Raw genomic sequence first — 57,671 nt, forward strand, 5'->3', positions numbered from 1 at the left:
AGGTGCAATAGAATATAGAATACCTAATTATCTAAAACCTTCACAAGTATTTTCAGAAATTCAAATCTCTATGGAAATAAGTTCCGAGGCACCTGGTAATTGTAGTTTATGGCCTTCTGATATTTACTTTAACCTAAATGATATTTATCTAGGCAGTTGGACAAGTCCTGGCGACTATGCTGATACAAAAGGAATTTTAACACCTACCTGGTGGTTCTCTAATTGGAATCAATATGGTTTATTAAAATTATTGTCCATTAATAAATTTGGAACTTTTATTGATGGACTTAAAATCTCAGATACAGATTTAAATGATATTAATTTAAATTACAAAAGCGATTTATCATTTAAATTATCTATTCCAGAAGATGCTAAGAATAAGGGCGGTTTAACTTTATTTGGTAAGAACTTTGGCAATTACAATCAAGGAATAAATATAAGAGTAGTGTATGAACAAAACCTAATAGATGAAACCATAACAAAATAATCATAAAATAAATGTTTAAATATTTAATTACTTTACAATCATAATTAACAAGTTCATAATTATGTTAATCATTAAATAGTGAAAGGAATAATTATGAAAATCGATATAAGCGAAAAATGGCTTCCTGTCTACGAAGCGTTAGATAGTTCTGTACGAATTAAGATTATTAATCTTCTTTCCGAACTACCCTTAAATATAAAAGAAATTGCTAGCAAACTAGAACTTAGCAGTGCAATTATTACTATGCACATTAATAAATTAGAAAAAGCTGGAATCGTTAAAGGTGAACGTACCAAAAGTAAGGGTGGCGTCCAGAAAATATGCTCTTTACTTTTAGATGGTATAATAATAGATTTTCCGAGAAAAACCCAGAAGCGATTAAACCATCATGAATATATCGTTCTGGTAGGTCAATATACTGATTTTGAAATCACACCAACATGTGGTCTTGCAACTACTGAAAAAATTATAGGTTATTTTGATGATACAAGATCTTTTTTAGATTCACAAAGAGTAGCTGCAAAAATTCTATGGTTTACTCAGGGTTTTGTTGAATATAAATTGCCTAATTATCTCTTAACAACGCAAAATCCTAGTGAACTTGAAATATCTATGGAAATTGGCTCAGAAGCACCCGGTGCAAACAAAAATTGGCCATCTGATATCTCTTTTGTAATGAACGGAATTAAAATTGGAGAGTGGACTAGTCCTGGCGACTTCGCTGATGTAAAAGGAAAATATACTCCAAACTGGTGGAACAGCGATATAAATCAATACGGGATGCTAAAAATCATTAAAATAAATGATAAAGGTTCTTTTATTGATGGAGAAAAAATTTCAGATATTAAATTATCTGATATAAATATTAGGAGCAAACAATGGAAATTAAGATTAGAAGTGGCAGCAGATGCTAAGCATATAGGCGGTCTAACGGTTTTTGGAAGTGGTTTTGGGAACTACGATCAAGATTTAATCTTTAGACTATATTATACATAATAAAACAGGAATGAAGTGAAACTTCATTCCCATTTTGATTTTTGAGGATAAGGGCAGCTAGATTCCATTAATTTCGCCTTTATTTGTACAATACAACCACACTGAAGGCATGTTGTACCATATTCTAGATAATTGCAATTAAAGCAAATATGCAAACGTTTTTCATAAGTTTCCTGATCAATAAGCTTAAATTGATTGCCACTTACAATTATATTTAACATATCATCAATATCATTTTCAGAAACTCTCACACTCGCGGAGCAAGCTTTACATTTTATCATCTTATTACTCTACATTAAGTACAACAACTGACATTTTAGGCATAACTATTGAAAGTTTATTATTTTGAATTGTAAACGCCTTGAATTCTTTTGGAACAACTTTATTTGGATCTGTAAAGCTGTTGTATGCATTCATTTCATCAGCTGCAAGTATGGTTCCAGATACTTTTGAGTAGACTAGTCCTCTTAATTCAGTAGTCACTTCAATTTCATCATTAGGGCTTAAATTGCATAAAGATACATGGGTGATTCCCTTGTCGTCAATTGAAGCTGACACATTTAACTCAGGCAAAGATTTATCCCCATTCACATAATCTTCGCATTCTAGTGATGTAGACAAAAGCTCAGCATCTTGATGTACCTTGTACATTTTAAATATATGGTATGTTGGCGTTAATACTATTTTATCCCCCTGCGTTAATATCATAGCTTGTAGAACATTTACCATTTGAGCAATATTTGCCATCTGCACTCTATCGCAATGGTTATTAAATATATTAAGACCAACTCCTGCAACTAGAGCATCTCTTAAGGTGTTTTGTTGATAAAGGAAGCCAGGATTTGTACCAGGTTCCACATTAAACCAAGTTCCCCATTCATCTACTATTAATCCTACACGTTTGTCTGGATCGTATTTATCCATAATAGTACTGTGTTTAATTATAAGTTCTTCCATATATAATATTTTTTCCATAGTTTTAAACCATAATGTCTCATCAAATACTGTTGCGAAGCCCTTATTATCGAAACCGAAAGGCATTGTATAATAATGGAGACTCAATCCATCCATAAGACTAGAAGATTCTCTCATCAATACTTCTGTCCAATTATAATCACTAGCATTGGGACCACCAGCTATTTTAAAAAGCTTATTTCCCTGATAATTTCTTGCGTAGGTAGAATATCTCCTGTATAGATCTGAATAATATTCTGGTCTCATATTTCCACCGCAGCCCCAATTCTCATTACCAACACCGAAGTATTTTAGTTTCCAAGGTTTTTCGTGTCCATTTGCCGCTCTAAGCTCTGCCATTGGTGACACACCATCAAATGTCATATATTCCACCCATTCACTCATTTCTTGAACAGTGCCACTTCCAACATTTCCACAAATATAAGGCTCTGTTTCAAGTTGCTCACATAGCTCAAAAAATTCATGGGTTCCAAAATTGTTGTTTTCAACTACACCACCCCAATGAGTATTAATCATTTTAGGACGACACTCAGGTTTACCTATGCCATTCTTCCAATGATACTCATCAGCAAAACATCCACCTGGCCATCTTAATACGGGTATTTTAAGTTCTTTTAAAGCCTGGACTACATCATTACGAATTCCATTTGTATTTTGAATAGGTGAATCTTTTCCAACCCAAAGTCCCTCATATATGCATCTACCTAAGTGCTCGGAGAACTGACCATAAATATTCTTGTTAATTTTACCCTTCTTAACATCAGCATTAATAATGATTTTAGCCTTTTTTAAATTGGCCATTATTACACCCTCCTTTAGTGATTAATAATAAGATTAATATATTAACATTAGTATTAATTGTATTATAAGTTCTTTTGTATATAAGGTCAACAATAAAATACATATAAGTAAAATTATATTTTTTTGCACAAATAATGAAGACTAGTTTATAAAAATATGAAACATTTAATTAAAATTAAAAAAATTATTGACTTTTAAAGTAAATAATACCATACTATAGTTATAAAACAATTAATATAAACATAAAACTATTAATATATAATATTCTTGATTTTAAAATATATTAGTAGTTAATTCGCTTTATGATAACGTTTCCTAATTACTCTTAATGAAATTGAAATGTTATGAAAATTTCTATTTCCATTGCATTACAATATAAAATTATTCTTTATTAAAGGAGGAAATAGAAGGATCAATTTAAATGCTCTATTTAATACATTTAGGAGGGGGATTTTATGAAAAAAAGAATTAGTCTTATGCTTATTTCACTGATTACAGCTACAATGGTTTTAGGTGGTTGTGGTAGTAAATCTTCAACTGCAACAAATGGTCAAAGTACTAAATCCGGAGAAGTAACAAAATTAAATTTATGGACATTTATTGGGTTACATTCTAATTTATACAATGATGCTGCTAAGAGTTGGAATAAAGCCCATCCAGATCAACCTATTGAGTTAAAAGTAACTACTTATCCTTATACTGATATGCATAACAAATTATTGGTCGCAGTTAAATCAGGAGTTGGAGCTCCAGATATTGCTGATATCGAGGTTGGTCAGTTTCCAAACTTTACAAAAGGAACCCCACAATTAGCAGATTTAAGTGATATTGTAGCCCCTGAGAAAGCTAATTTTATACAATCACGTTTAGATTTATATAGCAAAGGCGGAAAAGTGTACGGTTTACCTACACATGTAGGAACTACTGTTGCTTTCTACAATAAGGAACTTTTTAAAAAAGCAGGTGTTGCTTATACAAAAATCAAAACATGGGATGACTATACAGCTGCTGGTAAAATTATAAAAGCAAAAACAGGAAAATACATGGGATATCTTTCACAGACTGCAAATTGGGAGTTTAGCTTAATGGTGGGACAACAGGGTTCAGATGTCTTTGATAAAAGTGGAAACGTCACTTTGGATAATCCAGTAGCAGTAAAGTCACTACAACTACTTCATGATATGGTATTTACAGATAAAATTGCTGCAATATCTCCTGGTGGACAACCTGATACTGAAGAAGGTTATGGAGCTTTTAATAAAGGTGGAGCTGCTTCGGTTATAATGCCATTCTGGTATACAAGTAGATTTTTAGCTAATATGCCTGATCTAAAAGGTAAAATAGCAATACAAGCACCTCCAGTATTTGCAACTGGAAATAAAAATCTATCTGTTGGATTAGGTGGAACAGGAACAGCAGTACCAGTTCAAGGTAAAAATGTTGAACTTGCAAAGAAGTTTTTGTTCTTCGCAAAAGGAACTGAAAAAGCTAGTGAGAACATTTGGAATCTAGAAGGTTTTGATCCACCTAGATGGGATTCATGGAAGAAAATAAGTGCAAATATTGGTGATACCAAGTTTACACAGTATTTCTCAAATGGTAAAGATGCCTTTAATGTTCTTTTACCATTAAAAGATTCAATAGCTACTCCAGTAAGTATTGAAAAAAGCCCTAATGCTGGAACCCTATTAGATACTCAAGTATTATTTAAAGTATTAAAACAAAATTCAGCTACGCCACAGGCCGCTTTAAAAGCAGCAGCAGATGAGCTACGTAAAAAATAAAAAAACTGCTGCAAATAAAATTAGTCACCTATAAATTATTAGAGATGCAATTGTTTATGTGATTTGCATCTCCTAATATTTAAATTGGAGGGGAATCTACTTGGAAAAAAAGCAAAACATGATTGTTAATAAGTTTTTATATTCTTCAAAGTATGCTCCATATGTTTTTGTGTTACCTTTTATTCTTTCATTTTTCATATTCTTTTTTTATCCAATAATAAGCACATGCATTATGAGTTTTCAAGATGTTGTTGGTGTTGGTCAAAATAAGTTTATTGGTTTAAAAAACTATAAAGATTTACTTAATGTTCATTTCTATACTGCTGTTTGGAATAGTGTACGATATTGTTTTTGGACTTTATTACTTTTGATACCCATACCTATAGTTTTAGCCGTGTTTTTGAATTCAAAAGCATTAGTAGCTAAAAAGTTTTTTAGAGCTACCATTTTCATGCCCGCTATCACCTCAGTTGTTGTTGCAGGTATTGTTTTTAGATTAATTTTTGGAGAAACTCCAGGTGCACCACTAAATACAATTTTAGGCGTTTTTGGTATAAATCCAATAGAATGGCTACGTAATGAAAATACGGCAATGCCTTTATTAGTATTACTCGCAATGTGGCGTTGGACCGGGATAAATATTATATATTTCTTATCTGGTTTACAAAATATACCTACAGAACTATATGAATCAGCCGAAATTGATGGTGCAAATGTTTTTAATAAATTTAGATATGTAACAGTACCTCTTTTAAAACCAATAATTATTTATGTTTTAACAATAAGTATCTACGGCGGATTATCAATGTTTACTGAAAGTTTTGTTTTTTGGCAGAATCATTCACAAAATGATTCTGGATTAACAATTGTAGGTTACTTGTATCAGCAAGGTTTTGAAAATGGCAATTTAGGCTTTGCTTCTGCTACTGGATTAGTATTACTTCTTATTGTAATAACTTTAAATTTATTCCAACTAAAATTTTTTGGAATATTTAAAAAGGAGGATGCATAGTCATGTCAAAAACTGAAAGTGTACTTATAACAAAACCTAAAAATGTAAAAGCAAAATCTAAAGTAAAATATTCTCATAAAGGATTTTTAATGGTTATTCTTTTTATCATTATAGCCATTTTCGCATTACTCCCTTTTTATGCAATGCTACTGGCTTCATTTAAACCTGCTACAGAGTTATTTCGTTATGGCTTAAATTTAAAATTAGACTTTAGTATTATGAGTATAAAGAATTATATTCCTTTATTTACTGACGGCAGTATTTTATTTTTAACATGGTTTAAAAATAGTGTACTAATCACTTTAATAAGTACAGTATTCTCGCTGTTATTCTCTTCTATGGTAGGTTATGCAATCGCAGTATATGATTTTAAATTTAAAAATACAATATTTGTATTAATATTGTTTATGATGATGATCCCTGTGGAAATTTTGATACTTCCATTATATAAATTAACGGTTACACTTCATATTATAAATACCTATAGTGGAATAATACTACCTTTCCTAGTCTCAGCTTCTTCGATATTCTTTTTCAGGCAGTTTGCTTCAGGAATACCAAAGGACTTTATGGATGCTGCTAGAATTGATGGGTGTACTGAATATGGGATATTTTTTAGAATTATGATACCTTTAATGAAACCAGCTTTTGGTGCCATGACAATCTTATCAGCCTTGTCAAGTTGGAATGGTTTTATATGGCCTTTAATTCAAATGAGAACAGATGATATGTTTACACTTCCTGTAGGCTTAATGTCATTAATGACACCTTATGGGAATAACTATAGTGCTGTATTATCTGGATCTGTATTATCGGTATTACCAATTATAATTATATTTTTACTCTTTCAGGATTCTTTCATTGAAGGATTAACTGCTGGCGGAGTAAAAGGTTAGATAAATCTATTTTAAATCGAGGAGAATATTATGTCAATAAGTCAAGAATATAAAAATCCAATAGTACGACAAGCAGCTGATCCATTTGTATATAAACACTCTGATGGATATTACTATTTCACAGCATCCGTTCCTGAATATGACAGAATCGAAATAAGAAGAGCTAAGACCATTGAGCAATTAGGCTCAATATTGCCTACTGTAGTTTGGCGCAAACATATGGATGGGGAAATGAGCGCATATATATGGGCACCAGAAATACACTTTATAGATGATAAATGGTATATATACTTTGCAGCAGCAAAAGTTAATGATCCTAAAAAGGACATGTTTGATCATAGAATATATGTACTTGAAAACTTGTCACCTAACCCACTAGAAGGACATTGGTTAGAAAAAGGGCAACTTAAGACTAATTATGAATCATTTGCTTTAGATGCTACAACCTTTCAACATAACGGAGTAAGATATCTGGTTTGGCCTCAAAATGATCCTAATATAAAAGGAAACTCTAATTTATATATTGCAAAGTTAAGCAATCCATGGACTATTAGTGGTAAACAGGTAATGATTTCAAAACCTGAATATCCATGGGAATGCATAGGTTTTTCTGTAAACGAAGGACCAGCAGTAATCAAGAAAAATGGGAAGATATTTATTAGCTACTCCGCAAGTGCTACAGACTATAATTATTGTATTGGCCTTTTAACTGCAGACGATACAAATGACTTGTTAAACCCATTGTCTTGGAGTAAATCATCAGTTCCAGTATTTACTACAAGTTATGAAAATAATCAGTATGGACCAGGTCATAATAGTTTCACTGTTTCAGAGGATAATCAAACAGATATTCTGATTTATCATGCTAGAAATTATAAGGAAATAGACGGGAATTCTCTTGATGATCCTAACCGACATGCAAGAGCACAGAAACTAACCTGGAATGATGATGGAACTCCTCATTTTGGTAGACCAGTAGCAGATTTTAACTGATCGAATTAGTTCCATTACTGCTAAAAACTTCAGAGAGAAATCTCTGAAGTTTTTATTATGTTGGATAATTTTATTTGTATATACTAATAACCTTTAGTTAAATAACAAATCAATATTTACTCAATATTCTTAAACGTGTAGCATTCTTCTTTTCTCCAACTCTTTACTAATTTGAGCCTCACCTTTTTCATATTTTCCGTAAAATATCATAGGTATAGTAGCTAGGACAAATAGCATGGCAGGAACCCATATAAAACTAAACTGAATTCCAAATAAAGAAGAGGTTGATTGAACTTTATTCGCTACATATCCAAAAGAAGACATGATTTGTGCTGGGATAAATCCGCCGATACCACTACCAGCCTTAATACAAAATGCACTACCTATTGAGGACAAGAAACCACTAGCTCTTATTCCTGTTTTCCATTCTCCAAAATCTACAGTATCTGCAAGCATTGCGAAAGGCATAGAACATGCTACTCCAGATCCTATAGAACCGATTACATAGAATGTAATAACAGCACTTACGTTATGGGATGCAACCATCAGTAATATATTAGCAATAGCGGCCACTAAAAGAGCACCAATCATTACAGATCTTTTGTTTGATAGCTTAACCATAAAAGGTATAAGTATCATACCTGCGACTGTTAATACGGACAAAGACCCAACTATAGAAACTAAGTATTTCATATGTAGATTATACTCAAAATAATATATTAATGAGGATGATCTTACATTATTACCAATCCAGAAAATTAAATTAGCAGTAACTAGTAGAATCCAAGGCCAGTTCCCTTTTGCAGCACTTATACTTTTTTTAATAGGAATTGATTTTAATTCACTGACATGGTTTTCTCTTAAGTTAACAAAAGCTGTTAAAAACATTATTATAGCGACTATACCAAAGATTCCAAGGGTTAACGAAAATCCTTTTTTGTCATTGCCAGCGCCTAAAATCGCTACTAATGGTAAAACAAGATTAGTAAAAAGAACGCCTATATTTCCTCCAACCATTCTATACGAATTTAAAACCACCCTTTCTTCTGAGCTTCTAGATAAATTAGGCAATATAGCCGTTATTGGAGCACTAATACCTGTATAACAAACACCTGCAAGAATATATGTTACTACTGCATATACTATTTTCCATGTACCAGCTAAATTAGGAGTAGTAAAAGTAAGCCAAGTAAAAAATGCAAAAGGAACGCATAACCATAGGAAATATGGTCTACTCTGTCCCCACTTTGTGTGTGTATGATCTATTAAAAATCCCCATACAGGAGCATCAACAGCATCAACTAATCTAGTTGCTAAAAGTAATGTCCCCGCAACAGCAATACTTAATCCAAATACATCTGTAAAGAAATATAATAAGTAAGTACTTATTACTACATATAACAAGTTACCTCCGCAATCAGTTAGTGCGTAACTAAGCCTTTGATAAAAAGGTAATCTATTAGTTTTTTTAGGTAATGGTTTACTTTTTTCAATATTAACATTCATAATGGTCCCCCCATTGCAATAGCTGTCATTATGATGGCAACTATTACATTTTATAATTTTATATAATTGTTAAAAATCTATAAATCTTTGTTTATAAATACCCTCATTTCACCTACAGATCGGTTAGCCCAACTATAATATGGAACAAATGTAATTTCACACGCCTCATATATAGGACTTTTTTTATCACTTCTATATAGTTGTCCCTCCCAACTATCATCTATAATTAGTTTTTTAGCTTTGCTTTTAATTTTACCAACGCCCCCAAGGAGTTTAGAATCAAATTCATATTCATACCTAGAAGATTTAAGTAGTTTAATTAAATGCAAATTTTCACCATTATCTACTTGCTCTAAGCAGTATATAAAAGGTCCCCTTTGAATTGCAACTTTACCTAAATCATCTTTAATATTTGGATTTGCTACTATTTCTTGGATTTCCATATCTAGCTGGATTTCTATTGTATCAAATGTATTCCACTCTCTTAAAATAGAGATATAACCATTTACAATTTTATATTCCGCTTTTTCATCGTTAACTTTAACAGAATACGAATAACACCAATCAGGTATTCTAAAAGCCATACTAAAATTACTTGATTTCTCAATATTTAAAGAAAACTTAATATCGCCAGCCCATGGGTAGTTTGTCTCTTGTTTAATAGAAACTTTATTATTATTTATTAAGATATCAACTTCATTAGACATATATAAATGTGTATATATTGTGTTATTAAGGTTGGTATAAATGTACTTACCTAAAGAAGTCAATGTTCTTGCAAGGTTAGGAGGACAACATGCACATCCAAACCATTCTGATCTAGTTACCTTTACATGACTTTTGCCTGGATCATTTTTACTAGCTACTGGATCAACTTCTAAGGGGTTTACATAAAAGAAATGTTTTCCATCAAGTGCCATTCCACTAATAGTAGAATTATATAAACTTCTTTCCATAACATTTCCATATAAACTTAGCGGTTCGTTTTTAAGCATATTAAAAGCAAAGAATATTAATCCCACCGATGCACAAGTTTCACAATACATTGTGTCATTAGGCAAATCATAGTCAAAAGTGAAGGCTTCCCCTATTACAGTCGAACCAATACCTCCTGTTATATACATTCGTTTACTAGTAATATTATTCCATAATTTTGTGCACGCTTCTAGCATTTCTTTATCATTCGTTAAATAAGCTATATCTGCCATAGCTGTGCACATATACATAAGTCTAACCGAATGTCCTTCAGCAGTTTCTTGCTTAAGAATTGGTTGATGCACTTGAAAATACTTCTGAGGTAATTTTCCCATTCCTGGAAGTATAAAAGTTTTATTATTATCATCTTTTAATTGATCTTTAAGAAAATTACTATCTTTACCCCTTTCATATAAAAAGTATTTACTTAATTCCAAGTATTTTTTATCTTTAGTTACTGAGTATAGTTTTGCTAAACCAATTTCTACTTCTTCATGACCGTCATATCCATGAATCTTGCCCTCTTCTGGGCCAAAATATCTATTAATACAATCAGCTAAATTACAAGCAATATCTATTATCTTTCTTTTTCCTGTAACACTATAATAAGCAGCTGCTGCTTCCATAAAATGACCTGCGCAATATAATTCGTGACTTTCTAGTAGACGTTTAAACATTCTTTCCTTATCATCAATAGTAAAATAAGTATCTAAATATCCATCCTTTTGTTGAGCGAGTCCTATCAAGTCTATAACGCCATCAGCTATGTTTTCAAGTTCAGAGTTACTATCATTAATCAAAGAATATGAAACAGCCTCTAGCCATTTATAAACATCACTATCTTGAAAAACATAGCCATAATGATGACCACTTTTTAGTCCCGCTGCAATTTTAAAATTTTCAATTGCATGACTTTTTTCAATTGGAATATTCTCATCATCTCGCTCAGCATCAATTTTTATATTAGCCTCATCATTAAGCACATTCCATTGATATGGAATCATTTCATCTTTAACCAATCTTATATACTTAGACCAAAAATCATCTGTAATAATAATATCTTTTATGTTTATCTCATTTTGCATTTATTAAACTCCTCCTATATCAATATTTAAGGTATGGTAAATACGACAATCAGTGTCCTTTCTTAGCACCAATTGACATAAGCTTTTTATGGAAGTATAATGTTGATTGTTATTATATGATTGATTTATACGCTAATTATAAATCGATTACATTTATCTAACAACTAATAAAATCGTACTTTTGGTGGTGAAATCAGATATGCTCTATTTTAAGACAAATGTAAGTGTACCTCTCTCTTATTACAAATCTGGTCAATTTATATGCGAAAAAAATTGGCAGCATAAATCTTTTATTCTAGAAAATGACTATGAAATTATCATTGGAATTAAAGGAATCATTTATATTAAACAAAATGAGGATAAGTATGAAGTAAATCCAGGTGATGTTTTATTTTTACTCCCAGGTATGTTACATTCCGGATATGCACCCTCAGATGAGGGTAGTAGTTTTTACTGGCTTCATTTTTTATGTACTTCAAATGAGATAATATTAACTAAATCTGAGATCTATCAAGAAATCATTTCAATATTAAATACGGAAAGTTTACATGAAGATATTTTATTGCCAACTTTTTTATCATTAATTGATACTGGAAAAGTGTTCATTTACATAAAACAAATTTTACATATAGCTAATTCACTGTATTATACACATTTATCAACTGATTATTTAGTATCTGAACTTGCCATAGAATTAACTCAACAATTTATAAACTCATTTAGTTTGTCAGTAACAAAAGAAAATTCAGTAAATAAAAGATTTTTTCAAATATTAGAATGGATAAGAGTAAATGTTACTAAAGACATATCTGTGCAAATGGTAGCTAAGAAGTCTAATTTTAGTGCCGATCATCTAACGAGATTATTCAAAAAACATATTGGAATGAGTACTCTTCAATATATAAATAGTATTAAGATAAATAAAGCAAAAGAACTATTATTGAACTCAGAAAAAAGCATTAAAGAAATCTCTTATACTTTATGTTTTAAAGATGATAAATATTTCATGAAATTATTTAAGAAATATGAAGGAATAACTCCGACTCAATATAGAGACGCATACCCTAAAACTTATATTAACACAGATTCATCTGATCCACTCATCCCTTTGCCTAGTTATTTATCACATAATAAGTAAAACAAATGTCTTATGACTCTACTATACAATCAAGTAACCGTCTATATTTCACCCTCTTCATAAGTAGTTGCAATATAAAATAACCTATAGAATAGACAGTGTAAAGTCTACCTATAGGCTAATTTATGTTAAGTTGAATGCTAAACTTTGAATTTAAGTAGTTCCCCATAATATTCTGCGAAAATAGTATTATTAAATTCATTATAAAAATTGCATTTGAACGAGCTTTAGCAATTATAGTAATATATACTGCCCCTTTGTTACATTTCTTTCTCGAGCATCCCTAATAATTCATCAAATCTTTTTATAGTATCTTCTAAAGGTTTTGGTGATGACATATCTACCCCTGCCTTTTTAAGTATATTTATTGGATAATCACTTCCACCACTCTTTAAGAAACCTATATATCTTTCTACAGCACTTGCTCCCTCGTTAGTTATCATTTTACTGAAAGAATTAGCAGCTGCAAAACCTGTAGTATATTGGTATACATAAAAATCATTATAAAAATGAGGAATTCTTGACCATTCCATATCTATTCCTGCATCCACTACCATATCAGGTCCAAAATATTTCACATTTAAATCATGATAAATTTTACATAAGTCCTCTGGAGACAACGGATTACCCTGTTCAATCTTTTCATGCGTTACCTTTTCGAATTCTGCAAACATGCACTGTCTAAATACTGTAGTTCTTATTCCCTCTAATTGTTGATTTATTAGGAATAATTTCTTTTTTTTATCATTCTCATTTTTAATTTGATAATCTATTAATAAACATTCATTAGTTATAGATGCAACCTCTGCGCAAAATAACTCATACCCTGAATATATATATGGTTGAGTCTTTCTTGAATAATATGAATGAATAGAGTGTCCCATTTCGTGAACAAGCGTGGATACATCATTTAATTGATAATTATAATTCAAAAGCACGTATGGCATACTATCAAAACAGCCCCAAGAATACGCTCCTGAGCGTTTACCTTTATTTTGGAATACATCTACCCATCCCTCATTAATGCCTTCTTTGAAGATGTCTAAATACTCTTGTCCTAGTGGTTTAATACCCTCGAGTGCTATTTTAACTGCGTCTTCATATTCAATATGATTTTCCTCTGCATCAATTATAGGCACATATAAATCGTACATATGCATTTCATCAAGCCCTAGAAGCTTCTTCTTAATGCTTACATACCTATGAAGAGAGGATAAATTGTTATTTATAGTATCAACTACATTATCGTAAACCTCCACTGGAATATTATTAGGTTTTAAAGAACTTTCAAGTGCACATGAATAATTTCTTGTTTTTGCATTAAATATAAAGTTCTTTATCGAAGATGTTAAAGATGCTGTTAAAGTATTACTAAATCCTTTATATGTTGAAAATAATGTTTCAAAAGCATCTTTTCTTACCCTTCTATCCTTTGATTTTATAAAATTGCTATAGTTCCCTTCAGTTAATTCGACCTCATTACCCTTTTCATCCTTTATACACGGAAATGTCATGTCTGCATTTGTAAGCATTCCAAATATATTTCCTGGCGCACTTAAACAATCACTAACAGACGCCAAAAGCTTTTCTGCCTCTGCACTTAGTGTATGGTCCTTTTGACTTATAATATCTGATAAATAAAATTTATATAGTTTAAGCTTTGGAACCTTAACTATTGCCTCATCAACTGCTCTCTCAGGTAATGATAATAACTCAGGAATAAAAAATGCAGTTGCACTAGAAACTTCTGCGCCATATGTATCAATCTTATTCTTAAGAACTTGAAATTCAGCCTTGCCTGTATCCTCGTCTCCTCTTAAATGTGCATACACAAGCAATTTATCTAAAAGTCTTTCAATTTCTACGTTGCTTTCTAAAAATGATAATAACTCCTCAGGGATACTTAGTTTACCTGAGAATTTTTTCATATTTGGTACTTTAGCCTTTAGTATTTCAAAATCCTTTTCCCAGACTGACGAATTCTCATATATTTTTTCAACATTCCACTTATACTTACTATCGACTTGATCTCTCGTTTTAAGTTTTTGTACTTCACTCACTAAAATTTCCCTCTTTCATTTTTTGAATTAAAACTAACTTTGGTAGATTAATCTATATAAAATAAAAAACAACATAATATATTTATATTATCCTATAATTGAAAAAATAACCATACACTAGTAAACTATAATAATAACTTGTTGCTTATTTCCACTCACACAACAACTATATTTATAAATTTTTTTATTTTTTTATATTTAATATTGATCTGTAATATTTATACAGTATAATGCTTTTGCTGTTTTTATCATCATACTATGATAAAATAATAAAAGGTTGTTCTGTTTTTTGTACAAGCCATCAAAATTAGTCACTGATATATTACATATATTCTCTTTTTCTTAGATTATACTAACAAAAGTACATGTTTGAGCGCATGCGAGTTTGTACTTTTTAGTAGCTGCAAACAAAATAGATTTTAGAATTACTTAGCGAAGTGAAAGCATTGGAGCAATATATACTTTTAGTTAAAGCATAATCTATGAAAAAGTGCTTAGATTAAATGTGCATTAATCCATTTTATTATATCATTAGTTACTTCATCTTTATTGATTTCATGAAGCATTTCATGGCGTCCATCTTTATAAAGTTTATAAGTCAGATCCCGAGCGCCATGTTTCTCATAAGTCTTAGAAAGTTTTAAAGCCCCTTTCCCATTTTTTCCTACAGGGTCCTTATCTCCTCCAAAAATATATATAGGTAAATTATTAGGAATATTTTTAATCTCCCTCGCATTTGCTGCACTCTTAAGTCCACTTAAAAAATCATAGAAAAAGCCCGCTGTAAAAATCGCGCCACAGTATGGATTTTCTATATATTTATCCACTTCTTTGTTGTCCCTACTTAGCCAATCAAAGAGTGTTCTATTTGGTTTAAAAAAATTATTATTACTTCCAAAAATCAATTTATTTAAATTAATGCTTTTAGCATTTCTTCCCTTTCTTATAATTTCCACTTTTGATGCTATTCTTCCTATATCAACAATAATCCCCCGCTTGCCGCAAGTCCCGGTAAGAATAGCACCCTTTAATTCATTTCCATATAAACAAATATATCTTTGTGTTAAGAAGGATCCCATACTATGCCCGAATAAAAATATAGGTAAAATCATATTTTCTTCTTTAATAATATTATTTAATCTACGCATGTCCTCAACCATTGAATTAAAGCCATCCTCACCTAATTCTCCTAAAATCTCTAGTTTACCCGCAGTTTCCCCATGACCCCTATGATCATTAGCATAAACAATAAATCCATTTCGTGTTAAATTGCTTGCAAAATCTTCATACCTAGATGCTGTTTCCGCCATTCCATGTGCTAATTGAACCACACCCTTAACCTTCATATCCACATCCGGCATCCATTTGTATACAAATATTTCTAAACCATCCTTACCCTCAAACGTAAAATTTTCTGATATCATACTCTCCCCCCTATTATTTTATTCTTACATTAAATAATATTTTTATGTTGAGAAATAACTCTGCAAAGTAAAAATTACTTTTTCATGAATTGTTCTAACAAAAGTATATGTTGTGTAGAATGTATTTGAACTAGCCTAGTAATTCTTAATTTATTTAGCGAAGTGAAAGCATTAGAGCAATATATGCTTTTAGTTATAGCATAATCTATGAAAAAGATTATATTATACTTTTAAATACAAAAAAGCCACACTAATTAAATCTACTACTTAATAGACTTGATAGTGTGGCTCTCATTTTTTTTAGCCATATTTCATGTTTCATATTTACTCTCAATAAAATTATATCACTAAAATACATATTTGAAAAGTAATATTACACAATTCTGAAAATTAATATTACATTAAACTATCTTTTTAAACATATTCATCCTTATTTCTCTAAGACCTTATATTCAACCTCTATATATTTATCCTCATCATAAAATTCATCAGTTTGTCCATAAATCTTAACGTTTGTATTTATCGCATTTTCAGCAATATATTTTGCAGTATGCACCGTAACATCAATGGTTTTATCTATTAGAACCGCTGTTACTGCTCCTGCTATTTTAGAAGTTTTCGAAGCTACCCTACCAAGTATAACACTATACTTCTTCGTATTTTTAGCCAATTTATCCTTACCTGAAATTCCTGCAATAGAAGATATGACATTTCCTGTTAGTTCAATACCCAATTCTGCAGTATTACCAACTAATTTTGAAGCATCATATACCACTTTTCCAATAATTGTCATAAAATCACCACACCTATATTAATACTCTTATAATTATTATACCATATTATTATAGAATTATTACTAATCTATTTGGTAAAAATTATAAAGTCTTTTTAACAAACATTCAAGACTATATAAATCTTTTAAGATATTGTATAATATATAATGTTATATAAAAACAAGAGACAAAATATAGAGGTGAAAATACATGATAAAAACCATATTTAAAGGTAGCGCAATGTTAAATCCCGTTCCCGTAGTATTAATTACATCAAAAAATAAAGAAGGTAAAATAAATGTTTTTACAGTAGCGTGGATAGGAATGGCTTGTACAAAACCGCCGATGATAACTGTAGCTATAAGGCCTGAGAGACTTTCCTATGATTACATAAAAGAAAGTGGTGACTTTGTAGTAAATCTGCCTACATCAAAAATGACTCGTGAAGTTGATTATTGCGGAGTCCGTTCTGGTAAACAAGTAGATAAGATCCATGAGATGAACTTCACTATGGACAACGCAAAAGATGTCATAGCACCAATAATATCTGATTGCCCCATATCTTTAGAGTGCAAAGTTAAAAGCATTACCCCTTTGGGTACACATGATTTATTTTTAGCTGAAATAGTAAATACTCATGTTGATAATACTTTAATAGATGATCTTGGAAAAATACACTTTGAAATGGCAGACCTCATTACTTATTCTCATGGGGAATATTTTAGTGTTAATTCTAAACCTTTAGGTAAATTTGGTTACTCAGTTCAGAAAAAAACAAAACCAAAGAAAAGTAAACATAAAAATAAAGCCTGATTTCTCAGACTTTATTTTTATATCTATTTTTATTCATTATTTATTTGGCATTGATTTGTTTGGTATTGCTTTGTTTTGTATTTCTTTAGTAGGTATTACTTTATTTTCAGATTTCTTATCCATTCTTAACATTTCGCCTATTGCTGATATACTACCAAAACTTGATAATATTTCATTTGGAAGAATAAGCTTATTAGCTGGATTTTTAGACATTTCTGTAAGAGCTTCTATCTGTTTTAATGCTATTACAGTTTCATTTGTACCTGACTCAATTATTGCTGTATTCACTTTTCTTATAGCACCTGCTTCTGCAATTGCAATGGTCTCTATAGCCCTTGCTTTACCTTCTGCTTCTAAAAGTTGTGATTCTTTAAGTCCTTCTGCACGTCTAATATTTGCTTGCTTTTCAGCTTCAGCATTTAATATTTGAGCTTGCTTATGTCCTTCTGCTCTTTCAATTTGACTTTGTTTTTCGCCTTCTGCTGTAAGAATAAACGCTCTCTTATCTCTCTCTGCTCTCATTTGTTTTTCCATAGCTTGTTGAATCTCACTTGGTGGAACAATGTTTTTAATTTCTACAGATAAAATCTTTATTCCATAAGCATCTGTAATTTCATCAATTATTTCAAGAAGCTTAGAATTTATTCTATCTCTTCCTGATAATACATCATCGAGTGTCATGTCTCCAACAATATTTCTCATATTAGTAATAGTTGAATACACAATACCTGATTTATAATCCTCAATATTATACACTGCATCTCTTGAATTAATAACCTTATAAAATATAACATTATCAATTGATATATTTACATTATCTTTAGTTATAACATTCTGTGGTTGTATGTCGAGTATTTGTTGCTTAGTAGAAATTTTTCTTCTAACGAAATCTGCAAATACAATTGTAAAATGCCAACCTGGCTCTAATATCCTATGAAACTGACCAAATCTTTCTATTAGAACTACATACCCAGTATTAACAATCTTAATAGATGTTAAAATCATAACGACAATTAGTAACAATAAAATCAAACCTATAATCATAATAAATTCCTCCTAAAATTTTAATATAACTTATACTTTAGATATTAATAATTTATTTCCTTCAATACCAGTAACTTGAACTAAGTCACCTTTTTTTAAAGGTTCTCCACCATTTTTAACTGTCCAATAAATCCCTTGAAACTTAACATTTCCTTTTTCATCAATATCTTTTGTTAGTGTAAATTCTTGTCCCACATACCCTTCTTCCATAGTCAAAGTTTTTTTCACAGTTTTTTTTATGGTTTTCTTAACTATAGGATAACCTATAGACATAACCACTCCACTAATTGCTACAAAAACAATTATTTGCACAATTATCGGTGCACCGAGTCCAATAGAAAGAATTGCTCCAACTGCTCCTACAGCAAACCATACAAACATAAAACTACTAGTTGTAATATCAATGGCTAATGCCGCCACCGCAACCACTATCCAAAATACCATCGGCGTCCAGCTCATATTGTACCTCCTTAAAATCTAAAATATTATTAACTTTAACAGCTTATGTCATTATTAATTTATATCCCAATTATATAACTTTTATGAATTTTATAATACAACCTTATTATGTTTTTAAAGCAATATTATTACTATAGATTATTTATGAATAATATTCATTTTTTATAAACTAAATAAATGAATTTTTTATAATGCTATAATAACATTATATTGTATATACTAAACTTTATAAAGTTTTATTTTAATATATTGTACATTTCCATGTTCATTTTTGTCATTTTATTACCATCTACCCTATGTTTACTCTTATTTGCTCAATAATACGTTTCATGGTAATTTTTATTATAATTTCAAATAATTACTAATATTTTAACCATTAGTAAAATAATCATTGACCTTTCTACTAATGTATTCAAAATAATGATATAATTCTACTAAATATTTGTTATATAAAGCAATATTTGCATATACTATATTTGAAAACCAAAGAAAGGTCGTGAATTAATTTGAAAACTTCTTTTATAAAGGTTTCTGCCGCTTGTCCAATAGTAAATGTGGCAGATATAGAATTCAACTTAACTAACATACAAAAATGTATTAAACAGGCTTACGCAGAAAGATCAAAATTCATAGTTTTTCCAGAACTTTGTATAACGGCTTACACTTGTTCAGATTTATTTTCGCAACAGCGATTGTTAGAAAAATCTGAAGATGCAATTAAATCTCTATGTGAGTTTTCTGAAAATAAAGATATATTAATTGCTGTTGGCTCTCCATTATACTTTAATGATTGTCTATATAATTGCGCTTACATAATATTTAACGGAAAACTTCTAGGAATAGTGCCCAAAAGCTATATTCCTAATTATTCTGAGTTTTACGAAAAAAGATGGTTTGCAGAGGGCCTTGGCATAATAAACAAAACCGTAGATCTTTCTTTTGCTAGTGACATTCCTTTTGGAACAAACCTATTATTTACTTGTGACAACATTAAATTTGGTTTTGAAATTTGCGAAGATCTTTGGGTAACTATTCCTCCAAGTAGCTACTTGTCCCTTCAAGGTGCAAATATAATTGCCAACCTATCTGCATCTAATGAATTAGTTAGTAAAGCTGATTACAGAAAATCCTTAGTATCATCTCAAAGCGCAAGATGTATGTGTTCTTATTTATATGCATCCTCAGGTGTTTTTGAATCTTCTACAGATTTAGTTTTCAGTGGTCATCTTTTAATTGGTGAAAATGGTTTATTATTAAAAGAAAATAATAGATTTCAAAGAGAAAATGAAGTTATTACATCTATTATTGATATAAATAAGTTGAATAGTGAAAGAATGAAAAATACAAGTTTTAGAAATACTAATTCCATATGTCCTTTTGAAGTAAAAGAAATTTCTTTTCAATTTGAAAATATGGATTTTGGCATTTTTGATAGAGATATTGATAAATATCCTTTTGTTCCGTCGGATCAACTTAAACGTGAAGTACGCTGCGCAGAAATATTTAATATTCAATCTTCAGCTCTTGCTAAAAGATTTTCATTCACTGGACTTAATAAAGCAATAGTTGGAATTTCTGGAGGTCTTGATTCAACACTAGCCCTACTTGTTATAGTTAAAACCTTTGATAAACTAAAAATACCATTAAAAAACATTATAACTATAACTATGCCTGGTTTTGGGACTACAGATAGGACTTATTTGAATGCAGTAAATTTATGCAAAAATTTAGGTACTGATCTTAGAGAAATAAATATAGTTGACGCATGTCTTTTGCATTTTAAAGATATAGGTCATCCAGTAGGTAAACATGATGTGACTTATGAGAATGTTCAAGCAAGAGAAAGAACTCAAATTCTTATGGACCTTGCAAATAAGGAAGGTGGACTATTAATAGGTACAGGTGATTTATCAGAACTTGCTTTAGGTTGGTGCACATATAACGGAGATCATATGTCTATGTACTCTGTAAATTGTTCAATTCCTAAGACATTGGTTAGATATTTAGTCAAATATGTAGCAGATAAAGAATCGTCAAAAGAAGTCGCAGACATTCTTTTAGATATTCTTGATACCCCAGTAAGTCCTGAACTTATGCCTAAAGATAAAAGTGGAAAAATAACGCAAAAGACCGAAGACATAGTAGGACCCTATGTACTCCATGACTTCTTCCTTTATTATTTTATGAAGCAAGGAGCAACTCCTGAAAAAATATTATTTTTAGCAAAACAAGCATTTATTGGTGACTTTGAAGAAATCATAATAATTAAGTGGTTCGATAAATTTATAAAGAGATTTTTCACTCAACAATTTAAACGTTCAGCACTGCCTGATGGTCCAAAAGTGGGAACAATAAGTGTTTCTCCAAGGGGCGATCTTAGAATGCCATCAGACGCTAGTTATAATTCTTTCCTTTAATATCTATTCACACACAGAAAAAAATATATATTACGCGTATTGCGATACGAGTAATATATACTTTTTCACTTATATATATCAACTATTAAACCTGAAATTTCATCAATAGTATTCGCTACCTTAAGATTATCTTTTTCCTGACTAAGTAACATTTGAGTAAGTTCTTCAAGTTTAGCATCTACAGTATCTACTGTTATAAAATATTGTGTTTGCCAAAAACTAATATCTTTTTTAACCTCGTACATATGTTTCAAAACAGACTGCAAGTATTCTTTAATTAAGTTTTTATATGCTTTAACATCAGCATAACATTTTGTAGTACTTAACCTATTTCCTTTCTTTTTTATATCATCCATCATATCCTTTAGCTGCTCCTCTGATTTATTATGCCTAGCAGAACTAAAGTTTTGAGAAAAGTCCATTTTATTTTGAATAGGTTTTTTATCTGTTGAAATAGTCGAATTTCTTCTAGTTCTTGATATTTCCATGATTATTTCACCTCCAATTATTTATATTGTTATAATTAAACTTTTTATATTTTTTACATTCTTATTTATATTATAACTAACTTTCACAAAAAAAATAGCTACAATAAAAAATAAATTCTTCCCCTAAAAGAATAGCTGAATTTGCAATTTATGTTTATATTAGTATAATTATATATAAATATTACGATTTTTACTATAACAAATTAAATTATAAGAGGTGTCGCAGTGCAAAGAATACTGATTATGTTTTGGACTTTCTTTAAAATAGGTTCTTTTACCTTCGGTGGAGGTTATGCAATGATCCCACTTATTGAAACTGAAGTTGTAAGTAAAAAAAAGTGGCTTTCAAAAGAAGACTTTTTAGATATAGTCGTTATTTCCCAGACTTTTCCGGGAGCCTTAGCTGTTAATTGCAGCATATTTATTGGTTATAGAATTGGTGGTCTAATTGGAGCTATCATTGGACTTCTAGGGGTTGTTTTACCTTCATTTTTTATAATTCTATGCATATCTATTTTTTTTATGAGATTTCGTGAGTATTACTATGTAAATTTAATTTTTAAAGGTATTTCTGCTGCAGTACCAGTGCTTGTACTTATAGCTGTAGTAAGTTTATCAAAATCTCTAAAGAAAAGTTATGCAAATCTTATTGTAACTTTAGTGTCAGTTGCAAGCATATTATTTTTTAAAGTAAGTCCTGTTATAGTTATACTTTTATCTGCTTTATATGGAGTTATATTTCTTGGAAAGAAGGTGAAGTAAATGGGTATTCTAACTAAAATTTTTCTATCCTTCTTAAAAATAGGTGCCTTTAGCTTTGGCGGAGGTTATGCTATGCTTCCACTTATCGAAAAAGAAATTGTAAAAATCAATAATTGGATTAGCTATAAAGAGTTTGTTGATATTATTGGAATATCGCAGATGACTCCAGGACCAATATCCATAAATTCAGCTACTTTTGTAGGGTTTAAAGTGGCTGGTATATCAGGTAGTATCGCTGCAACCTTAGGTGTAATTTCATTTTCTTTTGTTCTAGTTTCCATTGCAAACCATTATATTGTAAAATTTAAAGATTCATATATAATGAAGGCCGCCCTTGCCGGTATGCGTCCCGCTATGATTGGTCTTATAATTTCTGTATTCTTATCACTAGGACGCGAATCTTATAAAGACATTAAAAGCGTAATAATTGGATTTATAATACTCGGACTACTACTAACTGATAAATTTAATCCAATTATAACAATAATGATTTCTGGAATATTAGGCATTATATTTTATGGCCTATTACCCATATGATTTCTTAAAATATTCGCCTTTGTTTACCTAACATACTTATTGTTTCATTTCTAATAATATGATATGATATGTTTAATGTACCAAAGGGGAGTAGCGAGGGCAGTTTTTCTGCTTTTAATTGTCCGTCATCACGGTGTACTAAAATACACCCGGATAATTAACTCACTAGATGTTGCCAGACCTTTGTTCTATTTTTTTAATAGAGCAAAGGTTTTTTTTGTCTCTAATAATTTTCACTATAATTACAAATACTATAAAAAGAGGTGGTATTCATGTTTGCACGCAAAACTATAAAAGAAGTTCTAAAAGAATTTAACTCAAATTTAGAAATGGGACTTTCTCAAAAGGAATCAGAAATCCAAAGAGAAAAATTTGGATTCAATCAGTTAGAAACTAAAAAACCTAAATCATTACTTTCTATGTTTTTTGCCCAATTAAATGATATTCTAATTTACATTTTAATTGCTGCTGCTGTAATTTCTGCCCTTCTTGGTGAAACAAGCGATGCAGTTATAATTGCTATCGTAATAGTTATCAATGCTACCGTCGGAATTATTCAAGAATCTAAAGCAGAAAAAGCTCTTGATGCATTGAAAAAACTGTCCACGCCAAATGCCGTAGTTAAACGTGGTGGAGAGGTAAAAGAAATTCCATCTAGAGAAGTTGTACCTGGCGATATTATTATTATTGACGCTGGGCGATATGTACCTTGCGATTTAAGGCTACTTGAAACCGCAAATTTAAAAATTCAGGAATCTACACTTACAGGAGAATCTGTACCAGTGGATAAAGATGCAACACTTGTATTAACCGGCGACGATATTCCACTAGGAGATCAAAAAAACATGCTCTTTATGTCAACGCTCGCAACCTATGGTAGAGGCATTGGCATAGCTGTATCTACTGGAATGAACACCGAGATTGGTAAAATTGCTAAAATGCTAGACGAAAAAGTAGATACCGAAACTCCACTGCAAAAAAAACTAGCACAGCTTGGAAAATTTCTTGGAATAGGTGCATTATTTATATGTGCTCTTATGTTTGTTGTAGGTGTTCTTCAAAAGCGAGATCTTTTTGAAATGCTTCTTACATCAATTAGTTTAGCTGTTGCCGCTATCCCTGAAGGTCTCCCTGCAATAGTTACTATCGTACTTGCTATGGGAGTTCAAAAAATGATTAAAAAGAATGCAATTGTACGTAAACTACCTGCTGTTGAAACTTTAGGTTCAGTAAATATTATATGTTCAGACAAAACAGGAACCTTAACTCAAAATAAAATGACTATAACAAAATTTTATGCAGGTGATTCCCTAGGAAATATTGAGACTTTAAATCTTAATGATAAAGAACAGAAATTGCTACTTGAAAATCTCATTTTATGTAATGATTCTACCTACTCCGAAAATTCTAAAACAGGTGATCCAACTGAAATCGCACTACTCGTAGCTGGTGCACAGAGCGATATATTCAAAGATGACTTAGAAAAAAAACACCCGCGAATTGATGAGATTCCTTTTGAATCAGATAGAAAATTAATGACCACTGTAAATAAATATGATGATGAATATTATGTAATGACAAAAGGAGCAATTGATAATCTGTTAAATATATGTACTAAAGCCTATATCAAAGGTAACATCGTACCTATTACTCCTGAAATAAAAAAAGACATAATAGCAATATCCAATAACATGTCTGATGATGCATTAAGAGTTTTGGGTGCTGCTTATAAAATTCTTAAAACAAATCATGTAGATATTGATTCTTTAGAAAGTGATTTAATACTTATTGGGCTCGTTGGAATGATAGATCCACCAAGGCTTGAGGTTAGAGATTCTATTGCAATATGTCACGCGTCAGGAATTAAGACTGTAATGATAACTGGTGACCATCAAAATACAGCTTTTGCTATTGCAAAAGAACTTAATATTACAAATGATTCCAAAGCCGTTATGTCTGGAACTGAGCTTGATAGAATATCAGACGAGGAATTAAATAATAGGATTGATAATATTAGGGTATTCGCAAGAGTATCTCCAGAGCATAAAGTGAAGATTATAAAAGCTTTTAAATCCAAAGGAAACATCGTATCAATGACTGGAGACGGTGTAAATGATGCTCCTTCTCTTAAAATAGCAAATATCGGCGTTGCAATGGGTATAACCGGTACTGATGTAGCTAAGGGTGCAGCCGATATGGTATTAATGGATGATAATTTTTCAACTATTGTTGCTGCTATAAAAGAAGGAAGAAACATTTTTCGCAATATCAAAAAAACTGTAATATTCCTTATCTCCTGCAATGTTGGAGAAATTATAGCACTGTTTTTTGCAATACTTTTAGGTTGGGCATCTCCCCTTCGCCCCATCCATATATTATGGGTTAACTTAATTACAGATACACTTCCAGCTCTAGCCCTAGGAATCGATCCTGGCGACCCTGACGTAATGAAATATAAGCCGCGTAATCCAAAGGATAGTTTATTTAAGAACGGTATCTTAAGTTTAGCTCTTAATGGATTGTTAATTGGAATACTAACCCTAGCAGCATTTATAATAGGTGCAAAATACTATAGTGGTGATCTAAATCTATTCCCGCTATTCCCGAAAGGTCTTAAACCAGATGCTTTAGAACATGCACAAACTATGGCTTTTGTAGTCCTTAGTTGCTCTCAGCTTATTCATTCATTAAATATGAGAAATGAAAAGAAGTCCATATTCCAAATAGGTTTATTTTCAAATAAATATTTAATTGGATCTATTATCTTAGGCCTAATGCTTCAAATCTTTATAATAACAATACCACCACTTGCAAGTGCATTTAGTGTTCATGCTTTGAGTATGAATGATTGGGGTTTCGTAACTATATTATCCCTTATGCCCTTAATCTTAAACGAGATTGTAAAAATGTTTAAACGTTTATCATCTAAAACTTTAAAAAATTAAATAAATAGAGGTTGATGAATTAATTCATCAACCTCTATTTATTTGAATCATATATATGTTTTCTTACTTTAATAGTTGAATTCATTTATATTATATTATTTTCTTGATTCTTGTTTTCCAGTAACTTTACTTTTAGCATCCATCTTACATGTGTTTTTAGCTTCAGGTGTAGTAAAATATACATTTCCCTCAACTTTAGTATCTATTAACTGAAAGTTATTTGCTGAAATATAAAGGTCACCTTTGAAATTTCCATGTTCCATACTGGTTTGAGTACTTTTAATGATTAATTTTGGCACAGCTAAAGTAAATCTATCTCCTATGTTCTTAACTTTATCTTGACTGTATAGATTTATCTTGCGTTCCAAAAGAGCTTTATCATTTCTAAACTCACCATTAACTACAAGTTCTTTATTTATAGTTAAACTTTTTTTCATATTAATAGTCTGTATACCATCTTTACTTATAGCCTTTTCAAATTCTTTTGGAGTACTTACCATTGAAGTTGCGGTTATTACCTTTGGAGTTTTTTGTGTTGTTTGAGGTGTTTGAGGTGTTTGAGGTGTTTGAGGTGTTTTAGGTGTTTGAGTTGGAGCTTTCATGTTACATCCTACGAGTAATACGGCTAGTATAGCCGATGTTAATAATATGCTTTTTGATTTCATTAGAAATCCTCCTTATTAATAAAATGATTTTTTCTTCGAATATAGTATAACCAAAATAATAATAATTCATGTTTAATAAATTTTTATCTATCTTACATGTATTAAATAGAACTTGATATTTTTATCTCCCCATCCTAAATCCCAAGGCACATGATATCTATCAATAGTATGAGTATTAACAAGAGGATAACCATGAGAATCAAAACCAGTAACTATAGCAAAATGATCTATATCATTGCCTTTTGCATAACAAATAAGATCACCTAAATCCAATTTTTGTATAACACCACATGGATAATCTGGCATAGGAGAGATTAATTCCTTAAATGTCCCTTTTCCTATTATTTTCCCCCTACCACTATAGGTTAAATATTGTTTAAATGCGTCAGCATTAACCCATGCGGATGTTCCGTCAGTTCCACCATATTTTTTGTAAGTACAATGCCAAACACCATCAAATTCTAATCCACCACCTTCTTTATCTCCCATTGATTGAGATACATAATTAGTACAATTTCCACCAATGCCAGTATAATTTGTGTACTTATTATTATATTTTTTTAAATTTCCACTTGCCCATGGTATTCCACAGTATTTATCAGCATATTTAATAGCATTTATTTTATCATATTTACCTTTGGTAACAGCTTTTGGTTCAGGTAGTATTTTAGGACAATTTTGAAGATTATATTTTTCTTTATTATCAATATTAAGCTTAGGATCTTTTATTTCTCCTGAATAAGATTTTAAAGCATCTTCAAAGCAATCTAAATACCAATCAGAGTAAATTACCCATTTTTCATCTTTTTTTATTAAATCCATAGAGTGTGTTAGTCCCACTCCAAAAATGTTTGTAGTCGGATTAACATCATTTTTGTAAGTATATTGGAATTTGTAATATTCATCTACTAATAAGCGAAGACCTCTTTGCGTATTAGTTATTTTTCTAATTTTTGGAGTAGATTCAACTTTTACATAGTTCATATTTCTTTGACATGACCAATCATTAAAATAACTAAGTCTTTTCACTTCATGCTCCAAGCTCCATTTTCCAAGCTTTTGAGAAACATCATAATATTTAGGTAGATTAGTAATATCTTTAGTAATAAACATTGAATTACGATCTTTATAAATATCCTCAATTACCTTTGTCATCTCGTCTGTATCAGTATTTACAGGAGCTATTGTAGAAATAGCAATAGCTTTACTTGTAAAAAAATCATTTGATTTATAGCAAAATAAACCTACTAATAAAAGAAAAGAGGACAGAATAATAATAGAAGTACTGATTTTGCAAATATGTTGTTTCATTGATTTATACACCTCCAAGCTGCGTTAATTTAGTATTCCACAACTTGAAGATTTCTTGCAAAAAATCGCAAAAAATATTAAACGACTAAAGCCTTTTAATATTTAAGACTTTAGCCGTTTAATGAGATTTACTTATTTATTCTTTTTCTATTTCTTCTAATTTGATATCTTGTTCTTTTAATCTAGTACCATCCTTATCTTGAACAATCAGGTCACATTTCATAAGTCCACCCAATGCCCTTTTAAATGCATTTTTACTTGTTCTAAATGTTTTCTTTATATCATCCGGGGAACTTTTATCATTGTATACCATAGATCCACCAGATTTATTTAAGAATTCTAATATCTGCTGCCCAACTACATCTCTTTCTTCTAATCTTGGTTTTCTTGCTGTTACATCCATTTTACCATCTTCGTAATATTTTTGTACTCTCACGGTTAGTCTGTCTCCGGGTATAACACTCGCATAATTCTCATTTCTTAGAATAACAGCTCTATAAATATCATCAATAGCTATCATTAATGTACCATTAGTCTGGATTCCGTATACTGTACCTTCCACCTCATCATCAATTTCATATGAATCTGTATCATATAAATATTTATCAATAAAAGTAGTAGCTGCAAGCCTTCCAGTCTTATCTAGATATATGTAAAAAAGATATTTCTTTCCTGTTTCTAAGCTATAGTTTTCCTCTTTAAAAGGAACTAATATATCTCTTTCTAAACCAATTTCAACAAAACTTCCTATTGTAGTCATATCAACTACCTTAAGATAAGCTAGGTCCCCGACTTTTGCCAGTGGCCTTTTTAAAGTTGCAATCAATCTATCACTTGAGTCCCTGTATATAAACGCTTCAACTTCATCGTCAATTTTAAGTGCTCTCCCTACTGTACTTTTCATTGGAAGTAATATATCATCATCCGTATTATCTGTCTCCGCTCCCAAATAGTAACCAAAATCTGCTCTTCTAACTACCTTTAAACTATTAATATCTCCTATTTTTATCATTTAATATCCCCTGCCTTTTTTAAACTTTTGACCAATCTATATATTTGTTAAGAATACCTACAAATAGTACTAAATATACTTGTCATGTTTTCTATTCCATTTAATTTCATCATTTTTGTCGCTCCTAAAAAAGCCTCACTCTTTTATTATATATTTCATTGAAAGTTCAGCATAATGATGCGCTGATTCTTTTAAGCCCTCTTTTTCCTGAACCGTTAACATTCTTATAACCCTTGCTGGCACTCCCATGCATAAAACACCAGACGGTATTTTTTTCCCCTGCGTAACTAAACTACCAGCTCCAATTATAGTATACTCTCCTATTTCTGCACCATTAAGGATTGTACTTCCCATTCCGATTAAAGTATAATTTGCAATTGTACAACCATGTATTATAGCATTATGTCCGATAGTTACATAATCTCCAATATTAATAACAAAATCGTCATCATTATGTATAGTGCAGTTATCTTGAACATTTGTGTAATTACCTATAGACATAGAATTCATATCACCTCTTAATACAGCTCCAAACCAAATACTGCTGTGCTCTCCTATAGATACATTTCCTATAACATCTGCGCTGCTAGCAATAAAAGTATTTTTATGTATACTCGGGATTTGTCCATCGAATTGATGTATCATAATTTCATCCTCACCTCTTCCAAAATAATAAATGAATATCGAATATAGTGCTATACTAAGTATACATTTATTATACTACTATATTTAATAAACAATCCCGTAATTAGTCAAAATTTGAGTTAATTTATTATTTGATTTTTTATAAAATATAATATATAATACCATATGTAGTGGCGATTATTTTAAAAATACTACATATGGTATTATATTTAATATTACATAAAATATACCTAAATAATTAATATAACTACTTAGGTATAATAATTTCAAACATACAGACTTATATTTTACATGATTTAAGATTAATATGCAACTAATAGGAGGTGTTTATACTAGTTTTTTTTAAGCTAGTATTAATTATGGCGGAGATAAAAAATTTGATTAAACGGGTTTTCACTAAGGAATTAGAAAAGAATAAAGCTATTACTGTTTTTGATTTATTTAATTGGAAAAAAGTAAATGTTTTGTTAAAAGACCATAAAACTAATAAAGTACTTTTAGACATGAAGGATTTAGAATTTCCAGAACACTACTCACAAAATTCTTGCGATATAATCGCTTCAAAATATTTTAGAAAATCTGGCCTTAATAATAAAAAAGGTTATGAGGATAGTATGAAACTTGTAGCTCATAGACTTGTAAATTTTTGGTGTGAAGCTTTAATAAACGAAACTATCATTAAATCTGATGAAGAAAAAAGCATTATTTATGATGAATTAATATATGCATTTTTAAATCAAATGTTTGCTCCAAATTCTCCCCAGTGGTTTAACACTGGCCTTAATTTATCATATGGTATAAAAGGTGGATCATTAGATAATTTTTATTATGATGAAAAATCAAAAATGATAGTTAAAAGTAAAGATGCTTATACAAGAACTCAAGCCTCGGCTTGTTTTATTCTATCAATTGAAGATAAATTACTCGGCAAACATTCAATTTCAGAGCAATATGTAACAGAAACTAAATTATTTAAAGGTGGTTCTGGTACTGGAACTAATTTCTCTAGTATACGAGGCATTGGAGAGAAATTATCTAGTGGTGGTATTTCTTCAGGCCTTATGAGTTTCTTAAGAGGCCTTGATAGAAATGCAGGTGCGATAAAATCTGGTGGAACTACAAGACGTGCAGCTAAAATGTTATGCCTTGATATAAACCATCCTGAAATAATGGAATTTATGACCTGGAAAGCTAAAGAAGAAGATAAAGTAAGGGCTCTAACTAAAATGGGCTATGATGGTAGTTTTGAGGGAGAGGCTTATGAAACTGTTTCTGGTCAAAATGGAAACAATTCTATAAGATTTTCAGATGAATTTATGACGAAAGTTGATAAGTTGTCAATTGATCCCGATCAAACTATTACCCTTAAAGGAAGATGTGATTCTTCAATTGACAAAGATATAAGTGTAAAAAAACTATGGGACACCTTTAATGACGCTGCTTGGAAATGCGCAGATCCAGCTCCACAGTTTGATGACACCTTTAATGCATGGCACACTTGTCCTGCTGGAGAAGACGGAGAATTTGGTGCTAAGCATAATAGAATTAATTCAACTAATCCTTGCGGGGAATATGCCTTTTTAGATGATACTTCTTGTAATTTAGCTTCTATTAATATTTATAAATTTTATGATACTTTAACTAAAAAATTTGATATAGATGGATATGTTCATTTAATAGGCCTTACTCAATTAGTTCTTGAAGCATCAATACATTGGGGACAATTTCCAACTGAAGATATAGCAAGAAAAACTCATTTATTTAGAACCACTGGTCTTGGGCTATCAAATTTAGCTTCATTATTTATGGTAATGGGCTATCCATATGACTCAGAAGACGCTAGAAATATAGCATCATCACTAACAGGAATAATGACTGCGCAGTCTTATTATGTTTCATCTTTGATTGCTAAAGAATTATCTCCTTTTGAAAAATATAATATTAATAAAGAATACATGCAGATAGTTATAAGAAATCATGCAAGAGCAGCTGGGGCAATAAAGAGTGACTTTGAAAATCTAAACTATGAACCTATTAAAGTGGATCACGCTATTTTAAATAAAGACTCTTTAGGTGCTATAAGTGAAACCCTAAAAAGTTGCTGGACAAAAGCATTAAGTAGCGGCGAAAACTATGGTTTTAGAAACGCTCAAGTTACAGTTTTAGCTCCTACTGGCACTATTTCCTTTGCTATGGATTGTGGTGCAACATCTGTAGAGCCATACTTCAGTCATTTTATTTATAAGAAATTATCTGGTGGTGGTTTTATGACCATCGTAAATCCTGTAATTAAAGATTCTCTTGCTAACCTTGGATATTCAGAAAGTGAAACAAATGATATTTTTGATTACATTCTAAGAAAAGAAATGGTTGATGAAAACGGCTTTGAATATGAAAAAATTGTGGACGGTAAAATAGAGGGTGCTCCTCATTTGAAACAGGAACATTTATCTATATTTGATACAGCAAATAAATGTGGTAGCGGTAAAAGGTATATTTCCTTTATGGGACACGTTCTTATGATGGCAGCAATAACGCCAATGATATCAGGTTCTATATCAAAGACTGTAAACTTACCTAAAAATGCCACTATTAAAGATTTTAAAGAAGTTATATTAACTTCTTGGAAATTAGGAGTAAAAGGTATAGCCTTATATAGGGATGGTTCAAAGGCAAGTCAACCACTAAACACTACATTGTCCGAGGATAAGGAACTATTACTTGAAGATCTATCTTATGACGCTCTTTTAAAGAAAGCAAGATCATTACAAAAAACTTCAAACCAATCACACTCAACACGTGAAAAACCAATTGGGATACGTTATGGTACTACTCATCCTGCTCAAATTGAAGATGTAAAGATTTATACTACGGTAAATAGGCGTTCAAATGGAGAGATTTCTGAAATATATATAACAACAGATAGAGAAGGTACTATTATTACTGGTTTACTTAATTCTTTATCAAAAGCAATCTCAGTTATGCTTCAACACCATGTACCTGCAGACGCTATCTCGAAGATGCTTCGAGGCCAAAAATTTGAGCCTTATGGCTTTGTACAAAAACATCCTTACATTAAATCAGTTTCATCTATTTCTGATTTGATCAGCAAAATTATTGATATAGAACTAGGTGACTACAGTAGATGTCAAATTAAACCTGACAATTACGAGAGCACTAATATACCTAATAATCCGTTAATCCCTGTTGAAAATGAAATTTCAACTACTTTAGAAGAATCCGCTAATGTGGTATCTCCTGAAAGTAAAGCTACTGACAAAATCCAAGGTGAAAGATTGTACTCTGAAACCTGTTCACTTTGCTCAAGTACTAGGCTTGTTCGCAATGGTACTTGTAAGGTTTGCCTTGATTGCGGAACAACAACTGGATGTAGTTAACAGCTATATCACAATTGTCATAATAAGTCTCCATACAACTTTGAGCTTTACTATAAAATGAATAAATATTAAAATAAAGAGAAATCACTATTTATAATTTAAATAGTGATTTTTTTTACATATTGGTATGAATAAATAGTTTTAACTATCGACGAGGAATATAAATGGGTAGCTATATCTCGAGTAGACTTACCCCTAAATTTGTAAATGACTATATAAAAGATAAACTTTTTGGGAAACATAGTTTTTCAATTGTATTCTTATAGAAATATGCCTTTAAATTCATCGTTTTAGCCAACTGGCTTGATAGTCGAGTTGCTAAATCGGGCTGTTTCGTTGACATAGAAAAATGGTAAGTATAGTATTATAAGTGAAAGAATACTAGGAGGGATTTCTATGGAAGATAAAAAGTCATTTGGTGAATTTATTACACAAAAAAGGAAAGAATCAAGATTGACTCAGAAGAGTTTCGCAGAGAAAATATTTGTAACAGAATCTGCAATTTCAAAATGGGAAAGAGGAATCTCTTATCCTGACATCACCCTTATAAGTGATATTTGTGAGGTGCTTAAGATTAACGAACATGAACTGTTAACCGCGAGTGAAGACCTCCAAACAAGAGCTACAGAAAAATCCGCCACAAAATATGTAAAATTAGTAAACAGATATAAATCTACGTTGTTTTTTGTGTATGGAATATCTTTATTAGTATGCTTTATATGTAATCTGGCTGCTCAACATATGTTGTCGTGGTTTTTTATTGTACTGACTGCAGAATTGATTGCATTTACGTTAACACTGCTGCCTGTTTTGGTGACTAAATATCGTGGATTGATTACGCTAGGAGCTTTTTTTACCTCGCTTGTTCTTCTTTTGATGACTTGCTGTATTTATACAGATGGAGACTGGTTCCTTGTTACCTTTATACCCTTGCTGTTTGGTATGACCGTTGTTTTTTTACCAATTATACTAAATCGCATATGGCTTCCGGAGTTCTTGTCAAATAAAAAAGCATTACTGTGTTTTATGGCAGATACCGTATTACTATTATTATTGATTTTTGTATGCGCTATATATTCAGGCGGAGGATGGTTCTTAACAAAAGGTCTTCCAATTACACTATTCTGTCTAATTATTCCATGGAGTATGATGCTTATTATTAGGTATTCCAGAACTGATGGTTTACTCAAGACTTCAGGATGTTTCGCTGTGATTTCTGTATTTGACTATTTTATAGAAGGTTTGATAAATAAGATATTAGGAATTAAACCTTATGTATTTGGATTTCAATACAATTTTCATAATTGGGGTGACGAATATATGAATGGGAATATACATATGATTATACTCATTTTATTATTGGGAATGACTGTGTCGTTTGCAATAGCAGGATTTATGAAATCAATAAATAAACGTTCTCAAAATTTGAACACTAATTAATAGTCATCATCAATTTAAAATGTGAAAACAGTATAAGTGTATTAGAACAAGTAAAGATAAAGTTTAATAGGGTAATTCTTTTAGTCTTTGGTAGTTAGACCTTTAATCCACCTGCTAAGTAGGTGAGTAGTTTGAAAAAGAGGAAAATGATATGATAACTTTAATTAAACTAGATTTAAAAAATTGCATAAAAAACGAAAAATTCAAAATATATTTCTTATCTTTGTTAGGTATTTGTATATTTTCATTTTTAGCTGTTTGTACAGATTCATTTATGAGCAACTCATTACAATTAAATTTCCCAAATAAAATGGGAATAATGTTAGGAAATAATGTACATTCAGTCCTTCAGTTTATATTACTAACGCTTCCTTTAATTGCATGTGGCATTTATTCTGACTCATTTATATATGAAAGAGATAATAACATATGTGTATATTATTTAGCAAGAATTAATAAACGAAAATATTTTACAGCAAAAATGTTTTCAATTTTTATCATAGTTTTTTTTACTATATTATTGCCACTAAGTATAAATGAACTATTAACGTTACTAGCTATACCAAACGTAGGAGTAGATCACGGATATGGCCTTACTGTATATCTATTGAAAGCTAACGCAAGTGAATTTTTTTTACAAAGTATCTACAATGGTCATCCTTATTTATACAATTATCTATTAATTTTAATAACATCATTTTATGGTGCATTAGTAGCGGTTATAGGGTTTAATATATCTCTACTGTTTCAAATGAAAAAAATAAATTTGCTTATTTATATGTTTCTAGGAGTTAACTTAACGTCATTTGTTTTACCACAGAAGTTTCAAATATATAATTATATACAATCTAATCCAGGCAACCTTAGCGATTTTATTATTGCATTAACGGGGTGGATAGTGGTATGTCTCATAAGCGGAACAATTGGTATATGGAAGGAGACTAGAAGCTAGTTATGAAAAATAGATATAACAAACTAACTCTAATTTTATTAAATATATTCACAATGATGTTCATAGCAAAAATATTATCCGGAGACTTACATGGAATCACTCTTGATATTAAAGACATTTTTATATACTATTATTCACATACATTTTTAGGAGAAAAAATCACCATAATAAATATACTCATTTCGGTATTTCCTATTATAATAATGGTTTCTATATTTGCAGATGAGGTATCGATTGAGCTAGAGAAAAATGCAACTTATATATTTACTAGATCAGTAAACCGTAAAAAATGGATTACTCGTAAATTTATACATATTTTTATTAGTCTTATAAAAATTGAATTAATCCAATTTAGTATATCATTTATGTATTTTAGTGCGTTAGGATATAGAATAAATGATTTAAAATCATCACTAGTAATTATTATAGAACTGTTTATATTAACGACACTAACTCAATATATTCTTATAGTAATATCTAGTTTAGTTACATTGAAAACAAGTAATATCTATGGATACACTTTCTGTAATTTTATATTTTTAATTAATATACTAATTTTTCATTTGTTTTACTTTACAAAACAAACATTAGTGCAATATTTACCGTTTACTCAATATATTTTATCTATTCAAGAAAATATATTAGTAAATAGAAATATAAGATATCTATCTAATTTTATTCCTGGATATAATTTTACTGAAGCTGTAATTTACGATATTATCATTATAATTACTTTAATATTAGTTGGAAGAAAAATAATAGAAAAACATGAATTTTATTAGGAGGAAATATGAGTTATATAGAAATTAAAAATCTTACCAAAATTATAAAGGGAAATAAGGTATTAGACAATATAAATATTAACTTGAGTAATGGAAAAATATATGGCTTCATAGGTAGAAATGGTTCAGGAAAGACTATGCTGTTTAGGGCTATCTGCGGGTTAATAAGGCCTACCACTGGAGAAATTACAATAAACGGCAAAATCATTTCAAACGATATAGATTTCCCTGAGTCCTGTGGAGCAATTTTAGAGACACCAGGATTTTGGGATAATCAAACAGGATTAGAATGTTTAAAAAATATAGCAAGTATAAAATCAATTATTAATAAAGATATAATATCTCAGTGGATGCTTAAATTAGGATTAGACCCAAAAGACAGAAAAACCTTTAAAAAATATTCATTAGGAATGAAACAAAAATTAGCTTTAGTCCAGGCTCTTATGGAATCACCAAATTTAATCATTTTAGATGAACCAACAAATGCTCTAGATGAAGAAAGTGTTCTTATTTTAAAAGATATTCTAAAAAAAGAAAGAGAAAGAGGCGCAACGATATTACTTTCTAGTCATAATAAAACAGATATTGAAGAATTAAGTGATAAAATATTTAAAATAGATGTTGGTAAGGTTAAAGAGGTGTAACATGAAAATTACAAACAAATTCTTTCTTCTTATAATAACTATCTCTATATCAATATCTTTAATTGCGGCTATCGTAGTTAGGCTATCGATTTCAAAATTTGAATATACTGATATTCCTAGTTTAGCAAGTAAAATTATTTATTACCCATATGAAGAAATTGAATACAGTGACGCGTTTAAGGATGTAAGCGCAACGAAAGATACTAGCACACTTTATAAATATATAGTAAAAGGCAAAGCAACAGGACATAGAGAGATTTTAAAAGGTGCAGTACTTACAGAAATCAAAGTTAATAATGTATTGCAAGGATCTATAAATAGTAAATATATTTATATTTATGAGCCAATAGATATATCTACTGCTAAAAAATCGATGTTATCTACGTTTGAGGGATATAACTTTATAAAATATAATAAGGAATATATTTTTTGTTTATGTGATTTGAACAAAGATTATTATAATATTTATACTAAGGGTAAAAAAAACATATTTATGTATACAACCCCTTTCTATGGAAAGTTTCCATTAAAATATAAACCCGAGGATTTTGCTGTAATTAGTGAAAATGATTTTATGGTTGACCCTCCTAAATATTATAATGAATATAATCATTACGAACAAATATTTAGTTCAGAAAAAACAAAAAATAAATACTTTAATGAATATAATAGACTAATGAAAATTACTCCAAAATAAAAAATACACCTCCATTATTTAGGTGTATTAATTACAAATACAATTATCATTTAATGAGAAAAACTTTTACTAGAAAAATTAATCTTTAAAATTTAATTTTTCTAGTAAATAATATAACATCTTTTCTCTTCGTGTAATTATTCTTGCTTCACATGTCATGCCTGGTTTTATTACTGCTTCTTCATTTTTATGACTATATAAAATATTATTTTTTAATATTCCTTCTCCTTTATAAAAAACAATACCCTTTTCACTATCCGTTTGAGAATTAACACTTATGCTTTCCATACTACCTTTCAAAAATCCATATTCATTATATGGTAATGAAGTAAAACTATATTTAATCTCCTGTCCATCCTTTATATTTGCGATATCTTTATCAGGTATAATTAATTCAACTTTATAAGCATTTGATTTAGGCAAAATATTAGCAACTATTGCCCCAGTTTGAATTATTATTCCAGGTTGTAAATTGGCCTTAATATCAAGCTTTCCGTCAATATTAGATTTAACCTTACACTTTTCTATATTTTCATTAATTTCCTTCAAGCTAGCATCCACTTCTTTTAACTTTTCATCATTTGAATTTAACTTTTCCTCTATTTGAGCTAGTAATGTTATTTTGTTTTTTTCTTTTGATAAATTTACTCCTTCATCAAATTTAATTACATTGCTATTAGTAGTTTTTAATTGTCCCCTTAATTCATTGATTGACTTCCTAGCCTCCAATTTAATATCACTCTCTAATTTAATTAACCCATTCTTATTATCTTGTATTTCAGCATCAATTTGTGCTATTGCATCACCAGACCCTATTTTATTTTGTAATACTTTTTTGCTTATTACTAATTGTTGTATTTTACCATCTATAGATTTTCTTGAAATTTGATAATTATTAAACTGCTCATTATAAATACTTCCCTTTGCATTATAATTTTTATTATCTTCGATTGATTTAATTGATTTTTCTAAATGATTTATTTGATTAACTGAATCATTTTTAGAGTTTATTAAATTAGTTTTATCTTCAATTGACGCTTTATTACCAAGAGTATAACTTTCATATTTATAATAATGCTCTTTTTCTTCTTTACTCTCCTTAAAATAGTTAGTATTATCAGCAATGCTTTTCTTTAGTTTACCTAAGTTATTAATATCATTTGTTAAAACTTTTTTTTGACCGTCAACTTTACTCCTCTGAGTTTGTAATGGGGTATCATCTGTTTTATATAAAACCTCATCTTTTTTTATAGTTTGTCCATTTTTCATATATACTTCTTTTATTTCTCCAGCTATGGGGTTAGACACTACATAAGATTGTTCATTTGGTTTTACCATTCCCGTTACGTTAACTACAACTTCTTTTTCACTAAAACACGCCCATAGTATGAAAGAAATAATTACTGCTAATAAAATATAAACAAATATACTTATGAACTTATTAGGTTCATTTTCCATTACTTGCCTACTTTCACTAAGGTCATCCAAACTTTCTATTTTAAATTTCATTTGTTTCTACCTCCTTAGCTGCTACCATTTCTTCTTCATAACTATCTGGAAGTTGTTCTTTCCATAACTCAGAATACTTACCCTTTTGTTTTATAAGTTCTATATGAGAACCTCTTTCTATAATTTCTCCTTTTTCTAAAATATAAATAGTATCACATCTCATAATAGTGCTTAATCTATGTGCAATTATTACAGTTGTTATATCCTTACTAAATTCATATATTGTTTTTTCAATAGCTCTTTCAGTTATTGAATCCAAATTGCTTGTTGCTTCATCCATAATAAGAATTTCAGGCTTTCTAAGTATGGCTCTTGCTATTGATAATCTTTGCTTTTGGCCTCCTGAAAAATTAGAACCATTTTCTTCTACTAAAGTGTTGTATCTTAAAGGGATTGAGTTTATAAAGTTATGTATCTGAGCCTTTTTACAAGCTTCTATAATTTCTTCATATGTTAAATATGGATTTCCAAGTGATAAATTTTCAATTATTGTTCCATTAAATAAAAATGTTTCTTGTGATATATAGGCTGTTTTATCTCTTAATGACTCCACATTAATATCTTTTATGTTATATCCATTTATAAGTAATTCACCTTTTTCACATTGATAGAAGTTCATTAGTAATTTTGCTAATGTAGTTTTCCCAGAGCCACTTTCACCAACTAAAGCTATCTTTTCTCCAGATTTAACTTTTAGATTTATATTTTTTAATATAAGACTTCTTGTCCCATATCTAAAATCTAAATCCTTAAATTCTATATCACCTTTTAATGTTTCAGGAACTATTTTTTTATTTTCATCAATGGATTTTTCTAATGATAAATCTAGTATTTCTGAAAGCCTTTCAGCTGCCACTATCGCTGTTTGTACAGTTGGTTGTAAGTTGATTATATTTTCTATTGGGTCTAGGAAATATACTAATAAGGCATTAAAGGTTAGTAGTTCCCCAAAACTTATTTTCCCACCTAATACTTGTAATGTTCCAATCCAAAGTATTACAATTGAAAATATCCCTTTTACAAAACCTTTTAATGATACCTGAAAGTTATTTATAAATCCATTTTTAAATACAGCTTTTATAAGTTTTATAAATCTTTTTTCTGTTTCTGCATTAACTTCCCCTTCTGCATTAAAAGCTTTTATAGTTTCTATCCCAGTTAATGATTGAACTAAATAAGATGTTAATTTTGCATTACTTTCCATTGTTTCTCTGTTAACTTTTTCAATACTTTTTTTAAATATAAAAACTATTATTCCATAAAGAATTAATGGTACTAAAGTAATTCCAAACAATAAAGAACTTTGAGAATATAATATTGATCCACCTATTATAACCATAAAAACATCTATCATCATAGTAAGAGTTACACCTGAAATAGCATCTCTTATTTTAGAAGCATCATTAAATCTTGATATAATTTCTCCAACTTCTCTAGTTCCAAAAAAGTTCATTGGTAAATTAATTACATGGTCATAATATCCAAGCATTAACGGAATATCTAAACGTTGACCTAAATGAATTAAAAGCTGAGTTCTAAAAGCATTTGTAATAACCTTAAATGTAATTAAAATAATAAATCCAATTGAAAACATATGTAATGATTGAGTTAGATTATTTGGTACTATGTCATCTAATAACAACTTAAAATAAAATGAACCTAAAATACCAAATATGGTTATTAATACAGACGATAAAAATATATTAACTAATAATCCCCTTTGTGGTTTTATCAAATCAAAAAACCTTGAAAATACTCCCTTAAGTTCATTTCCTTTTTCAAACTTAACAGTTGGAGTCATAAGAATAAGTATGCCTGTCCATATATTGAAAAAATCTGCTGGTTTATATTTAACTATCCCCTTTGCTGGATCTGCAACTAAAATTTCTTTTTCACTTATCTTATGTATAACAACATAATGCAAGAGTGTTTTATCTATGATCACATGTGCTATAGCTGGCAATGGTATTCCACTAAATATGTCTTCCGGTTTACTCGATTTAACCCCTTTAGCCGAAAAACCTAATCGTTCTGATGCTTTAATTATTCCTAAAGCACTTGTCCCCTTTTTATCAGTACCGGACGCCTCCCTTATTTTAGATATTGGATACTTTAATCCATATGTCTTACATATTGTTGCTAAGCAAGCGCAACCACAATCTTTATAGTCATGTTGCTTAATACAATAATATTTTTTAAATATATTTTTCATTATACACCTCACATTTTTCATGATTAATTTATCATAATTATAGCAAATTATGATAAATTATGCTATGATTGCATTGTAAAATTAATCGTATAATGTATAAATTTATCTAAAAAGAGGTGATATTGTGGATTTATTAATAGTAAAAAATAAAATCTTTTTTTATATTATATCTTTCATTAATGACAACCCCTTTATTAAAGCTTGTTTAATTATAGGTATAGGTGCTTTAATATTTTTATTAGGAGTAAAAGTTGGACATGCACTGAATAATTTAATGTTATGATATTATTTGATTAATGTGACCTACAAAATGCGAAATTAAAAGTGATATGCTCCCCTTAAACTAGACAAATTTGGAAAGGGGAGCATTTTTATGTTGAAAAATTTATACTATGAGTTTTTCAATATCCGTTTGTTTTCTATCAGTAAATAATGCACATATGGACAATAAAAAAACTATAGTATAGGAAACTACGAAAGTGTTATCGAATGCTTTACTTAGTTCCTTATTTTTAATGTCTCTAATAACATCTTGATTTGGATTATTAATTTTATTTAACATTTTTCCTTTAATAATTGGTTGTAGATTTGCTTGTGAATTTATTTGGGTCGTAACATCCTTTTTAATGTTATTAGTTGCATTTGTGACATTACTATTTAATATACTCACAAGAACTGCAATTCCTATACACATTCCTATTTGCCTTGCAGCATTAATAATTCCTGATGCTATACCACTTTTTTCTACAGGTAGGTATTTTATTGATGAAGCGATTGATTGCACTGAAAATCCAAATCCAATTCCCATAATAACAAGGGTTATTCTCATGCTTGTTATTGAAGTGTTTATGTCTATCTGCGATAACAACACTGTGCCTACTCCAACAATAAGTATTCCTGAGAAATTAACAAGTCTTGATCCAATCTTTTTAACCAAAATACTACCTAGAGGGATACCTAATACCGAAGCTAGTGAAAGAGTCATCAGTACAAGGCCAGACTTAAGAGGAGAGTAGTTAAATACCTCTTCTAGATAAAAATTTAATAATAAAAGTGGCGAAGCTGTTGCAAACCCTGCTGACATATAAAGAATGCAAGAAGCCGTAAATGTACTTTCCTTAAATAAATTAAGTGGTAGCATTGGTTCTTTAGTTTTAACTTCAATAATTAAAAATGTAATAATTGATAAAATACAAATGCAAAAAAGTGATACTATTGTTTTTGATTGCCATCCATAATCGTTTCCTTTAAGAAGTGAAAAAACTAAGCAAAATATACTTATCATAAGTAAAATTGCACCTAGAACATCTACTTTTTTTGAAACTGTAGTATCATAAGATTCATTCAACGATAAAGCTGCAAAAACTATAGCTATAATAGTCATTGGAACATTAACATAAAAAATATATTTCCAGTTCAAATATTGGATAATTATTCCGCCCATAGGTGGCCCAGCAGCGGCTGCTAAAGCTGTAATCCCACCTGATACAGCTATTACAAAACCTCTTTTTTCTTTGCCAAAAATTTCAAGTCCTAGAGGTAAAACTACAGGAGTTACAATTGCAGCGCCTATCCCTTGAAAAAATCTCATAATGATCAAAAATATAAATGAATTCCCTACCCCACAGAGTAGTGATGATAACCCAAATATAAATAATCCTATTATTAAAATTTTTTTTCTTCCAAATTGATCTGCAATTTTAGAACCTATAATTAGAAAAACTGAAAATGATAACAAGTACGCAGTTGTAACCCAACTTACATCATTAATGCTTTTGCCTAAATAAGTTGCTATATCTGGTAATGCTATATTTACTATAGTACTATCCAGAACCCCCAAAAAACAACCAATAATTAGTGCTGTAAAACCTAAAATAACCTTACTTTTTTTCATAAAACCCTCCTAATGTGAAACTTATTTCATATTCGTATTGTATACTTTATGTTTCACCATGTCAAGAACATGAAATTAATTTCATATTGTTGACAAAAGATACGCTTTACCTTAAAATCTAACTAGGTGATATTATGAAAAGAGAAATAAGAATACCAGTTCAAAAAAGATCAATTGAAAAAAGAAAAAAAATAATTGATGCCGCACTAAAAATATTCAATGAAAAAGGTTATTTCAACACCAATACAGCTGAAATTGCTAAGGAAGCGGAATTAGCTACGGGGAGTCTGTATGCATATTTTAAAGATAAAAAAGATATATTTCTAGAAGTTACAAATTTATACGGAAACGCTATTTATAATCATAGTGTTACCGAACTGAGTAAAATAAAAGATACAAGTGATTTGGATTTAATTATAAAAACCACTATAAATATAATAATTCAAAGCCACAAAATATACTCAAATTTCCATCAAGAAATGATGACATTATGTTATATAGATAATGATATTAAATACCAAGTTCGTGAACAACAAAAACTTTTGCTCAATAAATATATCGAAGAATTTAAATTTTTCAATTTAAATATTAAACATAGTAAAGAAAAATATTTTTTGATATATTCATTAATTGAAGATACCTGTCACGAAATTGTTTATGCTGACAAATCAATTTTAGACAGAGATGTTTTAATAGATGAGTGTGTCAAGGTAATAAAAAAAGTATTATTATAATGTTAATTCATCACTTTGAGCTATATCCTTTGAAGAAAACTTCAAAGAGTTTCTTTTTCACTAAATTTTAAAGGCGGTTGTTTACGATGAAAAAAAATTTATTTAAAAAATTGGATTATATAATTCTTATCACTGCAATTCTTATTGTTGTTTTCGGCAGTCTTAATATTTACAGTGCTACATATTCAGATTATAAATATTATTATTTAAAATCACAGTTAATATGGCTATTAATAGGATTTATTTTAGTATTTATCATTATATTGATTGATTATAAGAAAATACTTAGTTATTCATACCTAATTTATTGGGTTGGAATTGTATTAGTGTTATATACTGATTTTATGACCAAATCTATAAATGGAGCTAATTCATGGATAAGGATTGGAGGCTTCAGTCTTCAGCCAGGCGAATTTATGAAAATTGGATTAATACTTATTCTCGCAAATCGAATAGAATATATGGAAGGCGATGTAAATAAGCCTAAAAACTTACTCATTCTATCTTTATATGCCTTACTTCCTATAGCTTTAATTATAAAGCAACCTAATCTAGGTATGGCAATGATATTTTGTTTTATTGCTTTTTCTATATTATATATATCAGGTTTGAATTTGAAGGTCATTTTTTTGGGAGCGATAGCTATAATTCCTATTAGCACTCTAATATGGTTTACTGGAGTTCTAAAAACTTATCAAAAAAATAGAATTATTGCCTTTTTAGATCCTGCATCTTATCAACAGGGTATTTCATATCAATTAACACAATCGATATCAGGAATTGGTTACGGTGGTCTATTAGGAAATGGATTTTTTAAAGGGATTCAAATTGGAGTTATTCCTGAAATTCATACTGATTTTATATTTGCTGCGGTTGGAGAAGAGTGGGGTTTAATTGGAGCTATATGTTTACTTTCATTATATGGAGTAATGATGTGTAGAATAATCAAATTGGCTAAATCATCAGAAAATATTGCAGGTAGTTTAATTTGTGTAGGTACAGTTGCTTCATTTTTATTCTCTATTTTTCAAAATATAGGTATGACAATTGGAATTATGCCAATTGCCGGAATAACATTACCATTTATGAGTTACGGAGGAAGTTCTATGCTTACTAATTTTATTTCCTTAGGATTAGTTTTAAATGTAGGGATAAGAAGACAAAAAATTGATTTTAGATAGATATTTAGCTTTATCTGTAATTAACTAAAATGTTACTTTTGGAACAACATTTGAACCTGCTGATGCTTTAAAACAGCCATTAACTTTCCTAATCCAGCTGTTAATTACACTTACGGTATTTTCATTAATTATAAACAATACCCCCAATTGTATCACTCTACAATTAGGGGTATTGGTTTAATATTTTAATTTCTAATAAATATCAACTATACCGCCGTCTTCATCTAAAATTAATTTAATGAATCCACCAATATAATATTTATTCAAATTTGAACATTTCAAGTTTACCTTGAAGTTCCTCAATTAATACTATAAGATTATTAGCATGGTTATTAACTTCTTCTGAGGAAGCAGATTGTTCTTCCATAGAAGCAACTATCTGCTCCGTAGAAGCAGAAGTTTCTTGTGCAACTTCTGATATACCATCTATCATTGTAACCACATTATCCTTATCTGCAGTGGTTTTCTTTATACCTTGAATTTCTTCCTTAACCTGGGACAATACCTCATCAATTGAAGAGGTGATCTCTTGCATTGACATATTTATATTTGTTACAGCTTCCTTTTGAATTTGATTAATTCCATTGGTTTTATTCATAAATTCAACTGCGGAACTTGTATCAGTTATTATGCTATCAATAATCTCTTTAATATTTAATGACGAATCTTTAGATTTTTCAGCAAGTTCCTTTACTTCCTCTGCAACTACTGCAAACCCCTTACCTGCCTCACCTGCTCTTGCAGCCTCAATAGAAGCATTCAATGATAAAAGATTAGTTTGTTCTGAAATATCCGATATAACATTTGTAACTTCTGCTATATTATTTGATTTTTTATTTAATTCACTAATTATTTCAGAAACCATTCCAAGTGACGTTTCAAGTTTTGCATATGAACCTTCTAGGGTTCTAACATCATTATTACCTTTACCAATATCATTTGTAGTCTTATTTAGTAAGTTTTCTATTAAACTTGATTTATCACTGATTGTTTCAATTTCATGGCCAAGACTTACAATAGCAGCAGCTCCATTCTCAATCTGCTCTGTTTGTCCTTGTGTTCCAGAAGATATCTCTCCTATAGACTCTGTTACCTCTCCAATTGCTAAACTATTTTGTTTTGATATAGTAATCAAACTACTTGCTGTTTCTTGTACTGCTTTAAATTTTTGGTTTAACTCCGAAATTAAAGAATTTAGATTTCTTGTCATATCATTAAAGTCATTTGATAAATCTTCTAATTCATCGCCCGATCTTATATCTAATAATATTGTCAAATCACCCTTTGCTGTTTTATTAACTACGTCTTTAATATGTTTAATACCTTTTACCAATTTATCACTTGTTATAGCAGCTAATAGAACTACTATCATCAATGTCACAACTAAAACTATAATACTTAACCTAACTAGATAATTTACTTTACTTGTAACTACTGATTCAGGTTTTAATGAAACCACCTTCCAATTTAAACCTTCTATTGTGGAATAAGATGCATCATAATTGGTCCCTGCTATAGTTGCATCAGTTATTCCTTTCTTATCACTATAAACCTTATCAGCCCAAGAATATTGTTTACTAAAATCCTCTTTATTTGCTACAATATCTTCAATTCCTTTATCATCATATTTCCCTGAAAAACTTGGAGCTACATTTTTACCCATTTGAGTAAATAGTGAAGAACTTATTAGAGTTCCCTTGTTATCAAGGAAAATTAATTTATTACTATTTCCTTTTTCAAGAGTTGTCCTAACATCTCCCATTGATGTTAAACTAATATCATATCCCAAAGCTCCTATGAATTTTCCATTTTGTTTTACAGGATAAGTAATAGAAATCATCATTTCTTTTGTTCCACCTTTATCCTTGTAAACATCAAACCATACTATATCCCCTTTTGCTTTTGTATCCTTAAAAGCTTTTAAATCTCTCGCCACGCCTGGATAAGGACTCCAAGGAAATATGTCCATAAATCCTGTTTTAGCACTAATGTAATATGTATCAACAAGAGATTTATCATTATTTTGTGCATTCTTAAGTAAATTTGTTATCATAACATTTTTATCTTTGCCATTATCCACGGTTCCAATTCCACTTGCAACTTCCTTAATAGAAGATTCATACTTTGATAAATATGTATCTATATTTTGACCTGAACTTTGTGCAATGCTAGAATTTTGTTCCTCCGTTGAAGTTTTTATTTGTTTATATGAATATGTTATAAAAGTTCCTGCAAGTAAACATGAAGCCACTAGCGTTGTTACACTCATTGATAATATAAATTTCTTTTTAATAGACGTTCTTTTTACTCTTTTTTCATTCGCTCTTTTTTGTTTCATAAATCTTAGTCCCCTATAATTCTGGGCTATGTTTAAAATAATATTGATAATATCAAAATTTCCTCATTAATTTCTTAATCTATTATAATTACAGGATTGTAAGCATATACCATAATATTCAGCTTAAACATAGCCTGATTATTTTATGTTTCAAACATTTTATCCAATTATTACATTCAGTCCCTCATTGAATATATATCCATCTTAATCAGCATATGTTATTATTTATTAATTTTACTAATATTTTTAACCATTGTCAAATTTTTATCAAAAAAAGAGGTACAAATTTCCATAAGAAACTTGTACTTCTCTTTATTACTTTTTATTATTCTTAACTCTGTTTGGTTTAGCTTTAGGCCTCATAACTATATCATTTTTTTTATCTTTTTTATAACCAGTATTATTATACTTTGATCTAGAAATATTTCTTCTTTTCATAAATCCTGATAAATCCATAAACCATAAAGCAAAAATAACAAATACCCCTGGTATTACATATCTAGATACAAGGGTCGGCATAGTTGGCCACATAAATACAGGTGCTATAAAAAATACTATAGCTATTGTAAGCACTGCCCACTTATTAATTTTTATTTTACTAAGTAAAAAAGTTTTTAAAACATAATATATTATAAAAACAACAATTGTAAATGCTATCATACCGAGTATTTGCATGGCTATATCCATATTTATCCCACCTTTTCTACAAATGAATGTATATTATACATTATCAAACATTTTCTACAATATATCAATAGTTTATGCATTAATTTATATAATTATATTTGTAAAATTATGTTTGTATTAAAAATAAATTTATGCTAAAATATTTTTGGGTAGTATCGATTGCGAACTGCACTTTATTGTTTAACATAAAAAAATCATTAAATAATCTGCTCATATCATTATGAATGAGACGGCGCTAAATGAGTATCACCACTCTCAGTTACCATGAGATGTTTTTCTAGATTTACTAATTCGAAATATTTCATACTAGTGGTTGCAGCTCCTAAGCGAGTGACTTAACCTCTGGTTTTCTTTTAAATATAAACAATTCAGATGCAATCGCATACTTAATTTACCCTATTTAATTTTACGCAACCCTTGTTTTTCTATATAAGGGACATTCAAGTAAATAACCAAAAATCATAAATATTAATTCAAACAATATTTAAAAATGTAGGAGGATTGAAAATTGAAAAATTCTGTTTCTACCTTTATATCTGCAAAAAAAGCAGGTACTAAATTAACAATGCTTACAGCTTACGATTATTCAATGGCTAAAATTATTGATGAATGTGGCGTTAATGGTATTTTAGTAGGAGATTCATTAGGCATGGTTTGCCTTGGGTACAAAGACACCTTAAGTGTCACTATGGATGATATGCTTCATCATACTAAAGCTGTTGTTCGCGGCACTAAAAATGCTCTTGTAGTAGGAGACATGCCTTTTATGTCTTATCAAAGCTCATTATGTGATGCAGTTAAAAACGCAGGGCGTTTTTTACAAGAAGCGGGAGCATCGGCTATAAAACTGGAAGGCGGAGCTGTAGTTTGTCCTCAGATTAAAGCGATAGTTGCTGCTCAAATACCTGTTATGGGTCACATTGGGCTAACTCCTCAATCTGTTAATATGTTTGGAGGCTTTAAAGTCCAAGGAAATAATAGCATAGACGCTAAAAAACTTATTGAAGATGCCAAAAAAATAGAAGATGCAGGTGTATTTGCTATTACACTTGAATGTATACCTGCAAAACTTGCAGAGCTTATATCAAAGGAAGTAACTATACCAACTATTGGTATAGGTGCTGGTGGTGGCTGTGACGGTCAAATTTTAGTATACCAAGATATGCTAAATATGTTTGAGGATTTTAAACCAAAGTTTGTAAAACGTTTTGCAAATGTAGGTGACCTAATGAGATCTGGATTTAAATCATATATTAAAGAAGTAACCGAAGGAACTTTTCCATCCAGTGAACACTGTTTTAAAATAAATGATGAAATTTTAAAAAGTTTATATTAAATTTATTTAAGAAAGGAAGTGTAATTGGCATTAATAACACTATGGTACTAATGCCTCTAGCAAATGAATACTGTAAAAACTATTAACGAAGTTCGTAATCAAGTCAAAGTTTGGAAAAAAGAAGGTTATAGCATTGCCTTAGTTCCTACTATGGGATCTTTACACGCGGGCCACGCAAGTTTAATAAGCCGCGCTGCAAAAGAAAATGAGAAAGTTGTGGTAAGTATTTTTGTAAATCCAATACAATTTGGTCCTAGTGAAGATCTAGATTCTTACCCAAGAGATCTAAATAAGGATGAAATTGTATGTGAGGGTGCTGGAGCTGATTTAATATTTGCACCAAAAGCCACAGAAATGTATTATAAGGATATAGAAGCAAGTGTGAGTGTTAAAGAACTTGCAGCAGGGCTTTGCGGTGCTAAAAGGCCAAATCATTTCGCTGGAGTATGTACTGTAGTTTCAAAACTCTTTAATATAATTCCTGCAGACAAAGCTTATTTTGGGCAAAAAGATGCTCAGCAGTTAGCTATAATAAAAAGAATGGTTAGAGACTTAAATTTTGATATAGAAATTATTGGTTGCCCTATTATACGTGAAAAAGATGGACTTGCAAAAAGCTCACGTAATGTTTATCTATCACCAGAAGAAAGACAAGCAGCCTTAATTCTAAATAAAAGCTTAACTAAATGTAGAGAAGCCTTGTCAAATGGTGAACGGTCAACAAATCTTTTAAAAGAAATTATAAAAGCGCAAATTCAAACTGAGACTTTGGCAAGGATTGATTATATTGAAATTGTAGATGCTTTGTCCCTCGATGCTATAGACTTTGCAAACAAACCTATTCTTGTTGCCATAGCTATATATATTGGCAAAACAAGATTAATAGATAATTTTATATATGAAGCTTAACTTATTAATTAATAATTATTAACTACCAAATAGAACTACAGGAGGATTAATATGATATTAACTATGTTAAAATCTAAAATACACAGAGCCGTAATCACGCAGGCTAAATTAAATTATGTAGGAAGTATAACAATAGACAAATTACTAATGGAAAAATCTAATATTCTAGAATATGAAAAAGTTCAAATCGTAGACATTGATAATGGTAATAGATTTGAGACTTATGTTATCGCAGGGGATGCAGGTAGTGGAGTTATGTGCATAAATGGAGCTGCCGCTAGATGTGTCCAACCTGGAGATAAAATAATAATTATGACTTTTTGCCAAATAAATGAAGAAGAAGCAAAAATAATTAAACCTACAGTAGTATTCGTTGATGAAACAAATGCTGTAGTCGAAATAGCTCACTATGAGAAACATGGTCAAATAAAATAATTTTTTTTTAATAATGTAATAATTTTTGAGTAATTGTAAACAATAATATCACAATACTTTATTAAAGAGGAGATGTTTACAATGAAAGCACTAGATGGTACTGCACTAGTATTAGTTATTATAGGAGCTATAAATTGGGGATTAATTGGATTCTTCCGATTTGACCTAGTATCCAGCTTATTCGGTACTGGCTCGGCCTTAACAAGAATTATTTTCGCTCTAGTAGGTTTATGTGGCCTATATGCTTTATCTTTCCTCGGAAGAGACAGAGATAGTGACAGAGACAGGACTGAAGTTAAATAATTTCTAAATAAATATATTAAAAATTTAAAAGAAGCCGAATTTAAAATTCGACTTCTTTTATATTCAAATTAAATCTTAACTGTACCAAAGCCAACCTATCTCTAACTCTTATTACAATTAAACTTTGTGATTGTTTTTTATTTACATCTTGTATAATCTTAGAATACTTATTATTTAACATCATTATAAAACCCCCGGCTTTAGATTGAATTTCATATCCATTAGATTTTTTTATTATAATCAAATTTTCCCATTGATGAGGAATATAATTTGTAAACTTCATTTCAAAAATCATTCCTTGTTGCTCGAGTAGTCTCAGTAAACTATTATAATGATCATTTAGCATATTATTTGTAAACTTTAACCCTCCGCTAACACTATTACTATGTTCTAAGAGCTTGCTTTGATCGATTAATTGTAGTTCATATTGTTTTTTTATATTGTCTAACTTCTTTATTTTACGATTCACATTCTCTAAGTAATGATTATTATTATCTTTATCCATAATTATTACCTTGCCTTTCATAGTATTCTTTATGTAGAATGTAGTTGAGGTGATTATACATGAATAAATTTATAGACTTGATTATTTCCACATTAGAATATATACGTAAAAATAGTAAATTATATATTACATCATTTTTTAATAAAACATACTTCTTAATCGATAAAAATTTTACTTTAAATAAAATTTACAAACCAATTCTAAAAGAAAAAACTGATACAAACAAAAGATTACAAGGAGCGATAAACACTGTAAATAGTAAAAATAAAGAAGTTGAAAAAGCAATATTAAATTATAAAAATCAAAATACCTTACTACAAGAAAAAATATCTATAATTGAAGATCTAATAACAAAAAGGTATGATTAATTATAATATAAATTAAAAGAAAGAGCTGCGCAGGAAATGACTTGCAGCTCTGAAAGAGATGACTCGCAGCTCTGAAAGAGATTATTAACCAATTTTTTTCTCGTTTTCCTTGTTCAAATTGTTTTGAATTATGTTTTGTATTACATCCGATATATTTGCTTTTTCTTCCTTTGACATATCATCAAGATATATAGGTTTACCAAAGATAAGCTTAGCATTTGCCCTTTTAATTTTGCCATTATTACCTTCCAAGGCCGTATAAGTATCATACAATGTTATAGGAACAATAGGGACTCCTGCTTTTATTGCAAGCCTCATACTACCCTTCTTAAATTCTCCCATAGTGTTACTTCTACTTCTAGTTCCTTCTGGAAAAATGAGCATTGAATATCCATTTTTTAAGTATTCAACACCTTCTGCAATATCCTTAAGTGCCTGTCTTGGGTTTTCTCTATCCATAAACACACAATGTATTTGTTTCATCCAATAACTCATTATTGGTATCTTGATCATACTTTTTTTAGCAACAGCTCCCGTAATATTATTCATATTAGATAATATTACGGGTATATCAAGATCACTTTGGTGATTTCCAACAAAAAGGCAAGCCTCCTTTGGTATATTTTCTCTTCCACTAACTGTCAAATTCAAATTTGCGGCCTTTAGTATAAATTTAGCCCAATTCGTAGCCACCTTAAATAGGTATACCTCTGCTTCTTTTATAGATTTTTGCCTTTTGATTCTGTTTAATTTGGGTTTCTTCATGCTTATCCAAATCAAATTAATAATAAAAAGCATATAAAAATATATAGTTCTCATATATCTGTTCCTTTCATTCTTTAATTTAATTACATATCATTCTTTAATTTAATTACATATATAATTATACTAGTTAATAAGTTTTATTTCAAATTTCTCGTAAATATTGATATTTATTTATACATTTGGGCAACATCATTTATATAAATAAATATTATGTAGGAGATTACCTTTATGCCAAAAAAAACCTGGTTAAAATATACACTTATTTGTGTTTCACTTATTTTTGTAATTGTATGTACAACTATAAGCTACAAATCTACTATAAAAACTAGCTTAGATTTAGAAAACAATATGGTAACTCATTTTATTGACGTTGGCCAAGGTGATTGCGCACTTATTCAAGTGAATAATAAAAATTTACTAATTGATAGTGGTACAAGTGATTCAAAACAAAAATTAATTAGGTATTTGAAAAAAAACAATATCACAAAACTAGATTATATAGTTGCAACCCATCCCCATGAAGATCATATAGGTGGAATGGCTAGTGTTATTAAAAACTTTGAAGTTGGCGAATTTTATGCACCCAAAGCAATAAGTTCAACTCAAACATTTAATGATATGATTGACGCACTTCGGTCTAAAAATCTAAAAATAAAAATAGCTACTCCTAATATATCTTTAAATTTAGGTCCTAATGCCACTTGTATTATGTTATCCCCAAATAAAACCACCTACGATAATCTAAATAATTACTCTTGCACTCTAAAGATATCATACAAAAATTCAACTTATTTATTTACAGGCGATATAGAAACTCAAGCTGAGCAGGAGTTAATAGCTAATGGGTATGATCTATCAGCTCAGGTACTTAAAGTTGCACATCACGGTAGTAAAACATCTTCTTCAAAGGAATTTTTAGCTAAAGTATCTCCAAAGATTGCTGTAATAAGCTGTGGCATAGACAATGATTACGGTCATCCAAATAGAGAAACCTTAGATAGACTTAAAAGACTAAACACTATTGTCTATAGAACTGACCTAGATAAAACTATTGTACTTATAAGTGATGGGTCAAAGATAAAAAAGCTAGATAACTAGCTTTTTTATCTTGTAGTGCGTCCTGATGTAAATGAATATTATTATGAATTTCTTAATGGAATTTCATGTTTCAACCTCTTATTTGGTGCCACGTAGGAGAAAATTAAATTAAAATAGTAGTAAATTTAATTAAACATAATAAAACTATACCAACAATTATTCTATAAACAGCAAATACCTTCATAGGTTTTGTCTTTAAATAAGCAATAAATCTTTCAACTACAAGAAGTGCAACCAAAAATGCAACTATAAACCCTATAACCAAGGTAATAATTTCTCCACTACTAAAATTCATACCCGTTTTATATAAAGTAAGTGTTGCTGCTCCTACCATAGTTGGTATTGCAAGGAAAAATGAAAACTCAGTTGCAGCAACTGTAGAAACTCCGCAAATCCAACCTCCCATTATAGTAGATGACGATCTTGACATTCCTGGCCAAAGTGCCAAACATTGAAAACATCCTATTTTAAATGATTGTTTAATACTTATTTTCTCTACAGTTTTTGTTGTATGCTTATTTCTAAATCTATTTTCAATAATAATTAATAGAATTCCTCCAACTATAAGTCCTATGGCCACGGTACCTGGATTAAAAAGATATTTTTTTATTTTATCATTTAGAAGAAAACCAAAAAGTGCAGCCGGTATAAATGCGATTATAATATTAGTCCAAAATTTAATACCTGACGGCTTAAGTTTAAAAAATTCCACAATCGAGTTCCATATTTTACTCCAATATAAAACTATAATAGCAAGAATTGCTCCTAATTGAATTACTACCTCAAAACTATCTGCAAACGGGCCTTTAAAATTTATAACATTTCCCACAATGATCATATGCCCCGTGGAGGAAATAGGAATAAATTCTGTTATTCCTTCGACTACAGCTATTATTATAGCTTTTAAAACCAATATAATGTTTAAATCCATCTATTGTTTGCTCCCTTCTAAAAATAATTTGTAATTTTTAATTATAATATATTAACCTATTAAATACAATTAAATTTCCATTAATATCCTTTTTCACAACTTCTCCGTGCTTGTCCTCTTTGTTCTTATCATATATACTGCACATATTACTAAAACAGTACCAACTATCTGCATAAGTGTAATATGCTCATGTAATATAAAAAACGATATAATCATAGCAGTTGGTATTTCTAGATTTCCTATTATAGATACCTTAAGCGATCCTATATATTTTATAGCTGCATATAGTAGTGTTAAAGGAATGATTTCACAAAATATGGCAAGTATAATTGTATATATTAAAAGGCTTTTAGTTATATCACCCCTAAAAACAAATAGAGGGAATTTGTATATCATAAGGCTTATTAGTGAAAAAAGTGTTGAATAGGCATTAATAGTTAACGGTCCAATTCCCTGTAATTTTTCTTCACTATAAATATTCATAAAGGCATAAAACATTGCACATATTAAAGCAAATATTACTCCAATAAGTGAATATTTAGGTCGGCTTGATAAAATATCAAGAGTTAAAAGGCAACCAAAGAATGCCAGAAACACTGCAAAAACTTTTATGTAACTTATTGATCCCTTCTTAAACACCGCTGAATATATGAATACCATTATAGGATATGTATATAGTAATATAGCCACCATTTGAATAGGTAAATAGTTATAGGCTGTATAATAAAATACTGTCATAAATGTATTTCCAACGATTCCAAGTATCGCGAGTCTTAATAATTGCTTTTTTGTTACCTTAAATGACTTTTTATTAAAAATATACATGATTACAAACATTAATGGAACAGCTATAATGTACTGAAGTGTGAGTAAACTTATAGCATCAATTCCAAGACCAGAAGCTAGCTTTACAAATAATCCCGCACTCCCGAATAATACAGCTGAAAAAATCGAATAAATATATCCTTTGCTAAGTAAAATAGTATGATACCCCCAGTACTTTAATGTCTCTTATATTTATATTCTAACAAATCCATGCCTAAAAAGCCACAAGATTTAATAATAAGTTACATTATATTGTTAGACATTTATGTTAGTATGTTATAAAATTGTATTATCATAAATATAAGCTATAATAAAACTTATGCTAATAATAAAATCTAAATTCATAAGTACAATTAAAGGATGTGTTCAAAATTAAAATTCAGTCATTACTCAGTATATTAGTTTCAAAATTTGTTATGACATTATCAAAGTCTATATTTCAAGGAGGCACTAATTTCCCTGGGAAAATCGCTCTAAAACTTGATAAAAACATTTTGAAAACAATTGCTAATAATTACGAGGTTATACTTATAACCGGTACAAATGGTAAAACCACAACAACAAGCATGATTTATAGTATTGTAAAAGACAGCAAAAGACCTGTAATTACTAATAATACTGGTGCAAATATGTATACAGGAATTGTTGCATGCTTCATTTCAAATTATTCTTTTAAAAAGTCCACCGAGAAAAAAATTGCTGTTATAGAAGTAGATGAGGCTAATCTTAAATTTGTAACGCAGTATATAACTCCAAAAGTAATTACTATAACAAACCTTTTTCGGGACCAAATGGACAGATATGGGGAAGTATATACAACTCTTAAAAAAATACTTGTGGGAATCGAGAAAGTTCCTGAATCAACTCTCGTCCTTAATGGAGACGAATCTTTATTTGGAAACTTGAATCTTACAAATGATGTGATTTACTATGGTTTTGGAACGAAAGTTAATGAAAATAAAATTGTAGATATCAATGCAGATGCTAAGTTTTGCACAATCTGCAAATCTCCCTACAGTTATAATTTTATAACCTACAATCATCTTGGAGATTTCTATTGCCCTGTATGTGGATATAAAAGGCCAGAGCTTACCTACTTCGTGGATAAAGTGATTGATTTAAATACCAGTGGTTCCTCAGTTAATATTAATAATAAAGAATATTACATAAACCAACCAGGTACGTATAATATTTATAATGCCCTATGTGCCTACTCCGTAGCAAAGGTTCTTGAAACTTCCGATAACGTTATAGAACATTCTCTTAAAACCGTAGCTAGTAGCTTTGGTAGACAAGAAACTCTAAATATTGATGGTACCGAGGTTAAAATAATATTGGTTAAAAATCCTGCTGGCTATGATGAAGCTGTAAACACTATTAATCTTGACAAACGTACAATAAACTTATCTCTCCTATTAAATGACAATTATGCAGACGGTAAAGATGTCTCTTGGATTTGGGATGTAAATTTTGAGCGCCTTACCAGTCTTGATGTTAACAAAGTTATGATCTCGGGAATACGCTTGTACGATATGGCAATAAGACTTAAAGTAGCTGGTTTTTCATCAGATTCTTTCCTACTTTGCACGGACGAAGAAGCCTTACTTAAAGAAATTAAATCTTGCAATGGCGAAATAGTATATGTACTCGCAACCTATACCGCAATGATAAATTTAAGAAAATTTTTACATACTAAAGGTTACATAAATAAAATATGGTAAAAAA

At 29.8% G+C, this 57,671-nt stretch carries 51 protein-coding genes (1 of these 51 cut by a window edge); 27 read left to right on the plus strand and 24 right to left on the minus strand.

Annotated features, from left to right (window positions below):
• Positions 1-487: the 3' portion of an ArsR/SmtB family transcription factor gene (locus tag A7L45_RS18340; protein ID WP_071614121.1), read on the plus strand. It extends 449 nt beyond the left edge of the window; only the last 487 of its 936 coding nucleotides appear in the window; its start codon lies off the left edge, out of view; its stop codon occupies positions 485-487.
• Between the two features lie 93 nt (positions 488-580).
• Positions 581-1,483: an ArsR/SmtB family transcription factor gene (locus tag A7L45_RS18345; RefSeq protein WP_071614122.1), complete on the plus strand. Its 903-nt coding sequence runs from the start codon at positions 581-583 to the stop codon at positions 1,481-1,483.
• A gap of 23 nt (positions 1,484-1,506) precedes the next feature.
• On the opposite strand, the gene A7L45_RS18350 is transcribed toward A7L45_RS18345, so the two are convergent.
• Positions 1,507-1,764 (minus strand): DUF6171 family protein, encoded by a 258-nt coding sequence (locus A7L45_RS18350; protein WP_071614123.1) that lies wholly within the window; start codon positions 1,762-1,764, stop codon positions 1,507-1,509.
• A 4-nt stretch (positions 1,765-1,768) separates the two neighbouring features.
• Positions 1,769-3,259, minus strand: coding sequence for an alpha-N-arabinofuranosidase (locus A7L45_RS18355; RefSeq protein ID WP_071614124.1), 1,491 nt, complete (start codon positions 3,257-3,259; stop codon positions 1,769-1,771).
• 455 nt (positions 3,260-3,714) lie between these two features.
• On the opposite strand from A7L45_RS18355, the gene A7L45_RS18360 reads away from it, so the two are divergent.
• From A7L45_RS18360 to A7L45_RS18375, 4 genes are all read left to right on the plus strand, one after another.
• Entirely contained in the window at positions 3,715-5,043 is a 1,329-nt protein-coding gene (locus A7L45_RS18360) for an ABC transporter substrate-binding protein (RefSeq protein ID WP_071614125.1), read from the plus strand.
• Between the two features lie 100 nt (positions 5,044-5,143).
• Complete coding sequence (locus tag A7L45_RS18365; RefSeq protein ID WP_338132990.1) at positions 5,144-6,055, plus strand: carbohydrate ABC transporter permease; 912 nt, start codon at positions 5,144-5,146, stop codon at positions 6,053-6,055.
• Between the two features lie 2 nt (positions 6,056-6,057).
• Entirely contained in the window at positions 6,058-6,951 is an 894-nt protein-coding gene (locus A7L45_RS18370) for a carbohydrate ABC transporter permease (RefSeq protein ID WP_084647512.1), read from the plus strand.
• A gap of 30 nt (positions 6,952-6,981) precedes the next feature.
• The gene (locus tag A7L45_RS18375) at positions 6,982-7,944 is read left to right on the plus strand and encodes a glycoside hydrolase family 43 protein (RefSeq protein WP_071614126.1); all 963 of its coding nucleotides are present in this window, start codon (positions 6,982-6,984) and stop codon (positions 7,942-7,944) included.
• Positions 7,945-8,073: 129 nt separating this feature from the next.
• Here A7L45_RS18375 and A7L45_RS18380 read toward each other — a convergent pair whose 3' ends face one another.
• Both A7L45_RS18380 and A7L45_RS18385 read right to left on the minus strand, forming a co-directional pair.
• Complete coding sequence (locus tag A7L45_RS18380) at positions 8,074-9,450, minus strand: MFS transporter (protein ID WP_071614127.1); 1,377 nt, start codon at positions 9,448-9,450, stop codon at positions 8,074-8,076.
• 77 nt (positions 9,451-9,527) lie between these two features.
• Complete coding sequence (locus A7L45_RS18385; protein ID WP_071614128.1) at positions 9,528-11,510, minus strand: glycoside hydrolase family 127 protein; 1,983 nt, start codon at positions 11,508-11,510, stop codon at positions 9,528-9,530.
• Positions 11,511-11,709: 199 nt separating this feature from the next.
• On the opposite strand from A7L45_RS18385, the gene A7L45_RS18390 reads away from it, so the two are divergent.
• Positions 11,710-12,648 (plus strand): AraC family transcriptional regulator, encoded by a 939-nt coding sequence (locus tag A7L45_RS18390; RefSeq protein ID WP_071614129.1) that lies wholly within the window; start codon positions 11,710-11,712, stop codon positions 12,646-12,648.
• Positions 12,649-12,908: 260 nt separating this feature from the next.
• On the opposite strand, the gene pepF is transcribed toward A7L45_RS18390, so the two are convergent.
• The 3 genes from pepF to A7L45_RS18405 all read right to left on the minus strand — a co-directional run bounded on the left by pepF (position 12,909) and on the right by A7L45_RS18405 (position 16,925).
• The gene (pepF, locus tag A7L45_RS18395) at positions 12,909-14,708 is read right to left on the minus strand and encodes an oligoendopeptidase F (protein ID WP_071614130.1); all 1,800 of its coding nucleotides are present in this window, start codon (positions 14,706-14,708) and stop codon (positions 12,909-12,911) included.
• Positions 14,709-15,202: 494 nt separating this feature from the next.
• On the minus strand, positions 15,203-16,132 hold the full coding sequence (locus A7L45_RS18400) for an alpha/beta hydrolase (RefSeq protein ID WP_071614131.1): 930 nt from the start codon (positions 16,130-16,132) through the stop codon (positions 15,203-15,205).
• Positions 16,133-16,562: 430 nt separating this feature from the next.
• Positions 16,563-16,925, minus strand: a complete 363-nt coding sequence (locus tag A7L45_RS18405; protein ID WP_071614132.1) for a hypothetical protein — start codon at positions 16,923-16,925, stop codon at positions 16,563-16,565.
• A 190-nt stretch (positions 16,926-17,115) separates the two neighbouring features.
• Between A7L45_RS18405 and A7L45_RS18410 the strand changes: the two genes are divergently transcribed.
• Positions 17,116-17,718, plus strand: a complete 603-nt coding sequence (locus tag A7L45_RS18410; protein WP_071614133.1) for a flavin reductase family protein — start codon at positions 17,116-17,118, stop codon at positions 17,716-17,718.
• Between the two features lie 36 nt (positions 17,719-17,754).
• Here A7L45_RS18410 and A7L45_RS18415 read toward each other — a convergent pair whose 3' ends face one another.
• Entirely contained in the window at positions 17,755-18,762 is a 1,008-nt protein-coding gene (locus A7L45_RS18415; RefSeq protein ID WP_084647513.1) for an SPFH domain-containing protein, read from the minus strand.
• Between the two features lie 30 nt (positions 18,763-18,792).
• Entirely contained in the window at positions 18,793-19,221 is a 429-nt protein-coding gene (locus A7L45_RS18420) for an NfeD family protein (RefSeq protein WP_071614135.1), read from the minus strand.
• A 506-nt stretch (positions 19,222-19,727) separates the two neighbouring features.
• Between A7L45_RS18420 and A7L45_RS18425 the strand changes: the two genes are divergently transcribed.
• Complete coding sequence (locus tag A7L45_RS18425) at positions 19,728-21,638, plus strand: NAD(+) synthase (RefSeq protein ID WP_071614136.1); 1,911 nt, start codon at positions 19,728-19,730, stop codon at positions 21,636-21,638.
• Positions 21,639-21,703: 65 nt separating this feature from the next.
• Here A7L45_RS18425 and A7L45_RS18430 read toward each other — a convergent pair whose 3' ends face one another.
• The gene (locus A7L45_RS18430; protein ID WP_071614137.1) at positions 21,704-22,126 is read right to left on the minus strand and encodes a YaaR family protein; all 423 of its coding nucleotides are present in this window, start codon (positions 22,124-22,126) and stop codon (positions 21,704-21,706) included.
• Between the two features lie 243 nt (positions 22,127-22,369).
• Between A7L45_RS18430 and A7L45_RS18435 the strand changes: the two genes are divergently transcribed.
• The 3 genes from A7L45_RS18435 to A7L45_RS18445 all read left to right on the plus strand — a co-directional run bounded on the left by A7L45_RS18435 (position 22,370) and on the right by A7L45_RS18445 (position 26,370).
• Positions 22,370-22,888 (plus strand): chromate transporter, encoded by a 519-nt coding sequence (locus A7L45_RS18435; protein ID WP_253198872.1) that lies wholly within the window; start codon positions 22,370-22,372, stop codon positions 22,886-22,888.
• Entirely contained in the window at positions 22,889-23,425 is a 537-nt protein-coding gene (locus tag A7L45_RS18440; RefSeq protein ID WP_071614139.1) for a chromate transporter, read from the plus strand.
• A 272-nt stretch (positions 23,426-23,697) separates the two neighbouring features.
• The gene (locus A7L45_RS18445; RefSeq protein ID WP_071614140.1) at positions 23,698-26,370 is read left to right on the plus strand and encodes a cation-translocating P-type ATPase; all 2,673 of its coding nucleotides are present in this window, start codon (positions 23,698-23,700) and stop codon (positions 26,368-26,370) included.
• A 95-nt stretch (positions 26,371-26,465) separates the two neighbouring features.
• On the opposite strand, the gene A7L45_RS18450 is transcribed toward A7L45_RS18445, so the two are convergent.
• The 4 genes from A7L45_RS18450 to A7L45_RS18465 form a co-directional block, all read right to left on the minus strand.
• Entirely contained in the window at positions 26,466-27,035 is a 570-nt protein-coding gene (locus A7L45_RS18450) for a hypothetical protein (protein WP_071614141.1), read from the minus strand.
• Positions 27,036-27,122: 87 nt separating this feature from the next.
• Entirely contained in the window at positions 27,123-28,346 is a 1,224-nt protein-coding gene (locus A7L45_RS18455; RefSeq protein ID WP_071614142.1) for an amidase domain-containing protein, read from the minus strand.
• Positions 28,347-28,482: 136 nt separating this feature from the next.
• Positions 28,483-29,358: a CvfB family protein gene (locus A7L45_RS18460; RefSeq protein ID WP_071614143.1), complete on the minus strand. Its 876-nt coding sequence runs from the start codon at positions 29,356-29,358 to the stop codon at positions 28,483-28,485.
• A gap of 135 nt (positions 29,359-29,493) precedes the next feature.
• Positions 29,494-30,003 (minus strand): gamma carbonic anhydrase family protein, encoded by a 510-nt coding sequence (locus A7L45_RS18465; protein ID WP_071614144.1) that lies wholly within the window; start codon positions 30,001-30,003, stop codon positions 29,494-29,496.
• A 359-nt stretch (positions 30,004-30,362) separates the two neighbouring features.
• Between A7L45_RS18465 and A7L45_RS18470 the strand changes: the two genes are divergently transcribed.
• The 6 genes from A7L45_RS18470 (at position 30,363) to A7L45_RS18495 (ending at position 37,916) form a co-directional block, all read left to right on the plus strand.
• Entirely contained in the window at positions 30,363-33,401 is a 3,039-nt protein-coding gene (locus tag A7L45_RS18470) for a vitamin B12-dependent ribonucleotide reductase (RefSeq protein WP_071614145.1), read from the plus strand.
• A 396-nt stretch (positions 33,402-33,797) separates the two neighbouring features.
• Positions 33,798-34,841: a helix-turn-helix domain-containing protein gene (locus A7L45_RS18475; protein ID WP_071614146.1), complete on the plus strand. Its 1,044-nt coding sequence runs from the start codon at positions 33,798-33,800 to the stop codon at positions 34,839-34,841.
• 151 nt (positions 34,842-34,992) lie between these two features.
• Positions 34,993-35,793, plus strand: a complete 801-nt coding sequence (locus tag A7L45_RS18480; RefSeq protein ID WP_071614147.1) for a hypothetical protein — start codon at positions 34,993-34,995, stop codon at positions 35,791-35,793.
• A gap of 2 nt (positions 35,794-35,795) precedes the next feature.
• Positions 35,796-36,575: a DUF2705 family protein gene (locus A7L45_RS18485; RefSeq protein WP_071614148.1), complete on the plus strand. Its 780-nt coding sequence runs from the start codon at positions 35,796-35,798 to the stop codon at positions 36,573-36,575.
• 8 nt (positions 36,576-36,583) lie between these two features.
• Complete coding sequence (locus A7L45_RS18490) at positions 36,584-37,219, plus strand: ABC transporter ATP-binding protein (protein ID WP_071614149.1); 636 nt, start codon at positions 36,584-36,586, stop codon at positions 37,217-37,219.
• Between the two features lies 1 nt (position 37,220).
• Positions 37,221-37,916: a hypothetical protein gene (locus A7L45_RS18495; RefSeq protein ID WP_071614150.1), complete on the plus strand. Its 696-nt coding sequence runs from the start codon at positions 37,221-37,223 to the stop codon at positions 37,914-37,916.
• A gap of 78 nt (positions 37,917-37,994) precedes the next feature.
• Here A7L45_RS18495 and A7L45_RS18500 read toward each other — a convergent pair whose 3' ends face one another.
• The 3 genes from A7L45_RS18500 to A7L45_RS18510 form a co-directional block, all read right to left on the minus strand.
• Positions 37,995-39,425 (minus strand): beta-barrel domain-containing protein, encoded by a 1,431-nt coding sequence (locus A7L45_RS18500; protein WP_071614151.1) that lies wholly within the window; start codon positions 39,423-39,425, stop codon positions 37,995-37,997.
• Positions 39,415-41,637: a peptidase domain-containing ABC transporter gene (locus A7L45_RS18505; RefSeq protein WP_071614152.1), complete on the minus strand. Its 2,223-nt coding sequence runs from the start codon at positions 41,635-41,637 to the stop codon at positions 39,415-39,417. The genes A7L45_RS18500 and A7L45_RS18505 overlap by 11 nt, the downstream gene beginning before the upstream one ends.
• A 385-nt stretch (positions 41,638-42,022) precedes the next feature.
• On the minus strand, positions 42,023-43,531 hold the full coding sequence (locus A7L45_RS18510) for an MFS transporter (RefSeq protein WP_071614153.1): 1,509 nt from the start codon (positions 43,529-43,531) through the stop codon (positions 42,023-42,025).
• A gap of 134 nt (positions 43,532-43,665) precedes the next feature.
• Between A7L45_RS18510 and A7L45_RS18515 the strand changes: the two genes are divergently transcribed.
• Complete coding sequence (locus A7L45_RS18515) at positions 43,666-44,265, plus strand: TetR/AcrR family transcriptional regulator (protein ID WP_071614154.1); 600 nt, start codon at positions 43,666-43,668, stop codon at positions 44,263-44,265.
• 86 nt (positions 44,266-44,351) lie between these two features.
• Positions 44,352-45,446, plus strand: coding sequence for a rod shape-determining protein RodA (gene rodA, locus A7L45_RS18520; RefSeq protein ID WP_071614155.1), 1,095 nt, complete (start codon positions 44,352-44,354; stop codon positions 45,444-45,446).
• Between the two features lie 24 nt (positions 45,447-45,470).
• Here rodA and A7L45_RS24130 read toward each other — a convergent pair whose 3' ends face one another.
• From A7L45_RS24130 to A7L45_RS18530, 3 genes are all read right to left on the minus strand, one after another.
• The gene (locus tag A7L45_RS24130) at positions 45,471-45,593 is read right to left on the minus strand and encodes a hypothetical protein (protein ID WP_257786555.1); all 123 of its coding nucleotides are present in this window, start codon (positions 45,591-45,593) and stop codon (positions 45,471-45,473) included.
• 112 nt (positions 45,594-45,705) lie between these two features.
• The gene (locus A7L45_RS18525) at positions 45,706-47,784 is read right to left on the minus strand and encodes a methyl-accepting chemotaxis protein (RefSeq protein ID WP_071614156.1); all 2,079 of its coding nucleotides are present in this window, start codon (positions 47,782-47,784) and stop codon (positions 45,706-45,708) included.
• A gap of 315 nt (positions 47,785-48,099) precedes the next feature.
• Positions 48,100-48,471 carry a hypothetical protein gene (locus A7L45_RS18530; RefSeq protein WP_071614157.1) on the minus strand — a complete coding sequence of 124 codons (372 nt, stop codon included), beginning with the start codon at positions 48,469-48,471 and terminating at the stop codon, positions 48,100-48,102.
• Between the two features lie 508 nt (positions 48,472-48,979).
• On the opposite strand from A7L45_RS18530, the gene panB reads away from it, so the two are divergent.
• The 4 genes from panB (at position 48,980) to A7L45_RS18550 (ending at position 51,454) form a co-directional block, all read left to right on the plus strand.
• Positions 48,980-49,807: a 3-methyl-2-oxobutanoate hydroxymethyltransferase gene (panB, locus tag A7L45_RS18535; protein ID WP_071614158.1), complete on the plus strand. Its 828-nt coding sequence runs from the start codon at positions 48,980-48,982 to the stop codon at positions 49,805-49,807.
• Positions 49,808-49,870: 63 nt separating this feature from the next.
• The gene (gene panC / locus A7L45_RS18540; RefSeq protein WP_071614159.1) at positions 49,871-50,716 is read left to right on the plus strand and encodes a pantoate--beta-alanine ligase; all 846 of its coding nucleotides are present in this window, start codon (positions 49,871-49,873) and stop codon (positions 50,714-50,716) included.
• A gap of 51 nt (positions 50,717-50,767) precedes the next feature.
• Positions 50,768-51,151: an aspartate 1-decarboxylase gene (panD, locus tag A7L45_RS18545; protein ID WP_071614160.1), complete on the plus strand. Its 384-nt coding sequence runs from the start codon at positions 50,768-50,770 to the stop codon at positions 51,149-51,151.
• An 81-nt stretch (positions 51,152-51,232) separates the two neighbouring features.
• The gene (locus tag A7L45_RS18550; RefSeq protein ID WP_071614161.1) at positions 51,233-51,454 is read left to right on the plus strand and encodes a DUF378 domain-containing protein; all 222 of its coding nucleotides are present in this window, start codon (positions 51,233-51,235) and stop codon (positions 51,452-51,454) included.
• Between the two features lie 40 nt (positions 51,455-51,494).
• On the opposite strand, the gene A7L45_RS18555 is transcribed toward A7L45_RS18550, so the two are convergent.
• A complete protein-coding gene (locus tag A7L45_RS18555; RefSeq protein WP_170288072.1) occupies positions 51,495-51,980 on the minus strand; it encodes a hypothetical protein in 486 nt (161 codons plus the stop codon).
• Positions 51,981-52,018: 38 nt separating this feature from the next.
• On the opposite strand from A7L45_RS18555, the gene A7L45_RS18560 reads away from it, so the two are divergent.
• Complete coding sequence (locus A7L45_RS18560; protein ID WP_071614163.1) at positions 52,019-52,327, plus strand: hypothetical protein; 309 nt, start codon at positions 52,019-52,021, stop codon at positions 52,325-52,327.
• An 84-nt stretch (positions 52,328-52,411) separates the two neighbouring features.
• Here the strand turns inward: A7L45_RS18560 and A7L45_RS18565 are convergent, their stop codons facing one another.
• Complete coding sequence (locus A7L45_RS18565; RefSeq protein ID WP_071614164.1) at positions 52,412-53,146, minus strand: lysophospholipid acyltransferase family protein; 735 nt, start codon at positions 53,144-53,146, stop codon at positions 52,412-52,414.
• Positions 53,147-53,320: 174 nt separating this feature from the next.
• Between A7L45_RS18565 and A7L45_RS18570 the strand changes: the two genes are divergently transcribed.
• Positions 53,321-54,190, plus strand: coding sequence for a ComEC/Rec2 family competence protein (locus A7L45_RS18570; RefSeq protein WP_071614165.1), 870 nt, complete (start codon positions 53,321-53,323; stop codon positions 54,188-54,190).
• 103 nt (positions 54,191-54,293) lie between these two features.
• Here A7L45_RS18570 and A7L45_RS18575 read toward each other — a convergent pair whose 3' ends face one another.
• Positions 54,294-55,121 carry an undecaprenyl-diphosphate phosphatase gene (locus A7L45_RS18575; protein ID WP_071614166.1) on the minus strand — a complete coding sequence of 276 codons (828 nt, stop codon included), beginning with the start codon at positions 55,119-55,121 and terminating at the stop codon, positions 54,294-54,296.
• Positions 55,122-55,214: 93 nt separating this feature from the next.
• Complete coding sequence (locus A7L45_RS18580) at positions 55,215-56,102, minus strand: DMT family transporter (RefSeq protein WP_084647514.1); 888 nt, start codon at positions 56,100-56,102, stop codon at positions 55,215-55,217.
• Positions 56,103-56,308: 206 nt separating this feature from the next.
• On the opposite strand from A7L45_RS18580, the gene A7L45_RS18585 reads away from it, so the two are divergent.
• Complete coding sequence (locus A7L45_RS18585) at positions 56,309-57,667, plus strand: Mur ligase family protein (protein WP_151553884.1); 1,359 nt, start codon at positions 56,309-56,311, stop codon at positions 57,665-57,667.
• Positions 57,668-57,671 lie beyond the last annotated feature (4 nt).

Source organism: Clostridium estertheticum subsp. estertheticum (genome assembly GCF_001877035.1).
Taxonomy (GTDB): domain Bacteria; phylum Bacillota; class Clostridia; order Clostridiales; family Clostridiaceae; genus Clostridium_AD; species Clostridium_AD estertheticum.

Excerpts from the sequence above, each read along its gene's own strand:
- A7L45_RS18360 (WP_071614125.1), top strand. The coding sequence starts at position 3,715 with ATGAAAAAAAGAATTAGTCTTATGCTTATTTCACTGATTACAGCTACA.
- A7L45_RS18510 (WP_071614153.1), bottom strand. The coding sequence starts at position 43,531 with ATGAAAAAAAGTAAGGTTATTTTAGGTTTTACAGCACTAATTATTGGT.
- panC (WP_071614159.1), top strand. The coding sequence starts at position 49,871 with ATGAATACTGTAAAAACTATTAACGAAGTTCGTAATCAAGTCAAAGTT.
- A7L45_RS18560 (WP_071614163.1), top strand. The coding sequence starts at position 52,019 with ATGAATAAATTTATAGACTTGATTATTTCCACATTAGAATATATACGT.
- A7L45_RS18475 (WP_071614146.1), top strand. The coding sequence starts at position 33,798 with ATGGAAGATAAAAAGTCATTTGGTGAATTTATTACACAAAAAAGGAAA.
- A7L45_RS18555 (WP_170288072.1), bottom strand. The coding sequence starts at position 51,980 with ATGAAAGGCAAGGTAATAATTATGGATAAAGATAATAATAATCATTAC.
- A7L45_RS18440 (WP_071614139.1), top strand. The coding sequence starts at position 22,889 with ATGGGTATTCTAACTAAAATTTTTCTATCCTTCTTAAAAATAGGTGCC.
- A7L45_RS18350 (WP_071614123.1), bottom strand. The coding sequence starts at position 1,764 with ATGATAAAATGTAAAGCTTGCTCCGCGAGTGTGAGAGTTTCTGAAAAT.
- A7L45_RS18385 (WP_071614128.1), bottom strand. The coding sequence starts at position 11,510 with ATGCAAAATGAGATAAACATAAAAGATATTATTATTACAGATGATTTT.
- A7L45_RS18370 (WP_084647512.1), top strand. The coding sequence starts at position 6,058 with ATGTCAAAAACTGAAAGTGTACTTATAACAAAACCTAAAAATGTAAAA.
- A7L45_RS18480 (WP_071614147.1), top strand. The coding sequence starts at position 34,993 with ATGATAACTTTAATTAAACTAGATTTAAAAAATTGCATAAAAAACGAA.
- A7L45_RS18525 (WP_071614156.1), bottom strand. The coding sequence starts at position 47,784 with ATGAAACAAAAAAGAGCGAATGAAAAAAGAGTAAAAAGAACGTCTATT.
- A7L45_RS18530 (WP_071614157.1), bottom strand. The coding sequence starts at position 48,471 with ATGGATATAGCCATGCAAATACTCGGTATGATAGCATTTACAATTGTT.
- A7L45_RS18445 (WP_071614140.1), top strand. The coding sequence starts at position 23,698 with ATGTTTGCACGCAAAACTATAAAAGAAGTTCTAAAAGAATTTAACTCA.
- A7L45_RS18375 (WP_071614126.1), top strand. The coding sequence starts at position 6,982 with ATGTCAATAAGTCAAGAATATAAAAATCCAATAGTACGACAAGCAGCT.
- A7L45_RS18505 (WP_071614152.1), bottom strand. The coding sequence starts at position 41,637 with ATGAAAAATATATTTAAAAAATATTATTGTATTAAGCAACATGACTAT.
- A7L45_RS18490 (WP_071614149.1), top strand. The coding sequence starts at position 36,584 with ATGAGTTATATAGAAATTAAAAATCTTACCAAAATTATAAAGGGAAAT.
- A7L45_RS18405 (WP_071614132.1), bottom strand. The coding sequence starts at position 16,925 with ATGACAATTATTGGAAAAGTGGTATATGATGCTTCAAAATTAGTTGGT.
- A7L45_RS18410 (WP_071614133.1), top strand. The coding sequence starts at position 17,116 with ATGATAAAAACCATATTTAAAGGTAGCGCAATGTTAAATCCCGTTCCC.
- A7L45_RS18380 (WP_071614127.1), bottom strand. The coding sequence starts at position 9,450 with ATGAATGTTAATATTGAAAAAAGTAAACCATTACCTAAAAAAACTAAT.
- A7L45_RS18420 (WP_071614135.1), bottom strand. The coding sequence starts at position 19,221 with ATGAGCTGGACGCCGATGGTATTTTGGATAGTGGTTGCGGTGGCGGCA.
- rodA (WP_071614155.1), top strand. The coding sequence starts at position 44,352 with ATGAAAAAAAATTTATTTAAAAAATTGGATTATATAATTCTTATCACT.
- A7L45_RS18430 (WP_071614137.1), bottom strand. The coding sequence starts at position 22,126 with ATGGAAATATCAAGAACTAGAAGAAATTCGACTATTTCAACAGATAAA.
- A7L45_RS18400 (WP_071614131.1), bottom strand. The coding sequence starts at position 16,132 with ATGATATCAGAAAATTTTACGTTTGAGGGTAAGGATGGTTTAGAAATA.
- A7L45_RS18345 (WP_071614122.1), top strand. The coding sequence starts at position 581 with ATGAAAATCGATATAAGCGAAAAATGGCTTCCTGTCTACGAAGCGTTA.
- A7L45_RS18485 (WP_071614148.1), top strand. The coding sequence starts at position 35,796 with ATGAAAAATAGATATAACAAACTAACTCTAATTTTATTAAATATATTC.
- A7L45_RS18435 (WP_253198872.1), top strand. The coding sequence starts at position 22,370 with ATGTTTTGGACTTTCTTTAAAATAGGTTCTTTTACCTTCGGTGGAGGT.
- A7L45_RS18575 (WP_071614166.1), bottom strand. The coding sequence starts at position 55,121 with ATGGATTTAAACATTATATTGGTTTTAAAAGCTATAATAATAGCTGTA.
- A7L45_RS18550 (WP_071614161.1), top strand. The coding sequence starts at position 51,233 with ATGAAAGCACTAGATGGTACTGCACTAGTATTAGTTATTATAGGAGCT.
- panD (WP_071614160.1), top strand. The coding sequence starts at position 50,768 with ATGATATTAACTATGTTAAAATCTAAAATACACAGAGCCGTAATCACG.
- A7L45_RS18415 (WP_084647513.1), bottom strand. The coding sequence starts at position 18,762 with ATGATTATAGGTTTGATTTTATTGTTACTAATTGTCGTTATGATTTTA.
- A7L45_RS18495 (WP_071614150.1), top strand. The coding sequence starts at position 37,221 with ATGAAAATTACAAACAAATTCTTTCTTCTTATAATAACTATCTCTATA.
- A7L45_RS18565 (WP_071614164.1), bottom strand. The coding sequence starts at position 53,146 with ATGAGAACTATATATTTTTATATGCTTTTTATTATTAATTTGATTTGG.
- A7L45_RS18515 (WP_071614154.1), top strand. The coding sequence starts at position 43,666 with ATGAAAAGAGAAATAAGAATACCAGTTCAAAAAAGATCAATTGAAAAA.
- A7L45_RS18500 (WP_071614151.1), bottom strand. The coding sequence starts at position 39,425 with ATGAAATTTAAAATAGAAAGTTTGGATGACCTTAGTGAAAGTAGGCAA.
- A7L45_RS18570 (WP_071614165.1), top strand. The coding sequence starts at position 53,321 with ATGCCAAAAAAAACCTGGTTAAAATATACACTTATTTGTGTTTCACTT.
- A7L45_RS18450 (WP_071614141.1), bottom strand. The coding sequence starts at position 27,035 with ATGAAATCAAAAAGCATATTATTAACATCGGCTATACTAGCCGTATTA.
- A7L45_RS18465 (WP_071614144.1), bottom strand. The coding sequence starts at position 30,003 with ATGATACATCAATTCGATGGACAAATCCCGAGTATACATAAAAATACT.
- A7L45_RS18355 (WP_071614124.1), bottom strand. The coding sequence starts at position 3,259 with ATGGCCAATTTAAAAAAGGCTAAAATCATTATTAATGCTGATGTTAAG.
- A7L45_RS18455 (WP_071614142.1), bottom strand. The coding sequence starts at position 28,346 with ATGAAACAACATATTTGCAAAATCAGTACTTCTATTATTATTCTGTCC.
- A7L45_RS18470 (WP_071614145.1), top strand. The coding sequence starts at position 30,363 with ATGGCGGAGATAAAAAATTTGATTAAACGGGTTTTCACTAAGGAATTA.
- A7L45_RS18390 (WP_071614129.1), top strand. The coding sequence starts at position 11,710 with ATGCTCTATTTTAAGACAAATGTAAGTGTACCTCTCTCTTATTACAAA.
- A7L45_RS18460 (WP_071614143.1), bottom strand. The coding sequence starts at position 29,358 with ATGATAAAAATAGGAGATATTAATAGTTTAAAGGTAGTTAGAAGAGCA.